Source organism: Lacticaseibacillus porcinae, assembly GCF_003946305.1.
GTDB classification, from domain to species: domain Bacteria; phylum Bacillota; class Bacilli; order Lactobacillales; family Lactobacillaceae; genus Lacticaseibacillus; species Lacticaseibacillus porcinae.
In genome coordinates, this window is sequence record NZ_RHNS01000002.1 from 1 (window position 1) to 57,671 (window position 57,671).

Sequence of the window (57,671 nt, forward strand, 5' to 3'; positions counted from 1 at the left end):
AGCGCCTTGAGACGCTGCCGGTAACGGGGGCTTATAGCCCCAGAGCAAGCCACCCGTTTAACGGGTGGTTTTTGACTTGGAGGCAACGGGATGGCAAATATTCATGATATTGCAAGGTTGAGTGGCTTTTCAGTCGCGACGGTTTCGCGGGTGATCAATGGGCGGCCGTATGTTTCTGATGACGCGAAAGCTGCGGTGATGAAAGTGGTGCGGCAATTGGATTACGTCCCGAATGCCATGGCCCGTGATCTTTCAGCAGGCCATACCATGACCATCGGCGTGGTGACGCCGATGCGCGATCATCCTTATTTCACGAGCTTGACGAACAGTATCACTCGAGCGGCGTTTGCCCGTGGGTACCGGGTGATGTTGTTACCTTCGCAATATGATCAAGCCATTGAAGCTGACTATTTGGAACAACTGCGGATGAAGGCTTATGATGCGTTGATTTTTACCTCCCATGCCTTGCCTTTAGCGGAGATCTTGCCTTATACCCAAGCCGGTGTGGTGGTGGTGTGTCATGATCCAGGGTCGGTATCGATCAATGCTGCCTTTACGGATCGTGGCGAAACTTATGTGGAAGGCTGTCAGTGGCTTAAAGACCATGGTGCCCAAAAAATCGGGATGTTTCTGCCGCGTACCGCAAAACGTTCCGCCACTAGCCAAGCGATGCTCAAAGCCTATCAACAAGTCTTTGGCCATCCGCTCCCAGCAAAACGCCAAGTGCTTGATGTGATGAACAATGCTGATGGCTATCAAGCGGCACAAAAACTGGTTGCACAGCAAGTCGATGCCATTTTCTCAAATGGGGATGATATTGCGGCAGGCGCAGTCCAATATTATCGTGAACATCACTTAACCGTGCCGTTAATCGTCGGTCAAGAAAATCAATTATCCAGTCAACTGCTCGACATTCCGACAATCGATCATCATTTTCGGGTGGTGGGAGAGTTGGCACTGCGGTTAGCAGTAGGCGAGTTATCTGGGCAACATCAAGTGGCGTCGACGTTCATTTCCCGCGGTTAAACATGGTATACTAAAAAGAAAACCTAAGATCAGGAGAAACAACCACTATGCAATCATGGTTATTCCGCTTCCTCAAAGGCATTTTCATTGGGTCAGGCTTTATTTTACCTGGCGTTTCAGGCGGTGCATTAGCGGCGGTATTTGGATTATACACGCGGATGATCGCCTTTTTAGCCCATCCTTTCAAACAATTTAAAACAGATGTGAAATTCTTTTTACCAGTCGGCTTTGGTGCGATCGCCGGCGTTTTTGCCTTATCGTTTGTGGTCGCCTTTGTGCTTGGCGCCTATGAAACGCCGATATTATGGCTGTTTGTCGGTTGTATCGTCGGCACTGCTAAGCCATTGTGGCAACAAGCTGGGCTGTCTGGCCGCACGAAAAAGCATGTGTTCGTGATGGCCGTTGTGGCGCTGATCGCTTTATTTTTACTGCAACAAGGCGCACAACATTTTTCTGGCAGTGTCCCCCAAAACTTTGGGACTTGGATGATCGCTGGGGCGTTGATCGCCCTTGGGGTCTTGGTGCCAGGGTTAAGTCCGTCTAATTTCTTAGTATATCTCGGATTGTATACCCCGATGGCAGTGGGGATCCGCGAAGTGGACTTTGGGGTGATGATCCCAGTGGCCATCGGCGGGTTGTTGTGTTTGGCCAGCTTAGCGAAAGTGATCAATTGGGCATTTGCGAAGTGGTATGCGATGTTGTTTCACATCATTTTAGGGGTGGTGATCGCAAGTACCGTGATGATCGCACCGCTAACTGCGACTTATTCCCTGAGTTTGGTGATATGGTCAGTGGTCGGGATGGCGTTTGGCATTTGGTTAGGGGCATGGATGAGCAACTTAGAAGCTAAACATGTCCCTGTCTAATTTGTTTGACTGCAGCTAAGAAGGCGTTTAGTTCGCTGAGATCAACTGATCCGCTGGTGGCCACGCGAAAACTTGGGCACTGGGTGATGCCAGGCGCAATTTCAAAACCGCGCAGCCGTAATGCTTGGGCAAAATCATCAAAGTCAAAATGGGTGTTGGGATAAGCAAATGCCGTCATCAACGGTGATTGCCAAAATGGTGGACATAACGGTTCAAAGCCAAGCGTTGTCATGCCGCTAGCGAGTGTGTGTTGCAGTTGGCGAAAATGCTGATAGCGTTTGATCACGCCGCCATGAGCTTGGAGCGTGGCAATGGCACAGTCGGCGGCAATCACACTTTGGGTCGGCGCACCATGTCGCCAAGCACCACCAGACAATTCCATAAATGCCAGTTGCGCAAACAAATCAAGGCTCACACTGTGACTTTGATCAGCAGTTTGGGCAATTTTTTGACGGCGAGCGATCACCGCACCAAAACCTGGGACACTATGTAAGGCATGATGAAATACCGTAATCAAATAATCGATCCCTAAGGTGTCACAATCGATCGGGATGCCACCGAATGTTGCCCGAGCATCTAAAATTGTCGTGATGCCAGCAAGATGCAGGTCCGTCATCAATGGCGCCAAAGGATGTAAGACGCCGACTGTGGCATCTTGATGACTCATGATAAAATGGGTGATCGTTGGTGTTTGTTTGATGTGTTGGCGGATCATTTTTTGATCGATTGCTTGTGATTGTGGCGTGACCACCACGTCATGTGGAATGTTCAAGGTCTCTAATAATTCAACAATTTTCGTGTCTGATCGACCACTCACAGCAATTAAGACCCGTGCATGTTGGTTGGGGATCACAGTTTGCAAGGTGGCTTCAAGGATCATGGCGTCATCACCTGGCAACAACACGCAAGCAAACTCATGAGGGTCCACATCAGCAATTTGGAGTAAGCCTTGGATCAAGTGGGTACTGATGGCGCGAAAAGCGCTACTATTCGGGTTAAGGTCGGTTTGCATGGCCATTTTCACCCCTGGTGTGGTATTACTGATCTCTGGGGACAGAAATAATAAATCATTCATCTGCGTACCTCTAATGGTTTCAGTTGTTGGATCAATTGCTGTAAAGTCTGTGCATTGTCGAGCGTATTTTCGACGCCAAGTTGCGTAAAACGGGTGCGAATGCGACGGATCCAGTGTTTTTGATCAGTGACAGTTAAATTTTTCCAAGCGACTGTTGAAAGGCCGATCATTCGACTACCAACCACCATCCCAACGGTATTGAGACGGGCCATGGTTGCAGCTTGTAGCCAGTCAGCCGCGTCAAATACCCCGAGCACTTGTGTGTCATCTGCCACATGCAGTTGCGATAATGCGTGTTTCAAAGCTTCTGGTGCGGACGCCTCAGCCACGTTAACTGGTGGCATCAGGTGATAGATGGCCAAGGCATTCACTAGGTCTGCTAACACCAGTGAAGACTCTTGCGTAACAGTCGCAAAGGGTATGTGGTTTAACTTGAGAAATTGAAGTAACGATAACACGCCAGGGTTGAACGTGGTGATGGTTTTAGCATAATGGGGCCAATACCTCGCAAGTTGCGCAGGATTTTCACCTGCGGCTTGATACCAGGCTTGACGGCCACGGCCACCGTAATCACTTAAGGTCCCACTCCAATTTAAAATCACGGCTTTGATCATGGCACACCTCTTTAATTGAGATGGGTCAAGCATAAAACTTGAATGTAAAAAAAAGCCCTGCCGAATGTATCGATTCGGTAGGGCTTTGGTGTATGAGTGTAAATATTATTTGTAATGCCTCATAATAAAACGAGATCGATGGTTGGTCGATCTCGCCGCATGAGATGACGAATTCACAATGTGGTTGATGAATACCACTGGTTAAGCTTACCATGAATTGGCAATGTTGCAGATAATTTTCAGAAAATTGTTCACACTGTAATGAAAAATCTAGCCTTTTGTCGCGAGCACCATATGGTTGTTCACAAAGGCATTGAGCCCGAGCTTGTACAATTCACGGCCATAACCTGAATGCTTGACGCCACCAAATGGCAATTCAGGCGCAGTGATCCAAGCGCGGTTGATCGTGGTCATACCGGCTTCGATTTGTTCAGCAACGGCTTTAGCATGTTCTGGGTCGCTTGAAAATACTGCGGACCCTAAACCAAAACTGGAGTCATTGGCCAAGGCGAGGGCTTCATCGTCGTTTTCAACGCGATAAATCGCCGCAACAGGTCCAAACATTTCTTGATCATAAGCTGGATTGTCTTTGGTGATGTCCGTTAAAATCGTCGCAGGAACGAATTGTCCGGGTTCATCAACTGGTGTATCACCGATGATGCGTTTAGCCCCAGCTTTAATGGCCGCATCAATTTGCGCAACCAGTTTCGTTTTGGCACTGGCAGAAGATAATGGTGCCAAGGTGGTGTCAGGTGACATCGGATCGCCTGGGCGCATTTTCGCAAATTCAGCTTTCATGTAAGCCACGAATTCATCGTAATGCTTAGCAGTGACAATGAAACGCTTGGAGGCAGAGCAAACTTGACCGGCGTTAAACAGCCGTGCTTGTGGGGCGATGGCTTTGACTTGATCCATATCCGCATCATCTAAAATCAAAAAGGCATCATTGCCACCAAGTTCCATGGTGGATTGCTTCAATGCGGCACCGGCTTCTTGGGCGACGGCGGCACCTCCGCGTTCAGAACCTGTTAACGCCACGCCGGCGACTCGGGGATCAGCAATGGCTTGGCCGACTTGTTGGTAATTAATAAATAAATTAGTCAACGCACCTGCAGGCGCTCCGGCTTTGATCACCAAATCAGCAAAGGCTTGCGCACAAGCTGGGGTGCTGGAGGCGTGTTTCAAGATCATGGGGTTGCCGACGACATAGTTTGGCGCAAATACCCGCATGATTTGATAATATGGGAAGTTCCATGGTTCGACCATCACCAACACACCCATGGCTTGCTTGACATAATAAGCATCCCCTAATGCAGTTGGCAAGGCAGTCGGTTTCAAAAATTCAGCACCATGTTGCGCATAATATTCGGCAATATCGGCACATAAGTCGACTTCAGCTTCAGCTTCAGGTAAAAGCTTCCCCATTTCAGTGGTGATGATCGTGGCCAGATCGCGTTTTTGTTGACGTAGCAGTTGCGCTAATTGGTGCAATACTGGTTGACGGCTGGCCGGATCTTGATCGCGCCAAGTGTGATAAAGGGTATCACCAGTTTGCAACGCTGCTTCTAGTTCAGCGTCTGTGGCATTGGGAAAAGTATGAACAAGTTCATTGGTATAAGGGTTGATTGTTTGATAAGCCATTTTTGGTGGTCCTCCTTGTTGTTTGCGATTACAAAACCATTATAGCGCACAAATTGACAAAATAAACGGACACTTTACTTAAAATGCCGTAAATTGACTGAATCGACGTCTCGTTTTACTTCTGAAGATGGGTGGCGTACATTAAAGTAAATGGTATTTGGAGGTGGCGTTTTGCAGATCAAATCAATTTCACTTCACCCAAAACATGCGCCAGTGGCTACTTTGACAGCTTATTTACCCGATCTAGTGGTCGCAAAACCCCGCCAAGCCGTGATCATTTGTCCAGGTGGCGGATATGCGATGGTGTCACCGCGAGAAGGTGAACCAGTTGCGTTGACCTTTGTTGCTCAAGGCATGGCGGCGTTTGTGCTCGACTATGCCGTCGCGCCAATCCGATATCCTGCAGCGTTGCGGCAATTAGCGGAAGCCATGACGATCGTGCGCGCGCATGCCGGCGCCTGGCAATTAACAGAAATTTTTGTTGCCGGCTTTTCAGCAGGGGGACATCTAGCTGCATCATTAGGCACTCAGTATCAACAACCAGTGCTTGAAGACTATGATCCTGTCGTGATCCGGCCAGATGGCATGATGTTAGCTTATCCGGTGATCACCAGTGGCAAGTTTGCCCATCGAGAATCATTCACGAATTTGTTAGGTGATCAAGATTCACAGTCGCAAAGTTTGGAATCGTTAGTGACGACGCAAACACCACCGACTTTTATTTGGACCACTGCGGATGATCAAACGGTGCCAGCAATGAATAGTTTGTTGTTTGTCGAAGCTTTGCAACAAGCAGGCGTTGAGGTTGAATTTCATTTGTTTCCTCATGGCCGTCATGGCATGAGTCTCGGCACAGCTTGGGTCAACGCCGATGATGGCGTGGCGCATGCGACGAGTTGGCCGCAGTTATTTTTGGACTGGCTTTCAGTCACTTTTGGATAACAAAAGACCTTGATGATCGTTGGGTGATCATCAAGGCCTTTTTAAATGGCAATGAGCGATATGAGGTTTGGTTAAAGTTCAACAATGTAAACTTAGGAATTAGTGTTCAAAAACGGTCGTTTAGTGCCAGAATTTTTCTGCTAAAGCGCGGCCTTGATCGATTTTAGCCCATTGTTGCGCAGCAGTTAATTCGTTGCCGCCGTCACAAGAAGCAAAGCCGCATTGATGGGACAAGTATAAGTGGTCTTTTGGCAAGATCTCAGCGGCTTGATTGAGTAGTCGCAAGGCGCGGGCTTCGTCGTCGAGGGCTGCAGTTTTAGAACTCAGCAACCCTAAGACCACTTCGACTTCAGGGCGGGCTTTCAACGCGTTGAGTGCAGCGAGGTCACCGGCGCGTTCATCGTCCCATTCCAAGAAGAAACGATCGTAATGTTGATCGCCTAAGAATTTCGTGGCAATTGCTTCATAAGAGCCACCAGCCGCATGGCGAGAAGCATAGTTGCCGCGGCAGTTGTGCGTCCAGACTTTTAACCCGAGGCTGTGACCATAATCACATACCGCATTATTAATGGCGACGAATTCATCCGCTAAGGCTTCAATGCCGTCGTTGCCATTGGCGAAGAAACTAGACTCGTTGTCTTCGGCGAATAATTCCCATAAGCAATCATCAAATTGGACAATTTCACCACCAGCAGCTTTGTAATCATCTAAAAACTCTTTGTACGCTTGAATCAAGCCTGCTTTTAACGCCTCAGTCGTTGGATACACTTGACCTTCGCCGTATAAATGATCGAAAAATGACAATTCAGTGTACGCATGAGCGGCGCCCCAAACGGTTGTTTTAACTTTGGCATCACCAGCTAGGGCTTTAAGTTGTTTGAAAATGTCGATGAAGTGATGATTTTTCCCAGACAACGGGGAAGTGATCTCAATGCCGATGTCTTTGCGCGTTTCAAAGTCGCCGCCGTCATGATCCTCAAAGCGATAACCATGAGCTGCGATGGTGCGTTTGATGCCTTGAAAGCCCCATAAGAAATCTAGATGCCACATGGATTTGGAATATTCACCATCAGTGATCACATCGACGCCGTGCGCTTTTTCTTCCGCGACGACTTGCTTGATAGCGCGGGTTTCTTCAGCTTGATACCCGTCAAAGTCAGTATAGAAAGGATATTGAATGTCGTCGCGATGTTCGATTTGATCTTTGTAAGCAAGCAGTGATGCTGGTCGTAACAAAGAGCCGACGATTTGAAAACGAGATTGGGTCATGTGGATGTCCTCCGAATGAATTAATTGATGAATTCATCATAACCACTTCATTGAAAAATAGATAATACTTGATTCTTTAATGATATAATAGGCAATAACTATAACGGAGGCATGGCCAATGCGGATTCAACAATTACAATATTTAGAAGCGATCGCCGAAACTGGCTCGATCAACGAAGCAGCCAAGCGGTTATTTATTTCACAACCATCTTTGTCACAAGCAATGAAGGAACTGGAAAAAGAATATCACTTACAATTATTTTATCGCTCCAAAGCTGGGATCACCTTGACTGATGGCGGCCGCGAGTTTCTCAACTATGGGCGCGGGGTACTTGATCAAGTGAATTTATTAGATGAACATTTCCGCCAAGATACGGTCCGCAAGCAACAATTCTCAGTATCGGCGCAACATTATGCCTTTGTGGTGAACGCGTTTGTGGCGTTGGTCAAAGAAATTGGCGGCTCAGAATATAATTTCACTTTGCGGGAGACCCAAACGCAAGGGGTACTCGATGACATTCAAACCAATAAAAGTGAACTTGGCGTCACCTATCTAAACGGGTTCAATCAAACTGTGATGACGCGATTGATCGCGGAAAAAGATCTGACCTTCACACCATTGTTTGTCGCCCAGCCGCATGTGTTTGTCGGCCGTGACAATCCGTTAACAGCGAAATCACATTTGTCGCTGGCAGATTTGGAAGATTATCCTTACTTATCTTATGAGCAAGGGGATACGAATTCCTTTTATTTTGCCGAAGAAATTCAAAGCACGTTGCCGCATGCCAAACATGTGCAAGTATCAGATCGGGCGACGATTTTTAACTTAATGGTCGGGCTTGATGGGTACACGATTTCCAGTGGAATCATTTCCAGTGATTTAAACGATGAAAAAATTGTTGCCATCCCGTTAGATGTCGATGATCCGATCACTTTAGGTTTTTTGCGGCATAAAAAAATCGAACTGAGTCCCACAGCGACGCGGTATTTGGAATTATTAAAAGAGCATATTCGCCATTATGGGTTTGATGTGGCTGATTAACTGGCAGTTCACATTTTCTTCTGAAAAATGGTTGGCGGTTAAATGCTGACAACACCTGGCTCGTCAATTCGATCGGTCACTTAGGCAGCGGCGATCAAAGCTGCACCATCGCTGTGTTGACTGACGACAATGCCAGTTTGAAGTCAGGTGAAACCCTCGTCGAAAAACTCGCCAAAGCCACAGGTGTTGCGTTGCAACTGACCCAATAAAAAACATCCTCTTTGCAGATCAGCAAGGAGGATGTTTGCGTTAAGCGTTCATTTTCTTTTGGACCCATTGACTCAACCAAGTCAACGCGGTGATGATGATCAAGTAGATCAACGCCACCATCGTCCAGATCTTAAAGCCTTCCATGTTGCGAGCGATGATGATCTTCCCAGTTTGAGTGAGTTCGAGCAATCCGATCACACTTAAAATTGAGGTGTCTTTTAAAGTGATGATGAACTGGTTGATGAAACTTGGGACCATGATCTTAATGCCTTGCGGTAAGATCACGCGGCGCATCGCTTTGGTCCAAGGCATCCCTAGGCTGCGTGCGGCTTCCATTTGACCTGGCGCCACGGCATTGATGCCACCGCGAACAAACGCTGCGGTATACGCGCCTTCGTTTAAACTTAAGGTGATGATCCCAGCGACAAATGCCGGGATCTTGGTGCCAGTTAAACTCGGCACGCCGGTGTAAACAAATAACGCGAGCACCAGCAGCGGCAAGCCGCGGAAAACATAAATGAAGGTCGTGGCGACGCCTTGAGCGAAGTGATCAGGCATTACCCCAAGCAACCCGATCAACACCCCTAACACCGTGGCGCAAATAATACCAACTAAGGTCAACAGTAACGTTTCACCTAAGCCATTCATTAAGGTGGACCAGTTTTCTTTCAACAACCCAAAGAAGCTGCGATCAGATTCTTGGGTTTTGGCATTTTTCTTTTTCTGCGAAGCGACGGTGCCGTTGCCTAAATATTTGGCGACGATTTTATCGTATTCGCCAGATTGTTTGACTTTGGTGATCCCGGCGTTGAGCTTGTCGATCAAATGATCTGAGCGGCCTTTGTTAACGGCGATGCCATAATATTTGACAGTTGCTGGTTTGGCGACGATATGGAGTTGAATGCCGGTGGCGATGGCATATTGCAACACGGGTTGATCATCGAAGCAGGCCACAGAGTTGCCGGTCACCACATCTTGATACATGTTGTTGGAATCATCGAAAGTGACGGTGGTGAAGCCATATTTTGCCTTAATGGAATTGGCGTAATCTGCGGCGGCAGTCCCAGTTTTAATGGCGACGCGTTTGCCGCGCAAATCTTTTAATGATTTGATGTCGGAACCTTTTTTCACTGCGGCGACAGGACCGGTAGGATAATAAGGCTTGGACATGTCAAATTTTGCCGAGCGTTCTGGGGTGATGGTCATCCCAGCGATCACGCCATCGATTTGTTTGGCTTCCAAGGCTTGAACTGCGGCATTGAACCCGACTGCTTTGACGGTGACTTTGAAGTGTTCGGCTTTGGCAATGGCGTGGATCAAGTCAATGTCGATGCCGACATATTTGTTTTGCTTATTGGCAAATTCAAAAGGCGCATAAGTGTCGTCAGTATAGAAGGTATAGGACTTTTCAGCAGCGTGGGTCGGTTGTGGGGCAAACCAAGCGCAAGCCATGAAAAAGGCGATAATTGCGGTGATGAAAGCAGATTTTTTCATAAGGGACTCCATTTCCTGAAAACACAATAGTTATAGAATAGTGAAAGTGGTCTAGCTTGTAAAGCGTTGGTGTGAGGTTTTTGGACACGTCCATTTATATTGAAGAAAAGTTGAAAAAAATGTCGTTTTTACCTCGGTTTCGCGGTATATTAAAAGGGTGTGAAAATTAACGACAAAGGTTGAGCTAGATGGCAATTGTTATCAACGAAGCATTTTGGATGTTCTTTTTTATGATCGGTTTTGTCGGTAGCGTCGACATTATTGCCACTCTTGGCCCAGAAGCGATTCAGCGGATATTCAAACAAGAGGTGTCTGCAGCGACGCTATTAGCCGCATACTTGTGGTTGGTGTTAGCGTTGGTTGCAGTTTTGCGGCATTTTGATACCACCAGCGCGATCACGGCGTCGGTTTTACGCAATGGGGCATTGATCTATGTCGCCACCCGCATTAAAAATCCCAAGATCCATGTGTTGATGTTGGTGGGCGTGTACTTGTGTTACTACCCATGGTGGGGGTTCAACGTGGTCGACATGATCGGCTTGGCTGTGGTGTTTAGTGGCTTAGAATTGATCAATGTGTACCAACAATGGGTCACCGCTAAGCATTGGCGGTATTTTCTGTTTACTGGCTTAATGTCTGTCGCTTTGTGGTGGGTGACTCAAATCGTCCATCATTATCCGACTTGGCAAGCAGTCGATGTCGGGATCGTCTTCATTTTATTGCTGGGGTTGGCAGATTTATATGATCGCTTGTTGCGCTACCGCCGCAAACAAACCAAAAAACTCACTTATGGCAACAATCACGATGAGTTGACTGGCGTGCGGAGCTTATCACTGTTTCGCAAAGATTATGGTTGGTTTCAAAGCAAACTCGCTGAATCTGACGGCGACAACTTGCATTTGGTGATGATGGATATCGACCACTTCAAAGCCATCAATGACACTTATGGTCATTTGATTGGGGATGAAGCGCTGATCAATTTCGCCCGGGATGTGGAAAGTTATTTTATCCCGATGGAATATTACGCCGCAGTGTATCGCACTGGTGGTGAAGAGTTCAGTGTGTTGATCTATGGCCTAAGCGATGATCAAGCGCGTCAGGCAATCGATGATTATTTTGAACGGTTGAAGCACCTAGTGGTATTGCGAGAGAATCCGCAACTGCGGCTGACGATTTCTGCTGGGATCTCATCGATCAAAGATGCCCAAGTGGTGTTAAAAGACTTTATCGAAAAAACTGACATCAACTTGTATGCTGCCAAACATAGTGGTCGCAATCAAGTGGTGCAAACCAGAACCGCTTCGTAAAATGCTGAATCAGTGGGTGATGCCACTGATTCAGCGTTTTTTATATCCAGGTTTCGGTTCAGTAGTCACAGCAGCAGTTCTTGGTTTTTGACCAGTGAAAATTGCAGGAGATGGTATAATGAATTCACGCCAGTGCGAGTTTCTGGTGGCAAACGCCTTGTAAAGGAATGATCATGATCGATACGCAAATGCTTCAATTAATGCAACCAGACCTTAACGGTATCAGTACCCACCAAGTTAAAACGGTTTTAGATTTGATGGATGCTGGTAATACGGTGCCTTTCATTGCGCGGTACCGCAAAGAAATGACCGGCAGTTTGGATGAAGTGCAAATTCAAGCGATTGAAACGAGTTTTAAACGGGTGACCGCCTTGCAAGAACGCAAACTTGCAGTGATCAAAGCCATTGATGAGCTGCATCAACTGACCCCGAAATTAAAAGCAGAGATCCAAGCGGCGACGAAACTTCCTGAAGTGGAAGACTTGTATTTACCTTACAAACAAAAACGTCAAACCAAAGCCACTCTCGCTAAAGCTCAAGGATTAGAACCTTTAGCGCGGTGGATCTTGAAACTGCCTGACGGAAAACTCGCAGATCAAGCCCGTCACTATGTCAAAAAAGATGTGAAAACTGTCGATGCGGCGTTGGCTGGGGCCACTGAGATCTTAGCGGAAAAATTCAGTGAAATCACCATTTATCGCCATTGGATCCGCAATTTTACCCAACGCACTGGGAAGTTGAAAACCAAGCTCCGACCAAAAGCGGAAGCCTTAGATGAAAAGCAAGTTTACAAGCAATTTTATGATACGGAAATCAGTGTGCGCCACATTTCGGCAACTCGGACTTTGGCGATCAACCGCGGTGAAAAAGCCAAGATCTTATCCGTTAAAATCGTCGTTGACGACGTGCCGATCGACAAGCATTTTCATGAACGACTGATCGGTCACCACAAAGAGAATGAAGCCACTGCATTTGTCGCCAATGCTTACCGTGAAGCCTACAAACGGTTCATCGGCCCTGCCATTGAACGGGAGTTGCGCAATGAGTTGACCGATCAAGCAAACGCGCAATCCATCGATGTTTTTGGCCAAAACTTATACAATTTGTTGATGCAAGCGCCAGTCAAAGGCAAAGTGGTATTAGGTTTTGATCCGGCGTATCGTACCGGGTGCAAACTCGCAGTGGTTGATGAAAACGGGAAGTTCTTAGCCAAAGCGGTGATCTATCCCCATAAGCCGGCGCCACAAGCCAAGCGCAATGCCGCTGCTGGCGAATTTAAAGCGCTGCTTGAGAAATGTCAGGTGACGATGATCTCCATCGGCAATGGGACTGCCAGTCGCGAATCTGAACAATTTGTCGCCAACGTCTTACACGACATCCCACGCGACATTTATTATGCGATCGTCAATGAAGCTGGCGCCTCAGTATATTCTGCCAGCCAAGTCGCCCGTGATGAATTTCCTGATCTCCATGTGGAACAGCGTTCGGCGATTTCGATTGCGCGGCGGTTGCAAGATCCTTTGGCAGAACTGGTGAAAATCGATCCAGAAGCTGTGGGTGTCGGGCAGTATCAACATGATCTGCCGGCTAAAGACTTGGACTCAGAAGTTGATGCTGTCGTCGAACGCGCAGTCAATCGCGTCGGCGTCAACGTCAATACTGGTTCTGCGCAATTGTTGACGCGGATCTCTGGTTTGAATAAAACAATCGCTGAAAATATTGTCGCTTATCGCAATGAAAACGGTAGTTATGACAATCGTCGACAATTATTGAAAGTCCCACGGCTCGGCCCTAAAGCTTATGAGCAAGCCGTCGGTTTCTTGCGGATCATCAATGGATCGAATGCCTTGGATAACACGGATATTCACCCAGAAAGTTATCCAGTCGCGAAACAAATTTTGCAACAAGCAGGGGTTTCCGCTGGTGAATTAGGGACGTCGACAATGATCGCCAAGGTGCAAGCCGTTGACGTGGCACCGTTAGTAACGGATAAAGTCGGGACAGAAACCTTGAATGACATCGTCTCTAGTTTAGAAAACCCTGGGCGCGATATGCGGGATGCGTTGCCGCAACCGTTATTGCGCAAAGATGTGTTGACCATGGCGGACTTGGTGCCGGGGATGAAGTTACAAGGGACAGTGCGCAATGTGGTTGACTTTGGCGCGTTTGTTGACATCGGCGTGAAGCATGATGGCTTGGTGCATGTGACGCGGATGGCGACGCATTTCGTCAAAGATCCGAAAACTGTGGTTGCAGTCGGCGACATTGTCGATGTGTGGATCGAATCGGTTGATATGAAGCGTGAACGGATCCAATTAACGATGATCGACCCCAAATAATCGCTAGAAGTCTCGTTGAAAAACGAGGCTTTTTTGCTCGGAAAAAACTTTTTGAGATCGGTTACAAAAAATACTTGACATTAATTTATGAAGGCGTTATCATGATGTCGAATTCTATGAGGAGTGAGTGGCTTAGCGCAGGTCACCCGTACCACTTCGCGACGGGTGGAAGTGCCCGCTAAACTCTCGGAGACCATCCCGTAGCATCTGGGCTTAACTGTCGAGCGCTGCTAGATCTCCAGTTCCAAAGTGCCGGTACTGAAGGGTCCTAGTCGTGGACTCAAACCAGTTACAGCCGGGAGTAGTGCCCTCACGGTGACGTGAGACGCAAGGCGACGTCTGTTTGCCAAAGGCAGTGCAAAGCCGATTAGCAACGAACGTGGTTGAGGTCTAATAAGCCAAGGCCCGCAGCAACGTCCTTGATATTGTTTGAACTGTAGACACGTAATTGAATGGCATAAAAGCCGCAGATCCACGAAGCAGAATGCTGTTTCGTGGATTTGTTGTGCGTTCAAATAAAATCCTTGCTTGCAAGGGCTTGTACGCTGATTTCATGACACAAAAAAAGCTTTATGCCAAAGGCATAAAGCTTTTGATAACCAAATATTATAATAAAAATTACAGAATTTGGTTGTAGTATTCAACGACAAGAGCTTCGTCGACTTCTGGTTCGAGTTCGTCACGTTGAGGTAAGCGAACAAGGGAACCTTCCTTCTTGTTATCGTCGAAGGTCACGTAAGCAGGACGGGAAACCGTTGCTTCGATGGCTTCGTTAACGATAACCAAGTTTTGGGAGCGTTCGCGCAAGCCAATTACTTGGCCAGGCTTAACTTCGTAAGAAGGAATATCAACGCGTTTGCCGTCGACCAAGATATGACCGTGGTTAACTAATTGGCGAGCTTGTGGGCGAGTAGTTGCCAAGCCTAAGCGGAATACCAAGTTATCCAAACGAGTTTCCAAAAGGATCATGAAGTTTTCACCATGAGTACCTTCGGAGATCTTGCCGGCGCGAACGAATAAGTTACGGAATTGGCGTTCGTTCAAGCCGTACATCCAACGAAGCTTCTGCTTTTCGCGAAGTTGTTGGCCGTATTCGGAGACCTTACGGCGGTTGTTGGCACCGTGATCACCAGGGGCATAAGGACGACGAGCTAATTCTTTACCGGTGCCGGAAAGAGACAAGCCAAGACGGCGAGATTGTTTCCAGCGAGGGCCAGTATAACGAGACATATTGAATTCCTCCAAAAATTTTGTTTGGAGTAAGTTAATGTGTGAACTCAGCACACGGACAGTTTCGCTAAGTCTTTCACCATTGCGCAGCCGCGGTTACTTAACATACCAATAGGTTGCAAAACTGGAGCCGACCATGCCATTCACTGCTGCATTAAATTACTCGCGGACTAGTATACCAAAGCCAAGGCTTGCGCGTCAAGATGTTTTGCAAGGGCGGCGACGGCATCGACTAAAACAGCTTGATCAGCTTGAGAAAAGCGGTCAAGTAATGGGGAGTCGATATCTAAGATCCCGATCAACTTCCCGTCAACATGAATCGGCACCACTACTTCAGAGTTAGAAGCGGCGTCACAAGCGATATGACCTGCGAATTCATGGACATTAGGCACGATCATCGGCGCATCGTTTTGATAAGCGGTGCCGACCACGCCGGATCCTGGCTGAATATGCGTGCAAGCAACTTGACCTTGGAAGGGACCAAGGTCTAAAGTACCGGTTTTTTCGCTGTAAAAATAAAAGCCACACCAGTTTAAATCAGTCATCGCCGCATTGATCAATGCTGAGGCATTGCTTAAAACAGTGATGGGATTGGGTTCATTATCGAGCAAGGCGTCGACTTGGGCGACTAAAATGGGATCAAGAGTGGACATATTGGGACCTTCCTTTACAAATTTGCGTCAGATGCGGTTATTTTCCTATAAAAGGTTTCAAGTTTTCACAGTTTTTGAGATACTATGAACTAAGGACATGAAACCGCATGACAGGCTTACTGAAGTATAGTGAACAAATGGCAATTTTGCAATGCGGATTTCAGTGATCGTGGAAGGTGTTTTGGAAAATGATGTGGATAATCGTTGTGTTAATCGTAGTGGTCGTCATCGTTGGCGGCATTTGGGGATTACAACGCTTCAATGCCAGCAAGTTACATCAGCTGGATCAAGAAGTGGAGAAAGTCGATAATGGCGAATTGCGCGGATTGATCCGTACCATCGCCAATCTTGGGTTGGCAGGCGAATCGTTGCGGGCGTTCACCAAGTCTCAACGCGACTACCAACATGTCGTGGAAAATGAACTCGCCGGTTTGCAAACGGCACTGTTAGATGTGGACTTGGAAAACAAACAATTCCAATTCGTCAAAGTCCGCCAATCGCAACAAGCGATTCAAGCGGCGATCATTGACGCTGACGCCAAATTGACGAAAATCAAAAAGTCGTTAACTGCCATTCAAACGGCAGAAGTTGCCGTACGCGACCAACTCAAGACCTTGCGAAGTGATTACCAAACGGCGCGGAAAACCATTTTGGCGAAATCTTATGCCTTTGATACGGCGTTGCCAGCTTTGGAAGCAGAGTTGCAAACCATTGCGACCCGTTTACATGAAGTGGCTACAGTTTCAGAATCAGGAGACCATGCCGCAGCTTCTGAACAAATGGACGGCTTGACTGTGTCAGTGTCCACCCTTCAAGATGAAGTTGCGCGCTTGCCAAAGCTCGTCAACACGGTGGTCAATGAATTCCCAGGCCAACTTGAAGAACTCGATTCAGGTTTCCACGAACTGGCGGCGCAACATTTCGTCTTCACTCAAGATGTGCCTGCTGGCATCGCTGACGCCCAAGCTGCAGTGAAGTTGGCGCATGATCAAATCACTGATCTAAAAGTCGATGATCTGGCAGACAATGTGGCGGCCACAGCAGAAAACATCGATGGTTTATATGCCACCATGGAAAAAGAACTGAATGCTAAAACTGCAGTGCAACAACAAACCGGTGACTTGCGCCAGTTCATCGCCCATGCCCAAAAGCAAAACCACACCTTGTTATTAGAACTCGATCATCTCAATCAGTCCTACACCTTGACGCACAACGAAGAACAAACTGCTGAAAGCTTACGCGATCAACTTGATGGCATCGCCGAAAGCTTCACCGATTCCCAACATCAGATCCAAGACAACACTGCGATTTATTCAGAAGTGTTGAGTTTCTACAATCAAACCCGCAACGACTTACACGCCATCGAAACCCAACACCAAGCCATCAACGCTGGCGTTTCTGATTTGCAAGCACGGGAACATCAAGCAGTGGCTTCGGCAGAAGATTTCGCCAATGCTGTGCGTGACATCAAATATGAAGTTTCGCGACATCAGTTGCCAGGGTTACCGCGGCCGTATTTAGACTTTTTCAATGTGGTGACCAAAGAACTGAAACAATTGGAAAACGATTTGAATCAAGTCAAGATCAACTTGGATGACATCGCCAAGTCATTGATCAAAATCGGCGAAGACATCGATCAACTGAAAGATCAAAGCCGCACCGTCGTGGATTCTGCTGGGATGTGCGAACAACTGTTGCAATATGCCAACCGTTATAAAACCACCCATGCGGAAGTTGAATCTGCAGTGACGCAAGCCAAAGACTTGTATCAACATTACAACTATTCTCAAGCCGCTGACGTGATCGCATCAGCCCTAGAAAAAGTTGAACCTGGCGCTTACCAAAAAGTTGAAAACGATTATTTGAAGTCTCAATCCGCCGCACTGTTTTAAGTGCATACCGAGATGTCGCCTGACGTCTCGGTTTTTGTTTGGACATTGCAGGCGCCAGCGGGATAGCTTCGTTTCAGTGATTTGAAACTGGGACTCCAGCTGGCTCGTCGGTGCGTAGTGAGGGTCCTCAGGAAAGCTAACTTGCTCCGTCGCTACGCTCCGTTTCAAGTGGATCTTTCCCTGCGGTTTCTCGTAAGCGGTAAACCGCTAACGAGAATCTCACCACGCACCGACGGCCAGCTTCCGTCCCAATTTCAAATCACTTCCACTGCGCTAGCCGCTGTCACCTGATGGCTACGAACCACGTGACGTCTACGGTGATTGGATATCTAGGCTGATGAACCACACGGGAACGCCTTTTGTTGGAGGCCTCAGGTTTTCGTGCTGGAAGCCTAATGATGAAGACCAAATTCACACTCACGATGCCGCACATCGATCGTGTGGCATGACTTATGGCAAACAGTGGCACAAGCCATAAATACTATGTTATAATCGCAAACAGCAACTTACAATTTGAAAGGGAATGGCAACTGATGATTTATTTTGATAACTCCGCAACCACCAAAATCGATCCTGCGGCGTTGGACACTTATAACAAAGTTTCTCAAAACTTTGCTGGCAACCCAAGTTCCTTACACGCACTAGGCGATAAAGCGTATCAAATGCTTGAAGGTGCACGTAAACAAATCGCGGATTTGATCCAAGCTAAACCTGATGAGATCTTTTTCACTTCTGGTGGGACAGAAGGTGACAACTGGGTCGTTAAAGGGACTGCGATCGAAAAGCGACCATTTGGCAAACATTTGATCACCACCCAAGTTGAACATCCAGCGATCATTAACTCAATGAAACAACTGGAAAGCTTAGGCTTTGACGTGACTTATTTGCCTGTCGATCATCGCGGGTTCATCAATCCAGATGATTTAAAGGCGGCGTTGCGCGATGATACCATTTTAGTGTCGGTGATGGCGGTCAACAATGAAGTCGGGGCCATGCAGCCGATCGATGCGGTCGCTGATATCTTAAAAGATTATCCGACCGTGCATTTTCACGTGGATGCTGTGCAAGCCATCGGCAAAGGGTTGATGAAATCGTTGCGTAATCCGCGCATCGACTTCATCACCTTCTCTGGCCACAAGTTCCACGCCCCTCGTGGTACTGGGTTTATCTATGCCAAAGAAGGCAAACACATTGCACCGTTAATGACTGGCGGTGGCCAAGAACAAAACTTGCGCTCAGGCACTGAAAACACACCTGCAGTGGCGGCGATGGCTAAGGCGTTGCGGTTGCATTTGGAAGATGAAGCTGGCAATGTTAAAAAGCAAGCGGCAATTCGTCAGCGAATCGCCGAACACGTCCAACAATTCCCGAATGTGCATCTGTTTTCTGAATTAGCCCCAGACTTCGCACCGCATATTTTATGTTTTGCAATTCGCGGCGTCCGTGGAGAAACCATTGTCCATGCCTTTGAGCAATATCAGATCTACATCTCTACAACCAGTGCATGTTCATCGAAAAAAGGCACCGAATCGTCAACGCTTGCGGCGATGCACGCCGATCCACATTTGGCCACTAGTGCGATTCGCGTCAGTTTAGATGAAAACAACACCTTGGCTGAAGCCGACGAATTTAATGCTGCTTTTGATAAGATCTACAAGCAGTTTGAAAAATTAATGCCAAAAGAATAGTTTTTGAAATAGAAAGGAATTTTTATGCAATACGACATGATCATGGTGCGCTATGGCGAATTGTCCACTAAAGGCAAAAACCGCAGCGCCTTCATCGGCCGTTTGAACGGCAACATTACTAAAGCTTTGCATGAATACCCAGGCCTCACCATTCGGCCTAAGCGCGATCGTTTGCACATCGAACTCAACGGCGAGGACTCCCAAGGGGTGATGGACCGCTTGCAACAAGTCTTTGGGATCCAAAACTTCTCTCCATCAGTCAAAGTGCCTAAAGACATGACGTTGGTCCATGAAAAAGTGTTGGAACTAATGAAGGAAACCGCACCAGCAGGTTCCACATTCAAAGTTGCCACGAAGCGGTCTGATCACACTTTTGAACTCGACACCAACGGCATGAACCTTGATATTGGTGATTTATTAACTGAAGAACGCCCAGATCTCAAAGCGCAAATGAAGCATCCTGATGTCACTTTGCGCGTTGAAGTCCGCCGCGAAGCCATTTATTTGTCCACCACCACCATTCAAGGTGCTGGTGGCTTACCAGTCGGCTCTGCTGGTAAAGCAGTCTTGATGCTTTCTGGTGGGATCGATTCCCCAGTTGCTGGATATCTTGCGTTAAAGCGTGGGGTGGATATCGAAATGGTGCATTTCTTCTCCCCACCATATACTTCTGACAATGCATTGGCTAAAGCCAAGCAATTGACGGCGAAGTTGACGCCTTATGTCGGCAGTATCAAATTTATCCAAGTGCCATTTACTGAGATCCAAGAAACCGTTAAAGCTGGTGTGCCAGAAGGGTACTTAATGACCATTCAACGCCGCTTCATGTTACGGTTAGCGGACATGATCGCCCATAAACGCCATGCCTTGGCGATTTTCAATGGGGAATCCGTTGGTCAAGTGGCCAGCCAAACCTTGGAATCGATGGTGGCGATCAATGATGTGACCACGATGCCAATTTTACGGCCAGTGGCAACTATGGATAAAAATGAAATCATCAAAGTGGCAGAAGATATCGATACCTATGATTTATCGATCATGCCATTTGAAGACTGCTGCACGATTTTTGCGCCACCGCGTCCAAAAACCAAGCCAAACTTGGATAAGTCCCGTTACTATGAAAGCAAACTCGACATTGATGGGTTATTGCAACGTGCCATGGATGGCATCGAAATCACTGAGATCCGCAGCTCTGATGAGTTTATGAATGCCGAGCAAGACGTGATTTCAGAATTATTATAGAAAAAACTGAAAAAAGATTGTATACAACTTAATGCATGAAAATGGCGCTTTATGCAGGTGTAATCGTTATTCATGTATGATTATCTAATAGCGATACAAAAAGTCTCGATAACCGAGGCTTTTTTTATTCCACGCAATGCATTCTAATGGTTTTCTTATTGTGGTTTTTCGAAATAATCTTTATAGTAGAAAATGTAAGTAACATATCGAGTGAACGTTAATTGTGAAAGGTGGAATTTTTCCCATGAAAAAAGTTATTGCAGGTTTGATGATGAGTGCCACTGTTTTAGGTTTAGCAATTACCGCGACAAGCGTGAATGTGCATGCCGATACGACTGATACGACGACCGCAGCCGGCACGACCAGTGATACTAAGGCTAACTTGACAGTCGGTGCTGGCACGTTGACCTACACGAAACCTAGCGATGTTGATTTTACTTCAACTGACGTAGCAACTGTTTATGCAGGGAACTATGGTGATACCCAAACTAAGAAAAACGATACGACTATCACTGATTTCTTAGGTGATAACCTTGATTGGCACTTGACTGCTAATGAGTCTGGGTTCGGCGACAGTGCGTTGGACAGTGATAATGCCTCAACGTTGACTGTCAATGATCACACTTTAATTGCTGGTACTCCTGTTACTGTCGCATCTGGCAATGTTGGCACCAGCAAAAGCCCTACATTTGCAACGGATTTAAAATATGGTTTGAAAATTAAAGCAAACACGTTGTTGAAGGCTGACTCCTATACCAACACGATCACTTGGAACCTGAACAACACGCCTGACGACAACGCTGATTCCTCTTCAATTGGTGAATAATAAAATCAAATGAAAAAGAATAAAAACATGTCCTTAAAGCAGCTCATGATTGCGCTGCTTTTTGTAGTATTTGGACTCGCAATCACACAACCGGTTCATGCCGCATCTAACGCCGCACTTGGCGTTCAACCAGTGCAATCAACTTATCAACGCGATAAAAATGTGTCGTATTTTGATTTGTTGTTAAAGGCTGGACAAGCAACACCTCTGCAAGTGAAGTTGACCAACTCAACCAGCAGTGCGATCAAAGTTGACGTCCAAGCGACAACAGCGACTTCCAGTGATTCCGGGATCGTCGACTACACTGGCGGCTCCAATACCCCTGATAACACGCTGCCACATAAAATCAGTGACGCTGTACAAGGCAGCAAGTCGATCACGGTGCCGGCAAAAGGTAGTGCCACTTATACGGCAACCTTAACAATGCCAAGCACCAGTTTTTCTGGTGTAATGGTCGGGGGACTAGTGTTCACGCCGGCTAATCAATCAAGTTCAACGTCTGGCAAACTCGGCGTGGTCAGCAAGTATGCATACACCGTTGCGGTGCTGGCGCGTAACTCAAATGATATCCTCGCACCAAAACTTGAAATTGGTGGCGTGACATCGAGTCGTACGAAGCAAGGTAACCAGATCCGCGCAATGGTGCGAAACACCAATGCGGCGTTTGCCAATCATATCGAAACCATCACCACCATTAAAACCCCAAGCGGTAAAACCAAGACTTTACGGTTGGCAGATGCCCAAATGGCACCAAACTCTAAGCTGTATCAAGCCATGGCGTTAGGCACGCAGGTCACAGCGGGAAACTATCAAGTGACGACTACCGCTTATTGGGGGAAGTCTGCGACTGGGACTTACGCCGATGGTCACGGCAATCACTATCAGTACCGCACGACAACCAATAAAACAGTTAAAATCACACAAGCCAAAGCTGACAAACTCACCAAAGCTGCCGCTAAGGTTCACAGCGGTATGCCAAAGGCTTACATCATCGCCATCGTCGTCGGTATCGTCTTGTTAGTGTTGATCATTTTCTTATTGATCGTGATTTTCACCCGTCGCAAGAAATCTGCCCAAAAACTCGCAGACCTTGAAAAACAAGTCGCGGAACTGAAAAACCACACAGACAAATAACGAAAGGAGGCTTCCTTAATGAAGACACTGCGCAAACACTTATTCATCTTGCTATCGGCGCTGCTTGTACTTGTTGCAGGAAGCCTTTTTGCTGACTCACAGCCGGTACAAGCCGCCAACAACTATAATAACCTCACTTTAGTCGGCGACCTCGGATTACCACAAGCCGTCGTGTCGGTGATGATCAACAATTCACTGGATGCCAATGGGAGTACGCCGAATGTTTCGGCGACTGATTTAACGGTTGGAGCAGTTGATCAATGGCAAACCGTTTCGTTAGCGGACCGCACGCAAAATTCTGATGTAAGCTTTGTTTCTTCAGTCGATGCCACGGTTGCCAACTGGGTCGGCGGATTAGCCACCAATACCAATGATAATGTTGAAACTAGCGATATGTTGTTATCGCAAGGCGTCTCTGATGGCTCGTTTGACATGGTTAGTTTGCTGTCTGGCAGTACACTTCCAGTTGCAGATAGTCGCTCTCAACCTTATACTTTGGCCAATTTACCAGTGTTGAACAAATTGATGTTGGTGTTAATGAGTGCCAAGAATGCCAAAACCATCGACTTGACAGGACTGACCTCAAAAGTTACTGCGCCGGTAAATCGAGTTAAAATTTTATCATTGTTCCAAACGATTACCATGCCTAATTTAACTGAATTGGACCTCGGCAGTAACTTGTTTGGTCCAGGGTTGACTGAAAGTGGCTGGGCGTATTGGGTGTTTCGAACGCGGACCTTGGGATCCAAGTCGGTGATCACCTGGGATCTTTCCTATGAAAACCTGACGACGTTGGATTCTAGTCTCCTTAGTAGCATTGGTTCGCAAACCCGTAACGTCAATTTAGCCTCAAACGTGTTGACGACTATTGGTTATAACAATCAAGGGGTGTTGGCCATTGGTGGCAAAATCGATTTGTCGAATAATGATAATTTGGATAGCGATAATTCGGATACCTTCATCGTGTTGGCGACGATTATTTCAACGGGTGGGAATACGGTTTTACCTGATGTTGTGGTCAACGCCATTGTGATCAAAGCCGTTGATAATTGGATGACAGTTTCAAATCTTGGGATTAATGCAGTGGCTTCGCAGCTAACCAGTGAAACCCTAGCCGCGCTGGTCAATTCTAAGAACCCGAATGCCTATTTGTCAGCGCTGGATCCGGATAAATTACTCGCATCAACCGTTCAAGGGTTGGATGATGCGACCTATCAAAACCTTTTAAACTACTTTAAAAAAGATGAGGCCCAAGCTGCAAAGTTGACCCAAAAGCGCAATAACGACTCTGGTAGCACTGCCACCAAAGCCAGCGTCTCCGCCACTGGTGCTTGGGCTTTTGGCAATTACACCTTAGGTCAAACCGCACCGCTGACAGCCCAAGATAAAGTGCGGTTAACCGGGACTTTGCCTGCTGGTCAACGATTGAGTGTCACCATGTCTGATTGGACTAGTGGTGATAGCACGTTTGCGCCGCAGATGACTTTGCCAGCAGGGAGTAACGGTTGGAATGCGGTAGACTTACAAGCAGGCACTGCAGCAGTGGTGTTGACCAACCCGAACACCACCGCGATGCAATATGATCAAACCCTGATGTATCCTCGTTTGACGATTTCACCTTCGCAAGCCAACAAAATGAAAGTCGGGGCCACGTATACTGGTACGATGACTTGGACTATTGAAGATGTGCCAACCACTGATCACATGTTCAGGTAAAGGCTGTAAAGTATTGAGCAAACCCGCTCGATGCTTTTTATTTTGCCGCTAGAGCCGACCACAGCGCGGTTGTAAACGATTTTATGTTTGATTTTTCACAAGCACCGTGATATCCTAATATGTGAATGAATGAACACACTTTGGAGGTGGCGTGATGCTCGACGCAAAAACAAAAGTGTCAAAGGCGACGATCAGACGAATTCCCTTATATTATCGGGCGGCTCAACAAATGCAACAACGAGGCATTCGACGAGTGCGATCAGATAAATTAGCAGAGATCATTCATATTCCTTCGGCAACGATCAGACGCGATTTCTCAAGCTTTGGGGAACTGGGGAAAAGTGGGTATGGCTATAGTGTGGCGACTTTAGTTGAAGAATTTGGACAACTGTTGCAAGTTCAATCGCCTGAAGATATTGTTTTGATCGGTGTTGGGGGACTAGGGGCGGCGTTGATCGAAAATAACTTTCGCCGCAATCCTGATTTAGATATTGTGGTGGCCTTTGATCATGACCCAGCGAAGATCAACACTAGCATCGATGGGATCCCGATTTATTCATTTGCGGATCTTAAGCAACGCCTGCCTAAAGGCGTCCACACGGCGATCGTTGCGGTACCAAGTTCCAGTCAAGAAAGTGTCATTGCACAATTGGAAGCTGCTGGCATTACCGCGATCATGACCTTTGCGCCGCAGCCAGTTGCTTGCAAGCCGACGACGACGATCCGCTATATCGACTTAACCTCTGAGCTGCAAAGCCTTTTATATGTGGCACACCAAAAACAAAAAGCTTAAAACCCGTTGACGTCCACCACTCGTCAAGTTTATAATGCGAGTAACGCAATGAACAAGAGGCGTGAAAGTTGGGTTTGCAGCGAGTCGGCGGTTGGTGTGAGTCGATAAGTCAATTTTCATGTGTAGCTTGTGAGCTGTCATCCTGAATGCAGTAAGGCTGACCGGGACCGTCCGTTATCGGTTTTAAGTGGAGAAAGTTATTTCTCAATTTAGGTGGCACCGCGAGTCAACTCGTCCTAATCATTAGGACGAGTTTTTTTGTTCACAAAAATAATTGGAGGATCATTCCATGAAAGAAGAATTAGCCCCAAAATTCGACCCTCAAGCCGTCGAAGCTGGCCGCTATGATAAGTGGCTGGAACAAGGCGTTTTCAAACCATCAGGCGACAAGAAAGCCAAACCTTATAGTATCGTTATCCCACCGCCAAATGTCACTGGGAAGTTGCATTTAGGCCATGCCTGGGACACCACCTTGCAAGATATGCTCATTCGTCAAAAGCGGATGCAAGGCTTTGATACCTTGTGGTTGCCAGGGATGGACCATGCTGGTATCGCCACTCAAGCGAAAGTTGAAGCGAAGTTGCGCAAAGAAGGCATCTCTCGCTATGACCTCGGTCGAGAAAAATTCGTCGAAAAAGTTTGGGAATGGAAAGACGAATTTGCCGCTACCATCAAACAACAATGGGGCAAAATGGGGTTATCTCTGGATTATTCCCGTGAACGTTTCACCTTGGATGATGGGTTATCTAAAGCGGTCCGCAAAGTCTTCGTTGATCTTTACAACAAAGGCTTGATCTACCGCGGCGAATACATCGTCAACTGGGATCCGCAAGCACGGACGGCTTTGTCAGACATTGAAGTGATTCATGAAGATGACAAAGGTGCCTTTTACCACATGACTTACAAGTTCGCCGACGGCACCCCTGGCGGCATTGAAATTGCCACCACTCGTCCTGAAACGATGTTCGGTGATACTGCCGTGGCCGTTAACCCATCAGATGAACGCTACAAAGACATGATCGGCAAAAAGGTCATTGTTCCGATCGTTGGTCGTGAAATTCCGATCATCGGCGATATCCACGCTGATCCTGAATTTGGGACTGGGGCCGTTAAAATTACGCCAGCCCATGACCCTAACGACTTCCAAGTTGGTAATCGTCATAATTTGGAACGTATCAACTGTATGAATGATGACGGCACTATGAACGAAAATGCTGGCAAGTATCAAGGCCAAGATCGTTTTGAATGCCGTGAAAACTTGGTCAACGACTTGAAAGCAAGCGGTGACTTGTTGAAGATCGTGCCAATCGTCCACAGTGTTGGTCACTCCGAACGTACGGGCGTCCAAGTGGAAGCACGTCTGTCGACCCAATGGTTCGTCAAGATGCAACCACTTGCTGAAGCTTCTATTAAGAACCAAGAAGGCGACAACAAAGTTAACTTTGTCCCTGAACGGTTTGAACATACTTTCTTAAATTGGATGAACAACATCCACGACTGGGTCATCTCCCGTCAACTATGGTGGGGCCATCGCATTCCTGCGTGGTACAACAAGACCACTGGTGAAATGTATGTCGGCATGGAAGCCCCTAAAGACGCTGAAAACTGGGAACAAGATCCTGACGTCTTAGACACATGGTTCTCCAGTGCCTTGTGGCCATTCTCCACCATGGGCTGGCCAGACACAGATGCGCCTGACTACAAGCGTTACTACCCAACAGACACCTTAGTTACCGGCTATGACATCATTCCTTTCTGGGTCGCTCGGATGATCTTCCAAGGGTTGGAATTCACTGGTCAACGACCATTTAAAAACACCTTGATCCATGGTTTGATCCGTGATGAACAAGGCCGCAAAATGTCGAAGTCTTTGGGCAACGGGATCGACCCAATGGATGTCATTGAAAAATATGGCGCTGACGCTTTACGTTGGTTCTTAGTCAATGGGTCCACTCCTGGTCAAGATACTCGATTCTCTTGGAAAGCCATCGGTGCTTCTTGGAACTTCATTAACAAGATCTGGAACATGTCCCGGTTTGTGTTGATGAACCTTGAAGACACGAAGGCATCCGATCAACCAGATCCAGCGACCTTTGACTTGTCTGATCAGTGGATCTTCGCCCGTTTGAACGAAACCATTGAAAGTGTCACCGCCAAGTTCGATAAGTTTGAATTTGGGGAAGCAGAACGTGACTTGTACAACTTCATCTGGAACGAATTGGCAGACTGGTACATTGAAATGGCCAAGGAAGTCTTATATGGTGAAGATGAAGACGCTAAGATTGCTAAGCGCATCAACTTACGCTATGTCTTAGATCAAGTGTTACGTTTGTTGCACCCGATCATGCCATTCGTCACTGAAAAGATCTGGTTGACGATGCCACATGACGGCGAATCCATTGTCGTGGCTGCTTATCCTGTCACCCACAAAGAATTCGAAAATGCTGATGCCATCAAGCAAATGCAAGCCTTGATCGAATTGATCCGCGCTGTCCGTGGGATCCGCACCGATGTTAACGCGCCAATGGCCAATGAAATCGATATTCAAGTGAAGTTGCAAGACGCAGATTTGAAGCCGATTTTTGAAAACAACTTTGAATTCATCAACCGCTTCGTCCATGCTAAAGCATTTGAAGTTGGCACTGACCTCGACACGCCAGCCTTAGCTGCGTCTGCCGTGATCAATGGCGCCACGATCTACGTACCACTGGCTGAATTGATCAACTTAGATGACGAAATTGCCAAGCTCACCAAAGCGGAAAAGAAACTTGATCAAGAGATCACTCGCTTTGAAAAGAAACTTGGCAACCAAGGCTTCTTAGCCCAAGCACCAGCTGAAGTCATCGACGAACAAAAAGCCAAACTTGCTGACGCTCAAGCCAAGCTTGAAGGGACGCAAGCTCGTATCAAAGAATTACAAGCAGCTAAATAGTTGTTTAATGAAACCAAGACGAAGCTGTCTTGGTTTTTTTGATGACGGCATCAGGCGACAGCGGTGCACTCCAGTTCGTACAGTGATTTGAAATTGGGACGGAAGCTGACCGCCGGTGCGTGTGAGCTTTCCGTTAGCGACTTGTCGCTTACGGAAAGACGCAGGTGAAGATCCACTTGAGGAAAGAGCGTAGCGAAACGTCCAAGTTAGCTTCGCCTAGGACCCTCACGACGCAGCGGCGAGTCGCTGGAGTCCCAATTTCAAATCACTAACATTGTTTGTGTCAAAGGCTAAAATTCGACGATGGTGGCGATTTCATGTTATGCTTAAATTGGCATAAGGATTCCGCCGTTACCACTTGTATTTTGTAAACGTTACGATATACTGATGTTGTAGATACTTATTAAAAGAAAGTCGGAGGACGAGCATATGACAAAAATTAATGCATCTGACGCAATGTTAAAGGTGATCGAATCATGGGGCGTGAAGAATATTTATGGTCTACCAGGCGGGTCATTTGACTCCACCATGAACGCCTTGCATAATCGCAAAGACACGTTAAACTATGTCCAAGTCCGTCATGAAGAAGTAGGGGCATTGGCGGCAGTTGGGGAAGCCAAAGTCACTGGGAAAATCGGTGTGACTTTTGGTTCTGCAGGCCCTGGTGCTGTGCATTTGCTCAATGGCTTGTATGATGCGCAATATGACCATGTGCCAGTGCTGGCGTTAGTTGGTCAAGTGCCAACGAGTGCGATGAACACCGCCTATTTCCAAGAAATGAACGAAAATCCGATGTTCGCCGATGTTTCTGTTTATAACCGCACAGTGATGACAGCTAAGCAAATGCCAGCAGTGGTCGATGAAGCGATTCGTCAAGCTTATGCCCACAAAGGTGTGGCCGTGATCACCATTCCTAAAGACTTAGGTTGGACAGAAATTGAAGATGATTATGTTTCTAGTGCGCCGTTGTATCAAGATCCGATTTTACCAGAACCTGATTTAACGCGAGTCGATGACGCGTTGAAGATCATGAGTGCCGCTAAGCATCCGATTTTATATGTCGGCAATGGCGCGCGCGGGGCAAAAGATCAAATCATCGCCTTATCTGAAAAACTCCACGCCCCGATCGTCGTTACTGCGTTAGCAAAAGGGGTCGTACCTGACAGCTACATCGGAAACATGGGCTCGGCAGGTCGCGTGGCTTCAAAGCCTGGGGTGGAAACGGCACGGGCTGCGGATGCGGTGTTGTTCTTAGGGTCTGACTTCCCATTCCAACCATACTTTATCGCCCCTGATGCCAAGTATATTCAAGTGGATATCGACTCTAGCAAACTTGGCCGTCGTCACCATGTCGATGTCGCGATCCTGGCAGACGCGAAGAAAACCATTCAAGCCTTCTTAGATCGCTCAGAAGCCTTACCAGAAACTGCGTGGTATCGTGCCGCCCTTGCTAACCACAAAAACTGGTGGGATTGGATCGCCAGCTTTGATGATGACAACAGCACACCATTGCGAATCGAACCAGTTTTCAAAGCGATCAACGATGCGGCGTTGCCAAATGCAATTTTCCAAGTCGACGTTGGGAATGTCACTATCGACGGGATGCGGTTCTTGAAAGCCGATCAAGCACAAAAATTCACCACTTCTGGTTGGTATGCGACGATGGGTTATGCACTGCCAGCTGCTATCGGTGCCAAATCTGCATATCCGAGTCGCCAAGTGTGGTCGATTTCTGGTGATGGTGGCTTTGCCATGGTCATGCAAGATATTTTGACCCAGGTGAAATACAATTTGCCGATCATCAACGTGGTGTTGACTAATGAATCATTAGGCTTTATCGAAGCCGAACAAGATGACACTAAGCAACCACATTCAGGGGTTGATTTGATCGATGCAGACTATGGAGATGCGGCAACGGCCTTGGGCGCCCAAGGATTTGAAGTTCACACTTTAGCCGAGTTGCATGCAGCGTTTGCAGCGGCGTTGAAAGCTAAAGGCCCAGTGGTGATTGATGTGAAAGTCACTGACTTGCGGCCGATCCCAGTTGAACAATTAGTCTTGGATAAGCAAACGCAAGATCCAGCAGCCGTTGATGCTTTCGTTGAGAAATATTCTGCCCAAGCATTGATCCCATTGCGTGCGCTACTGGAACAAGAAGGGGAAGCAGGCAAAGGCGAAGATGTGAAAATGATGATCCACAAAGGTGACCAATAATTTAGACAGAAGCAGCGTCTGAAATGACGTTGTTTTTTGCTATACTGAATTTGAGGTGACCAACATGAGTCAAAAACCATTATCTGAATACGAAATCGACATTCCTAAAGTGTCGGCGTTGTTAGCTGACGACGCCGACATGCAAAGCTTTTTTAATGCGTTGACGCCAGGTTATCAACGCGAATGGGCGCGATTTATCTTCGGTGTGGCATCAGAAGCGACGAAAGTGAAACACATCGATGCAATGAAAACTGTTTTTAAAGCAGGGTACAAATCTAAGCGCGCTTATGATTCAAGGCCTAAAGCCTAAAAAAGTGTGGCTGGGACATAAAGCGAACTTAGCATCGAGTAGAAGGCGCCTGACGAGTAAATCCCGAACTTAGGATTTGCTTGGCAGGCGCCTTCTACGCAAATGCGTTGCTTTATGGCTCGTACAATCTTGTAATTGTCGTGGGTATTTTGTTGCCTTTAATGATGTCTTGGTCTCATTGTTTTAGGCTCTTGCTAAGACGGCTTTGATCAAATCTTCTTCGGAATTGAAGATCTCGCCGTTGAGTTTGATCAAGCCGGTGGTGTACAGATTTAAATAATGAAACTGATTTTCTGCGATATTTTGTAACGCCGTGAGTTTTTGCGGATTCATGGCACCTTGTTGCCGACTGTCCGTGTAAAGGCCAAAAATTGGAATGTGTTTGGCGTAAGCGACCCCGATTTCACTGGCGACGCCGGCGTCGATCACTGGGCCATCGAGGATCGCGATCATCAGATCGGAGCGCAACACTTCTTGTGTATCCGCTTGTGCGATCATTGTCGAATCAGCGTAAGCATTCTTATCATTGATCTCGGCGTTTTCTTGCGGTAAATAAATATCCAAGGCGCCAGAAGCCAGGCGCAATCGTTTGACTAAACGTGCGTTGAAATCGTAGTCGGCGCGTGAAAATAACCCATTGGCAAAATAAATATGCATGACCATGCCCTCCCAAGCAATAATGGTTTTAATATACCATTTTCTGAAGCGATGTGCACGGTTTCAAAACGGAATAAACTAGTTAGACTTTTTTCTAAATAGATGCTATGATCTATTTAAATCATTTTCTAAATAGAAGCCGTGACTCTGAAATTTGTCCAATTGGTTGCGGTTACATGATAATATAGGGGGTAAAGGGGTTGGGAAAATGTTAGAAGTTGAGAACTTGGTGAAAACCTTCGGCACAATGACTGCCGTCGACCACGAAAGCTTCACCATTAAACCAGGCGAGATCATGGGGTTGATCGGTCAAAACGGTGCCGGCAAAACCACCACATTTCGGATGATCTTGAATTTTTTGACGCCAGACAGTGGGGCGATCCGCTGGAACGGGCATCCATTGACAGCCAAAGATTATGATGTGATCGGGTATTTACCAGAAGAACGCGGGTTGTATCCGAAAATGAAAGTTGCCGATCAAATCACGTATTTTGCACGGTTGCGCGGGATGAAAGCTGCCGATGTGAAAGCACAGATCCCGGAATGGCTTGATCGTTTTCAAGTTAAAGGCAAGCCGACGGATAAAGTCAAAGATTTGTCCAAAGGCAATCAACAAAAAGTGCAGTTGATCGCAACGTTGATCCATATGCCAAAACTGGTGATTTTAGACGAACCATTCTCAGGTTTGGATCCGGTGAATGCGTCAGTGTTGCAATCAGGGATCGAAATGTTGCGGGATTCTGGTTCTGCGATCATTTATTCCAGTCATGATATGGGGAACGTTGAAGCGATCTCTGATCATTTGGTGATGTTGAAAAATGGGAAAATGGTGTTAAATGGCACAGTGGATGCGATCCGCGAAAGCTTTGGCCGCACCAAATTGTACCTTGAATCTGGTTTGTCTGCGGAACAATTACGGGATTTTGACGGGGTCGAGAAACTCGTCGCCCATGGCAATGAATTTGAATTGACCTTAGCAGATCCAACCGTTGGCGAGCGGATCTTTGCTGCTGCCACTGTCAATGGCTACATTCCAGAATTTCGGCAACAGCCGCCGACTTTAGATGAGATCTTCCGCATGAAAGCAGGTGCCGAACATGCATAAATTTTGGGTGGTATGCGGGCAAGTGTACAAAAAGAATGTCCGCAGTGGGTCATGGTTGTTCTTGGTATTGTCGCCATTAATTTTTGTCGGGATCGCCGGGTTGATCGGGTATTTCGTTTCGCAAAATGTGCAACCAGCCAAAGTTGCCGTGGTGATCGAAAATACTGAAGCACCGGCCAAAAGCGTGTTAAACAAAGCGATCCTCAAAACTTCTAATTCAGATATCAAATTTCAAACGCGGGATACTCAGTCTGCAGCAGAAAAAGCGTTGACCAGTGAAAAAATCGATGGCATTTTAACGGTATCTACCAAGCCAGAGATCGCTGCAAAGTATGTTGAACGCAGCAATGCGGATAACAATGTGGACACGACGACGTTGACGGCTACGTTGTCGCAATTGAAACTTCAACAAACGGCGGCGAGTTTGAAACTCTCACCAGAAGCCTTGACCGCATTGTTGTCACCAGCAAAGGTAACCAAGCGCACTGTCGCCATTGAAAATGGCAAACAAGTCGCAAAAAACGATACCACCGCTGCCGTGAACAAAGCGTTTGCCGGCGTGCTGACGGTATTTATCTTAATGATCACGATGGTATACGGGTCGATGCTTGCCCAAGAAATCGCCACAGAAAAAGGCTCGCGGATCATGGAAATTCTGTTATCCAGTGTGTCGGCGACGACGCAATTCTTCGGCAAACTTGCTGGGATGTTCTTGTTGCTGTTGACGCAAATCGTCGCTTACGTTATTGCTGGGGCGATCGGTTGGGTATGGTTGGCAAAGCTTGATTTTGTGAAATCACTGCTTAAGCAAATCGATTTCTCCGTGTTGGCTTCGCAAACCACCTTGATCGCCGTCTTATTCTTCATCGTCGGCGTGATGACGTATGCGGTGCTGGCAGCTTTAACTGGATCGTTAGTTTCAAACCAAGAACAAGTCAACACTGCGGTGATGCCGATTTCCATGTTAGGGTTGGCAGGATACATGTTATCGTTCATGGCGCAAACTGGGGATTCACCGTTGTTGAGGATCACCAGTTTCATTCCGTTCATCAATGCGACAGTGATGCCGGTGCAACTGGCGTTAGGCCACGCCGGATTTGGCATGGCGTGGGCATCGCTTGGCATCAGTATGATTTTCTTGATCGCCTTCACTTGGGTGGTTGTTGGCGTTTATCGTTCGAACGTCTTAGTTTATTCCGATGCGAACTTTATGAAACGGTTGCGCACCAGCTTCAGTATTTGGCGTGCAGAACGTAAATAATAAAAAAATCGAGCCTGCCAAGGCTCGATTTTTTTATGGGACTAGCAAGGTGATTGTTAGCAGTAAAGCGTCGTATATATAGTGACACACAAACACATCGCTGACGCTGTGACTGTTGAGAAAAAGGCCACTGAGGATCACGCGACTGCCACCGATGACAATGAACATTTGTGCGAGGTGCCACTGATAAGCTTGAAAATGAAGGAGCACGAAAATAATCGTGGATATGACTAACCCTATGCCCAATGCGTTACGGCGATGCAAATGCCACCAGCGTTTGCTTAAACTGGCAATGATCAACAGTAGCGACAAAGTCACCATTTCTTCAATGCCGACTTGCGGCAACATCGCAAACAATGGCATGATGACATGACTGTGCGTATTGTTTGCCACGACTTGGTTTGCCATCACAGGGATTTGAAGACCTTTCAGGATCACCACTGAAAGTATTCCGTAAGCGAGCATCCCGATGATTACAAGCACTGCTTGCCACCAACGCAAGCGGTGAGGATTCGCGTGCCTCGCATCAGTGAACGGTAATTGCAGATCATCAGCAGTTAACCCTAAGCCGCGCCGCCAAATGATGATCAACAATGCGAACAACGCAAACGTTGCATACAACCCGAGATTGCTGGCTTGTGGGAAATTTAAGATGCCAGAAACCGATACCCCTGCGATCGCAATGATCCCCAGTCCTGAGGCTAACAAACGTTGATCAGACACTTTCAAATCAAAATCCATCGGAGTCACCCCTTAAATTAAGTGAAACCAGACTTGCAATCCCAGTCCTAAGACGATCACCCCAAATGCGAAACTGTAGAAAATGGCAAACGACGCGAATGCCGACGTATTTTTGTCGCCTTTGGTTTTAAGCCGACGCAACTCCCCGTAACTGACATAAAATTGCCAACTCGCTATCAACAAACACGCGACTGTAATTAAAATGCGTTCCATTTTGCTGACCTCCCCAACTTGCTTTACCATCATGATAGCGCAATCGTTTGCAAAAGTGGGGGGGTGCGCTAAACGTCGTGATTTGCGGGCTAAACGTCAAAAAACAAGCTGCCGAAGTCGCACAGCTTGTCTTTTTGACGTTTAGCGTTTGGAGAATTTCACCACAGCTTCACAACGCGCAGTTTGTGGGAACATGTCGATCGATTGAATGTAATCAACGCGCCAGTCTTTGGTCAGTTGCACCAGATCCCGCGCTAACGTTGACGGGTTACATGAAATATACACAAAGCGCTTCGGCTTCGCGCGATGCAAGGCTTTGATGAAACCAGCATCAAGGCCTGCACGTGGGGGATCCACGATCACCGCATCAGCGCGGAAGCCATCAGCTAACCATTGCGGGAAGACGTCTTCAGCTTTGCCTAAAACGTAATGCGCATTTTCAATGCCATTTAATTTGGCGTTCGCGTTGGCATCATCGACGGCTTCAGGAATAGTTTCCATGCCGCGGACTTCCTTTGCTAAATGCGCTAATGATAAACCGATCGTACCGACGCCAGCATAAGCGTCAACTAAGGTTTCGTGAGGTTTCAAGTCTAAAGCGTCGATGGCTTGTTGATAAAGTTGTTCAGTTTGTTCAGGGTTGAGTTGTAAGAAGGCTTGTGGGGACAAGCGGAACTCGCGACCCATGATGGTTTCCATTAAATAAGGGGCACCGGCCAATAATTCTGTTTTTGGTCCCCAGACCATTGCCGTTTCCCCTTTGTTGATATTTTGAGAAACAGAGATCACAGCAGGGATGTCGCGAGCGATGGCTTCCAGTAATTGATTTTTGTGCGGGAGTTTTGCCGAGTTGGTGACGATCGTCAATTGCGCTTGACCGGCTGCGTTTTCGCGGACCACCAACGTTTTGACAATGCCTGATTTGTGCACTTCATCATAAATTGGCACTTCAAGTTGTTCCAATAAGTCGCACAATTGGTTGATGATCTGCATGGTCAACGGCTTTTGGGTGGCAAATTCAGTTAACGGCACCAAATCATGAGAATTTGGTGCATATAAACCTGCGCGCACATGGCCATCGATCAATCGCACTTGAAATTGCGCTTTGTTGCGGTAATGCAAGGGATTCTTGGCACCTAATGTTGCCCGCAAATCGTAATGTTGCCAACCTGCAGGCTTGTATTTGGCGAGGGATTGGCTGACGACATCGCGTTTGAAGTTGAGTTGTGCACCATAATCCATGTGACCGAGTTCGACGCCACCGACTTTGCCCCAGTTAGGATCGATGGGTTTCACGCGATGCGGGGAAGAGGTTTTGATGCGGTGGGTCTTCGCTTCTAAATAGCGATCGTGAATCGCTGTGACTTCGGCGACGACGACTTCTTGTGGCAAAGCGCCTTCTACGAACGTAATTTTACGTTTGTAGTAGCCGATCCCATTGCCGTTAATGTCTTGGCGCTTGATGGTTAAAGGGAAGCGCTGCCCAATTTTAATTTCGTCCATTTGGTCCTCCTGATTGCTGTATCTAGTGTAACCGATAAAAGGTGCGCTTGCACACTAATCTGGTATAATAAAACGGAAAGCAACAGGAGGATACCGATGAAGATCTATTACAACAACGCCATGTCGAAGAAAATGACTGCCAATGTGTGGGTCAATGACAAACATTATGACCTCGCCACCAACGATCATCTCGAATTAAACGTCCAACGCGGCGACACTGTGCAATATAAAGTCGGGAAGTTTTCGGCCAAACGCACCATTAATTTCCAATCGCCAAGTGCCAGCTTTAGCATTGAACCTGACAAAAAGCTGCAAGGCATTTACATTGCGATCATGCTCGCGGTGTTGTTGCTGTTGTGGTACATGAAATCAGAGAATTCACCATTGGTTTACGTGATTTTGATCGTTGCTTTAGCTGGTTATGAAGCGGTGAACTACTTCCGCGGTTACATGGCCCGGCCGATGCATTAGCCAAATCAAAAGACCTGTCAGATTTTAACATCTGGCAGGTCTTTTGTTTACCCAGCGCTGGCAGCTTGGGCATTTTTTTCTTCGTGGCGCCGCATCAGTTCGGCGTACAGGCGATAATAATCTTCTTCTTGCGCGATGGTTTGCCATTGGATCAATGGGGCATGATCGTCGCCGTAATATTGATTGATCAACTCTGGTGATGTCAAAGTCGTGATGATCACGTCAGCGTTTGGTTCATTGGTGGACTCTGCGAGTTTGACAAAGCTGATCCCATCTAGGAAGTGCAAAATATCCCGCAAAGTGAAAGTCCCAGGTTCGATCAATACCGCAACGCTCAGTTGATGGTCTTCATCCAAAGCTGGGAAGTCGTCGCGAACCAAACCGTAAAGGACGCGACGCATGATCCCTTGATAAGGTCGCATTGCCGCGGCATCGCCGTCAAGGCTTTCAAAGTAGGCATCGATCAACCCAGGCAAATGTCCAAACGATGCGGCATTGCGATCTTCATCATAAAAATCTAACCGTTTGGAGAAATCCCCACCAAACAACCAATAAGAATAAGTGATCCGATACAAGTTTGCCCGTAGCAACTCGTGGTCTTTTGGCGTTGCTTGCAGTAATTCAGGATCTTGGGCCACGAGGAAATCGATTAACCCATCAGCAAAATGCGCCACCACGTTATCTCGCCGTTGAAAATGATCGACGAGCCAGTGATCGGTGGCAGTGGGTTTGGTGCCTAATGACAAAAAGTGGATCCGACAAAAATAGAAAAAGCCACTTTCGTTCGTTGACACCCAGGCTTGGTCAGCTTCAATGACATCTGGTAATACTTGGGCACCTGGTGCTTGCGTTAAGCGGGTAAAGGCGACTTCTTGAGGTAACACCTTGCCTTGTTGCATCCGCATATGTTGCACCATCATCGCCAAAAGGTCTTGTTTAGACAATCCAGCGTCGGCGGTGAACCAAAATCCTGGATATGTATGGGCGATCCGTGAGCATTCAGTTAAACAACGTCGGTAATCGTCATTGCCTAAAGGCCAACCGGCACCGCGATAGCCGAGGATAAAGAAGTTTAAAATCACCATGCGGATCCGCAACTCGCTGCCTTCTAACCCCCAAGCGCTGGTGTTTAAGGTGACGCCTTTGGATTGTAAGTACGCCTTGAATGGCTCGACGCGTCGGCGTAAAGTGGAGATACTAATATCATGTTCAGCACAAAAATCGTGGACATCTGGATCAGGCGTTTTAAATAAGTAATCAAAAAATGCAAACGCCATCGAATTTTTCAGTAAGTGGAAGCGATATTGATCCACAGTCACATTTTGGGCGAGAATGTTGAACGCTTCTTCGTCAGCAGTTGAAACAGGCTCAGGACTCATGGTTTGCAAGTCTGCCATGATGTCTTGAAAGGCATTATAGGTTTGTGAGTAACTGAGCTGAGCTTCTTAACTCAGCTTGTTGACGGTGAAAGCTGTGTTTTGTAGGGCTTTAAGCACGCGATAGACGCGGTAGTTGATCGTTGCCCGTTTATCGAAGAAGTAAGCTTCAAACATCGTTAGTCTCCTCACATGAAATTACCGTAAGTATAGCACATCAAGTCGTTGTCACGAAAGGAAACTCATGCCAACCATCACGAAAATTACCCCGCAAAAGCATGCTGGACGTTTTAATTTATTTTTAGATGACCGTTTTGCCTTTGGGATCAGTGAAAGCACCTTGGTGAAATTTCACTTGACCAAAGGGATGGTGTTAGATGAATTGGCCATCCAAGACGTTAAAGCCGCGCAACAACAAGCTGAAGCCAACAGCACGGCGCTTAATTATTTGTCGTCGCAACAGCGCACTCGCCATGAAGTCGCAGAAAAATTGCGCAGTGCAGAGTTGCCTGCTGAAGTGATCCAGCACACGTTAGACTTCTTGGTGGACTTGCATTATCTCGATGACGATCAATATGCCCAGTCATTTATCAATGATGCTTTGGCGTTAGGGGACAAAGGCCCTGGCGTGGTGTCACAAAAGTTGATCCAGCGCGGACTCAGTGATCGCGTGATCCACTCAGCCTTGGACGCCATCGACGCGGATCATTGGTTGCCTGCTGCTCGTCGTGCAGCCAAAAAGTCCGCCAATCAATCCAGTCGGGAACCATTTTTCAAGCGGCAACAAAAAATTCGCCTTGCTTTGATCAAAAAAGGTTTTTCTGGGGATGTGGCAGACACGATGCTTTCAGAATTGGATCTGCAACCAGATGTTGATGGCGAACATGAACGCTTAGTCGCAGATGCAGAAAAACAGTGGCGGCTCAAACGCAAATACGAAGGATATGATCGGCGCAATCGGGTGAAAATGGCGCTGTTTCGTAAGGGATATGACCTCGATGCCATTGATGCCGTGTTAGCCGAGTTTAACGACTGACTTGTAGATTGTTAGAAATCTTTTTGGTATAATTGTGCGGTACAGATCAATAGGAAGCTGGTTTAAGATGCGGATACCTAAAGAAGGCGATTCAGTCGCCATCCAAAGCTACAAGCACGATGGTAGCCTACACCGCACATGGCGAGATACAATGGTTCTCAAAACCAGCGAAGACGCATTGATCGGTTGTAACGATCACACATTAGTGACCGAAAGCGATGGCCGGCGGTGGTTGACCCGCGAGCCGGCAATTATCTACTTCCACAAGCATTATTGGTTTAATGTCATCGCCATGATCCGAGAAGGCGGCGTGTCTTATTATTGTAACTTGGCCACGCCGTACACCATGGATATGGAAGCGGTGAAATATATTGATTATGATCTCGATGTCAAAGTGTTCCCAGACGGGGAAAAGCGCTTATTAGACGTTGACGAATATGAGGCGCACCGCCGCCGCTGGCAATATCCAGCAACGACAGATCGCATCTTAAAAGCCAATGTCAAAGTGTTAGTCGACTGGATCAACCATGGCAAAGGACCATTTTCCCAAAGTTATATCGACTTGTGGTACAACCGGTACTTGCAGCTTTCTCACCGGGTGTAGACCCAACATTTTAGCCAGGGGGATCCCTGGCTTTTTCGTTTAAATCAGGAGGACAACATGACTGAATTATTGAATCAACCAGAAATGAGTTTCGTCGGGCATGTGTATATGCCAGAAGATATCGATCAAATGGGGACCTTTGCTTCTTGTTGGGACGAATTCAACGAAGCTGGGCACTTTGAGGCGCTGGATAAGCAAACTGATGCGCCAAATCGCACTTATTTGTTGATTTTCAACCCATATGGTGCGTTCCAATATTGGATCGGGAGTATTTTACCTAAAGATGCCATTGCCCCTGAAGGTTTGGAGAAATTGAAGTTACCAGCTGGGACCATTGGTCAATCTGTGGAACCAGCTAATGGGGTGCTGAGCATGTTGCCAGTGCAAACCACTTATATGAAAGGCTTAGAACGCCTTGAAAAAGACGGTTTTCCATTACCACAGCACATCGGTCAAACCGACAAACCTTATTATATGGAAGAGTATTGCCTCAACGACGGTCAAGTCGATCAAGTGAAACACACGCTTTACATCAACTTGGATCAACTTGAAGGCTATGACGAATTTGATTAATTTTTGAAAGCTAGGCAAAAATGCTTAGCTTTTTTGCTTGACCTTCACGTGACGTCAGGCTTTATGCTGTTGAAGTCAACCAGGAGGCGACGATATGACTTACTCGATTCAACAATTTGCCAAACTTTCAGGCGTCACCCCGAGAGCCTTGCGTTACTACCACGAATTAGGGTTGGTGGTGCCGCAAGTGTCAGCCAATGGTTATCGCACATATACTAGCGCTGACGCCGACCGACTCCAGAAAGTCTTAATGTTTTCTGAGCTAGGCTTTGCGTTAAAAGAGATTGGCGAGTTGCTGGATGCACCAGCAGCTGTGCAACTGGATGCGTTGAATGCCCAACAATCAGTGCTGGCTGAGAAATTGAATCACCTTGCCAATAGTCAGTTACGCCTTGAGTTGACCCGACAAAATTTACAAGGAGACATGAAGATGTCTGATTCTGAGAAATTCGCCGCGTTCAAGCAAGCCAAACTCGCAGAAAATGAGGCGCTGTATGGCAAAGAAGTGGTTGAGCAATATGGCGCCGAGGAAAAACAAGCTGCTGATCAACACTTTGCAGGCTTGACTGAAGCCCAATACACCAAAATGCAAACGTTAGAAGCGCAGTTGAAAGCGGGCTTGTTGGCTTACTTGTCAGCGCCACAACTTCCTAGTTCGGTTGCGCAACGGGTGTTTGAAGCCCACCGCGACTGGCTACAAACCGCAACGCCACAATATTCTGTGGCGATGCATCAAGGCATTGTCCAAATGTATCTTGCTGATTCACGGTTTGCTGATTACTACACCAAATTAGTTGGGGATGATCGTGCAACGAAAGCGTTGGTGGCGATCGTCGATTATTATTTAGCTGAATAATGCAAAACTACCGTCGAATCCCTTCGACGGTAGTTTTTTTTACAACATAATATGCATTTCGCGGTGACGAATGCCAGCTTCGATAAATTCAGGTTTATCAGTTGGGGTGTAGCCCAGGGCTTTGTAGAAGCCTAATGCTTGGACTTGCGCGCCTAAGCGAATTTCTGGCGCTTGCACTTCTTTGGCAAATTTCTGCATCGCTTCAAGCAAGGCTTTGCCAACGCCGTGATGACGGTAGGCTTTTTCAACAGCGACGCGTTGGACGTGATAGCCGTAATCTTCTGGCAACAAGCGCGCCGTCCCGATCGGCAGGCCTGCTTCATAAGCCACGAAATACGTGCACAGATCTTCGTTAGCGTCGACTTCCAAATGCGGATCGACGCCTTGTTCGTTGACAAAAACCGTGGTGCGAATCGCCAAGGCGTCTTGATACGTTTGTGACTCTAGATGAGTGGTGGTTTTGATTTCCATGGTGATCCCTAGTTTCTCATAATATTTTCATCTAGTATAGCACGTTTTAATCTGGGTCAAAAGTTTCGATGATCAGCTTAGCGATCACGTCGGCATGAGTCTCTAAGGCAAAATGACCGGTATCAAGCAATTCGACGCGGGTGTTTGGATCGTCGCGGTTAAATGCAACAGCGCCAGCAGGGATGAATGAAGGATCGTTTTGACCCCATGCAGCAAGGAGTTTGGGTTGATACTGACGCAAATAAGCTTGAAATTTGGGATACAAGGCGACGTTGGTTTGATAGTCAAAAATCAAATCAGATTGGTGTTTTGCGTAATCACCCTTGGCGCTGAAGGCGATATCTTTGGTGTAATTCACAGCTGATACCGTACCTGGTTGGGTGCCGGTGAGATATTGGTTGATGATCGTGTCAGGTGCGAAGGCAGATTCATAGAATTTGCGTTGAGCTTCTGTCGGGTGCGCCCAGTATTTCGCGCGTGCAGACCACTTTTTCCCGAGACCTTCACGGTAAATGTTGCCGTTTTGACTGGTGATGCCTAAAATTGCTTGCGGATTTTCAAGTGCCAGTCGAAAACCGATCGGTGCGCCATAATCAAACACATATAAATAATAATGGGTGAGCTCGCAGTCGCTGAGCCATTCGCGGATCACTTGGGTCAAGTGATCGAAAGTGTAGGTGAAATCTTCCGGACAATGTGTCTGGCCAAAGCCTGGTAAATCCGGTGCTAACAGATGAAAATGTGCCTCAAGTTTGGGGATCAAAGAATCAAATTCGTGACCGGCACTAGGAAAGCCGTGCAACAATAACATCGTCGGCAATTTCGAGGTCCCAGCTTCGCGATAAAATAAGTTAACAGTGCCAACTTTTTGCGTGTGATAAGACATAACCATGAGAGCCACGACCTTTCTTCAGGTGTCTATACACGTTATACGAGCACGGCTAGTTGCTGTCAACTATTATGTAGGTCGGCAACCTGTTGCCGACCATTGCCTAATAACCGTAACCACTTGGTGCCGTGCCGCTGTCGTCGATTTTATCGGCTTGCACCAAAGGGACGGTGATCTTGCCACCAAGCGTGGACGTATAACTTTGGGTCCCTAAGCTCAACCCATAAAAGGTGATTTTGTCATCTTCCAAAATGCGCGTGCTGCGAATCTTTGGATCATACACCACCAACACCACATTGTTGTAATTGCCATCGATCGCCACCCGCAAGTCAGTTTCTGAACTGCCTTCGACCACTTGAATGACTTTGCCTGTCAAATGCAACAACTTGCCCATATACGTGTCAGGGTCGCGCGCCAGCTGGTCGTAAGTGATACCAGTGTTGTATTTGTTGGCTTCGGCTTGCGCACTTGCCGCTTGAGCTTGAGAAGAAGCGACGACACTGTTTGAAGCGGAAATTGAGGCTGAAACTTCAGCTGCTTTAGAGGCACTGATGCTATCGGCTTCGGCTTTGCTTTCACTGGCAGCAGCCGATTCCGCAGCCGCTAAGCTTGAACTTTCAGAAATACTGTCGGCAACCGCTTGTTTGCTGGATGATGAGGCATATTTGCTTTCGCGATCAGGATCAGGCATTACTGTAAAGTTTGCGGTTTTGTAACCATGGTTGTGAATCAGCTTGAGGTGCAGTTTTGCCGGTTCGTCAACTGCGGTGACCTCATATCGAACTGTGTCGTTTACATCTTGCAATTCATCGACTTCACCGTTTTGGCGAGTCGAATCCGTCAATTGGACGCGGTCGCCTGCTTTGACTGAGAGTTTTATGGCGTAAGTGTCATCATCATCGAAGTCTGCGGTAAAAGTTTTGCCATCTAGTGATAATTTACCGTTGTTGTTTAAAGGCTTTGACGAACTGCTGGTCGACTCTACTGAATCCTTCGGTGTTGCTTGCGCCGATCCTGCTTGCCATAACCCGCCGATTGCCAACAGCGATAGGCCAACCATCGCTGGCCACAACTTATAAGGCCAGCGGTGGCGGTTTTGCAAAACACTCACCACACCGATGCCGGCGATTGCCAACACTGAAACTAAAATCCCTACTATCATTTAAAATCCCCCCTCACTATATATATTTGCAAAAAAAGGGGCGTTTGATACAAGACACACAATTGAAATATTTAAAATGCCGTCAAATCAAGGTTGTCTGTAGGTGGACGTGGGCCAAGGTTTTCTTTATAATGGATAACGACCTCGCTTCGACTTTTTTAGCTCGAAGCGCTTTTCGTGGGCTTTGACCCAAGTGACGTGTGAAAGGACATTTAATGAAACCTCAAGCCTTAAAAGATGAAGTCGCCAAGCGGCGAACTTTTGCGATTATCTCTCACCCGGATGCCGGGAAAACAACGATCACCGAACAACTCCTGTTATTTGGGGGTGTCATTCGTGAAGCAGGGACTGTTAAAGCGAAGAAATCTGGACATTTTGCCAAGTCTGACTGGATGGCCATTGAAAAACAACGTGGGATCTCAGTCACCAGTTCCGTGATGCAATTCGACTACGCTGGCCGACGCATCAACATTTTGGATACACCAGGGCACGAAGATTTCTCTGAAGATACTTACCGGACGTTGATGGCTGTTGATGCGGCAGTCATGGTCATCGACTCTGCTAAAGGGATCGAAGCCCAAACTAAGAAACTGTTCAAAGTTGTCAAAAAGCGCGGGATCCCGATTTTCACTTTCATGAACAAACTCGATCGTGATGGTCGCGAACCGTTGGATTTGATCGCTGAACTCGAAGACTTGCTTGGTATCGAAGGCTACGCGATGAACTGGCCAATGGGCATGGGCAAGGGCTTGATCGGCTTGTATGATCGCATGGCCAACCAAATCGAATTGTACCGTGAGAATGAAGCAGGCGAGAAGTTCTTACCTTTGAATGACGAAGGCAAACTCGATCCATCAGAGCCGATTTCAAACGAATCCACTTATCGCGATACCTTAGATGATATCGACTTGCTCAACGACGCCGGTAACCAATATGATTTGAAAAAAATCATGGCCGGGGATCAAACCCCTGTCTTCTTCGGGTCTGCGTTGACAAACTTTGGGGTCGAAACCTTCTTGAAGCACTTCGTTGACATGGCGCCACAACCAGGTCCGCACAAAATGCAAGATGGCGACGAAGTGATGCCAACTGCCCCTGATTTCTCCGGCTTTGTGTTCAAGATCCAAGCCAACATGAACCCTAACCACCGTGATCGCATCGCCTTTGTCCGCATTGGCGCCGGCGAATTTGATCGCGGGATGGATGTTACCTTAGCTCGTACAGGGAAAACGATCCGCTTGAACAACGCGACAGAATTCATGTCAGATTCTCGTGAATCTGTGCAAACTGCCGTGGCAGGCGACATTGTTGGGTTGTATGATACCGGGAACTTCCAAATCGGCGACACCATTTACGCCGGTAAGCAAAAGCGCGAATATGAAGCTTTGCCACAGTTTACCCCAGAACTTTTCATGCGCGTCACCGCCAAAAACGTCATGAAGCAAAAGTCTTTCCACAAAGGGATGACCCAGCTGGTGCAAGAAGGGGCCGTGCAATTGTACCGGACGTATTCAACGAACGACTACATTTTAGGTGCAGTCGGGCAGCTGCAATTTGAAGTGTTCAAATTCCGGATGCAAAATGAATACAACTCAGAAGTTGAAATGACCACCATCGGCTCTCGTGTCGCGCGGTGGATTGACCCTGAGCAACTCGATGAAAAAATGTCCAGCTCCCGTAACTTGTTGGTCAAAGATATTCACGACCAACCATTATTCTTGTTTGAAAACCAATACGCCTTGCGCTGGTTTGCCGACAAGTATCCAGATGTCACATTGACCGCTAAACTATAGGAGGCGCCAACATGGGAATTTTCAATTTTGGTAACAACGATGCCAACGACAATCAAAACGACGATCGCCAAATCGATCCTGCGCACCAAGTCGCCAACGATGATCTATTAGGGTTGTGGCGTTCCGTCACCTTAGATCAATCACAAGAAAACATGTCCGCCTTTTTGGAAAACTTAGTCGAACAAGCCAACTTGATCACCTTTGCATTAAGCGATGACAACGTGCCAACGACGGCAGACGGTCACTTAAACTTCGACGAACCCATGGAGATCTCTTTCCCGTTACTCACAGGTGAAGATGAAAAAACTTTCCATCCTTTCTTCACTGATTGGCAAGCAGCCCAAACCTTGCTTGATCAATGGGCAGAAGGCGGCAACCAAGCAACTGTCGACAAATGCCATCCAGTGGTGATCAACTTTCTTGAAATGGTGAACTTGATCTCTTCAAACGACGACGTGCAAGGGGCAGTCATCAATCCGTTTGAAGACAACATCACCTTAGATCGCGATTCCTTGATCGACCTTGGCAAACAAGCCCAAGCCCGTCACGATCAAACTGATCAACCTGTCCACATTGGCGACGGTCAAAAAGCGCCTGAAGGTTTGTTAGAATCGTTAGCCGATAAGTTTGCTAGCGATGATCTGGTATCTAAAGCCTGGATCAAGACCTTGACCATCGGCGAACAACAATCCTTCTTCTTGATCTTAGACATGCAAGTGCTCGATGATTACAGCGAATACTTTGATCAATTGACGGTGATCGCCAACGAATATTTGGCCGATTCAGAACTTGGCATGACCATCGCGCCTTACTCTGATGAAATTGCCGAAGCCGTTGAAGGTTCCGTGCCATTCTTTGCGAAATAAAGTTTGTGCTTATTCTTTGCAACCATTAAAAAGCCATCTAGACGGCGGTCTAGGTGGCTTTTTTTAATATCGCTTTGTGGTTCAAGACACCGTAACGAGATAACAGACCAAAAAATTGACCCAAATTAACTTTCTTGCTATATTTGAATAGTAGCCGCCTTGCATCTAGGAGAAGCGCGATGTATGAAATTGATTTTTTTGAAGACGCAGATGGTTTTAGTGAGATACAAGACTTTATTGAACGTTTAGATGCTAGCAATCAAGTTAACGATCAAGCATTGCTCAAAAAGATTTATCATGAATTCGACTTGCTATCCATGCTTGGTCCGCAACTGCGTAGTCCTCATTCAAAATTCTTACGTGGATATGCATATCCCATCATGGAACTGCGGCCGCAACCAGAAAGAATTTTTTACGTGGCATGGCAAGATCATCGCTATATTTTGCTCCATCACTATACAAAGAAGAAAAATCGCACTGATCCTCGTCAAGTCGCCAAAGCTTTGGCAAATTTAGAGGATTGGCTAAAACGAAAGGGTGAAATGAAATGACAACGTGGCGTAAAGTTCGCAACACGATCACCAGTATTCCGGAAAGTGAATTAGCGGTGATCAATACGCTTTCTCAACTTGAGGCGACGCGCATTCACCGCGGAATTTCGCAAAAAGATTTTGCTGAGATGATCGGAATGAAACAACCGCAGCTGGCCAAGTTAGAACGGCTTGATTCCGTGCCAACCTTAGCGACCCTCGAGCGATATGCAGCTGGCCTGGGGTTAAAAATATCGTTATCGATCACTTCGATTTGAGATTATCCAAAAGAAGCAAGTCAAGTGCTTGGTGTTTTACGTGTGAAATAATTGGTTAGACCAATATAACGAATATAAGTCTATATTGCTTATTTTTAGGATAAAAGTTAACTGTTACGATACCAAACATTTACAATTTAATGCTGGTGTTTTGTTACTAGCGGTGTTATTCTGATAGCGTTAACAAGGAGGAGTGGGTGACTGAGCGCAGGTCACTCGTATCACTTCGCGACGGGAGGAAGAGCCCGCTAAACTATGAAGACCACCCGCAGCATCTGGGTTTAACTGTCGAGCTCTGCTGGATCTTCAGTTTCAAAGTGCCGGCTGAGAAGGGTCCCCTTTGGTGGACTCAAAACAGATTCCGACGGGTGCAACATCCTCGCGGTGACGTGGGAAGCAAGGCGACGTCTGTTTGCGAACGGCAGTGCAAAGCCTATTAGCGACTAACGTGGTTGAGGCCTAAGAAGCCAAGGCCCGCAGCAACGTCCTTGATCGTAGTGGTTACAGCATGAATGAACGTAATTGAATCGGCTAGAAGCCGCAGATCCACGAAGCAGAATACTGTTTCGTGGATTTGTTGTGCCTTGAGATCTTTACGGAGTTCTCGAGACTCGTTTGCATTAATCTGTTTCATTTCGCGAATTTGAGCGTGAATTTTACGCAGAAGTTCATCACATTAAATAACAAAAAAAGACGCTTTTCAGCGTCTTTTACTCGCGCACGCCACCCCATGAACTGCTGGAACGGCGGGCGCGCTTAGTTTTAATGAAGGTGGATAACACATAAGTATCATCGGCAAGGCGATACCAACGAGAGTGATTATCGAGATCAGCGATCGCCGTAATCGTTACTGCATCACCTTCGGCTAAACGATTGACACACATTTTACCAAATGGGGCTTGCCACAAGGTCGCGTCAGCGATACAGATGCCGTGAATCGTCGTGGCGACTTCATTACTAGCAAACAACGTGTGCGGCAATTCAAGTGGTGTCGGGTCTGGCAAGAAGGGATTATCAGATTGGCCGACGGTATCATCAGCGGTGATCCACTGCGAACCGCCAACGTTCAGCCACACAGTTTGCGTGTTTGTATCGCGCATCAACGCATACACGCGCCAGAACGTGTTTGCCGGCAGTGCATCACGCAATGGGGCACCAGCCAGTGGCATCGGGTAGGCGAGCTTTGAAGTTTTCAGTTGAATATAAGCATCTTCAGGATTTTTCCCACGTTCTAACGGCGATAAGTTGTAATCAAAGCGTAGGCGTTGCGATGCCGCAGAGAACGTGCCAGATTGTTTGGTGTCGCCGACCACATGATCGACAAATTCTTCAAGCGGTGTGGCCACGAAGTTTTCATTGACGACACCTGATAACATTTCTGGCACTTGCAACAAATGCCCGTTTTGATCGCGGTGATACACCATTACTGGGGCAGCGACGCGCGGGGAATAAGTGCATAAAATAATTTGTGAGGTTTCCGGGAAGACTTGGGTGAAGCCGCTGATGGCGGTCAACACAAAGCCTGGTACCACTGCCCAAGTGATCGGCAACCGTTCACCTGGATGGCCGACTAAATCATCAGGTTGGTGAAGCATGGTGTGGTCAGCGGCGTTTTGATAATAGACCCGAACATGCACACGCGAATCAGCCACGCCGGTTGCTGGTGGCAGCGGGGTGGCTGAAGGTTTCGGTTCAGATGGCGAAGCAGACTTTTCAACGACAGGCCGTTTGAACGTCTGGGTCGTGGGGCGTGGCGTCGGTTTTGGCCGGATCCATGCTTTAATGCGAGACAAAAGACTCATAGGCTGCTCCGATTGCTTTACGATTCACTCGCGCGGGCTTGTGAATTCAAGCTGATTTCCGCAAGTTTTGGCCCACGGACGACATCGACGTCTTTGAGGCCGATCCCGCATAGTTTCTCCAAGGTGAAAGCCAGCTCAGCATCTTGCACATTCCGCGATTCGTTGGTAAACAAGAGCTCGTCATGAGTCGCCGCTTGGGTGTAAACCACAGTGGTGCTCCCAAGTGAGTAAACTTTCACGAATTGCGTATCGGTGTGCGCCAACTGCTGAGCAACCAAGTGGGGGTAGCTATTGGTAATATCGATCAACCGCATAATCAAACACGTCCTTTCAAAACAAACTGTTCTGGTGCCTACTTCCATTATAAGTTAAGCGGCTTCAAACTGCTAGAGACAAGCGGCAGTTCGTAATGATTTCCAGTACAAAAGTTCACAAATTTTTTCGGCAAAATGTCGATAACCGTTGTTAGGTGGGAACAAATATCTGTCGACGCTGATGATTTTTGTCGTTACCATCATGAGCGTCAGACGCACGTGAGACGTTCTAAATCGTTCCGAGCTAGAGATTCGAAAGGTGGCAGTCATTTGAAATTGAGCCAGTTGGCGTCTCAATTTCAATTCGCCACACTAAAAAAGCCAAGGCACACGGCCTTGGCTTTCAGGTGACACAGGTTATTCAGCTTTTTCGGAAATGGCGATTTCACCATTAGCGATGCGGGCTTCAAGATTCGTTGCCGCTGGATGGTCGAGATAGAAGTCAGCCACACGGTCTTCGATTTGTTCTTGGATCACACGACGTAATGGACGGGCGCCCATGGCTGGATCAAAACCTAAGGTGACCAGCTTTTCCTTGACTGGATCAGTGACATGGATGGTCAACCCTTGGTCATGGATGTTCGCATTGGTATCAGCGATCATCAAACCAACGATCTGCATCAAGTCTTGCTTATCCAAAGCTTTGAATTCAACGATATCATCAAAGCGGTTCAAGAATTCTGGCTTGAAGTAGTTGCCTAGTTGGCCAAGCACTGAATGGGTGGTGCCATGCATGCTGGCGCCAAAGCCGACGTTCGCTTCTGCATCAGTCGACCCAGCGTTAGAGGTCATGATGATGATCGTATCCTTAAACGATACCGTGCGGCCTTGAGAGTCAGTCAAGCGCCCATCATCTAAGATCTGCAAGAACATGTTCATGACATCAGGGTGCGCTTTTTCGACTTCGTCTAACAAAATCAGACTGTAAGGGTTGCGGCGTACTTGTTCAGTCAATTGACCAGCTTCTTCATAGCCGACATAGCCAGGAGGCGAACCGATGAGCTTGGACACGGAGAATTTCTCCATGTACTCAGACATATCAAAGCGGATCATCGCTTCTTGAGAGCCGAACAACTCTTTGGCTAATTGCTTGGCAAGCTCCGTTTTCCCAACGCCGGTAGGGCCGACGAATAAGAAACTACCGATTGGACGACCGGTTTTGTTGAAGCCGATGCGGTTGCGGCGAATGGCACGGGCCACTTTGTCAACGGCGTTGTCTTGGCCGATGACATGGGCTTTGAGATCAGGTGCCAAAGTCTGCAGCTGTTGTTGCTCTTGTTGCTTGAGTTCACCGACTGGAATATGCGTCTTTTGTTCGACGATTTGTTCCATGTCTTTTTCGGTGACAGTTGGGGTATCTTCATCAGACACTCCAGCTTGATCTTTTTGCATTTTTTCAAGCTTGTTGACTTGGTCGCGATAAAAGGCGGCTTTTTCATAGTCTTCTTGCTTCAACGCAGCTTGTTTTTGACTTTCTGCATCGGCGATCTTCTTCTTTAAGGCGTTAGGGTCAACGACTTTAATGGTCAAGTTCTTCTTAGAACCTGATTCATCAAGTAAGTCGATGGCTTTATCGGGTAAGTAGCGATCTTGGATGTAGCGGTTAGATAAGCTGACAGCGGCTTTAATGGCAGCGTCAGTATATTTGACATGGTGAAAGTCTTCGTAGCGCTTTTGAATGCCTTTAAGGATCTCTTCAGTTTCTTCGACACTTGGTTCGTCGACAGTGACGGGTTGCAAGCGCCGAGCAAGTGCGGCATCTTTTTCGATTTGACGATATTCATTGTTGGTTGTCGCACCAACTAATTGCAGTTCGCCGCGGGCAAGGGCAGGCTTTAACACGTTGCCGGCGTCCATACCGCCTTCAGCGTTACCAGCGCCGACGATTTCGTGAATTTCATCAATGAACAAAATGGTGTTGTCAGATTTCTTCAATTCATCTAACAGCTGTTGCATCCGTTGTTCAAATTGACCACGAATGCCAGTTCCTTGTACTAACGATACGACGTCAAGTTGAATGACCTGGCAATCTTGCAATTTGGTTGGCACATCACCATTGGCAATTTTAAGGGCTAAGCCTTCGACGACGGCAGTTTTACCGACGCCGGCTTCACCGATCAAAACCGGGTTGTTCTTCGTCCGGCGGTTTAAGATCTCGATCACGCGGGCGATTTCACCATCGCGGCCGATCACAGGGTCGATTTCACCGTTTTTAGCCTTTTGGGTCAAGTTGACGCCAAATTGACCGAGGACGGAATTCCCATTGCCACGACGGTTGTTGCCGCCGCCACCGTTTTGACCACTTTGAGTGGGTGGGGTTTGCGGTTGTTGTGGATTTTGATCCATGCCTTGGCTCATGGCCTTGAAAATGTCATCGAGGCCGTTGAAGCCGAAGGGATCGTTTGCGTTGGTTGGTTGCATTTGGCCTCCTGCTTGTTGCTTCAACTGTTGGTAGCAATTCTGACACAAGTTGATCTCTTGTTTCGTCCCATTGACGCTGGTGTACAAGTGGATCGTTGCGGGGTTTTGATGACAGTTCTCACAAAGCATTTCGTCACTACCTTTCTATATAAGCTCGTCGATTGAAAGTCGCATTGACCTTCATTGACCAAAGCCCAGTATACACGCTTATTTTTGAAAAGCAAGCACTCTAATACCGAGAGTGCTAAAAAATTTCTAAAAGCCTTGCTATGTCAGGTTTTTGCCGCTTGTCTACAAGCGTTGATAATGCTACCATTGAGTTGTTGCCGAAAGAAGGAGGCTGAAAGATATGTCTGTAGACTACACCGCGTTGATGGACCAGCTTAGAGCTGGTGAAATCGACGAGATCAAAATCGATCCAACCACTTTTGCAGCGTTTCGGACCGCGTGGACCAATTATCCTGCGCGCAAAGAAATCGTAGGCACTGCAAGGCGCGAAGGTGTGATTTTATATCATTACCACCCACTTAACGACAAATAAGACTTGTCGTGAAAACGGAATAATGGTAAGGTTTACAAGAGATAGGATGAAGCCATTCTATTCGGCAAAAATTTTTTTCAAATGACGAAGGAGCAGATTACTCATGGAAAAACGCGAATTTAATGTTATTGCAGAAACAGGTATCCACGCCCGTCCGGCTACCCTTTTGGTACAAGCTGCCAGCAAGTTCAATGCCGACATCAACCTGGAATACAAGGGCAAGAGCGTTAACTTGAAGTCCATCATGGGCGTTATGTCCCTGGGTGTAGGCCAAGGCGCAGACGTTACCATTTCCGCTGAAGGTGCCGACGAAGCAGACGCAATTGCTGCTATCGAAGAAACCATGAAGAAGGAAGGCCTCTCTGACTAATGACAAAGCAACTCAAAGGGATCGCCGCAAGTGACGGCATCGCAACTGCGAAAGCCTACATGTTGGTGCAACCCGATTTGTCATTCAAGCAGAGTGCAGTTCAAGATGCAGACGCTGAAGTTCAGCGCCTGCATTCTGCTTTAAAGCAAAGCACTGACGAACTCCAATTGATCCGTGACAAAGCGGCAGAATCCTTAGGCGAAGAAGAAGCCCAAGTGTTCGATGCTCACATGATGATCCTCGCAGACCCAGAATTTACTGGCGCGATCGAAAGCAAAGTTAAAGATGACAAAATCAACGCCGAACAAGCCTTAAAAGACGTGTCCGACACTTTCATCTCCATGTTTGAAGCCATGACCGACAACCCTTACATGCAAGAACGTGCTGCGGATATCCGCGACGTGTCCACGCGTGTGTTGGCGCACTTGCTCGGTCGGGCTTTGCCAAACCCAGCCTTGATCGACTCCGAAGTGATCGTAGTCGCTCATGACTTGACCCCAAGTGATACTGCGCAATTGAACAAAAAGTACGTCAAAGCCTTCGTCACTGATATCGGTGGCCGCACGGCGCACTCTGCGATCATGGCGCGTTCTTTGGAAATTCCAGCGGTTGTTGGGACTAAGAGCATCACCGAAGACGTCAAAGACGGTCAAATGTTGACTGTTGATGGCTTAACTGGTGATGTCACCGTAGACCCTACTGACGAACAAATCGCAGCTTCTCAAAAAGAAGCCGCTGATTATGCCGCTCAAAAAGCTGAATGGGCAACGTTGAAGACTGCTAAGTCCATCACTGCTGATGGCAAGCACTTCACGATTGCTGCAAACATCGGGACTCCAAAAGACCTTGATGGCGTTTTGGCTAACGGTGCTGAAGCCGTTGGGTTGTATCGTTCAGAATTCTTATACATGGATTCTGCCGAACTCCCAACTGAAGACGATCAATTCGAAGCTTACAAACAAGTTCTCGAAACGATGAGTCCAAAGCAAGTCGTTGTCCGGACCATGGACATCGGCGGTGACAAGCACTTACCATACTTGCCACTTCCAGAAGAAGAAAACCCATTCTTGGGCTATCGTGCCATCCGGATCTCCTTAGATCGTGATGACATCTTCCGGACTCAATTGCGTGCTTTGTTGCGTGCTTCTGCATTCGGTAAGTTAGGCATCATGTTCCCAATGATCGCCACAATTGCTGAATTTGAAGCAGCCAAGAAGATCTTTGAAGAAGAAAAAGCGAAGTTAGTTGCCGACGGTGTTAAGATCGGCGACGACATTGAACTTGGCATGATGATGGAAATTCCAGCTGCCGCTGTGTTAGCTGATCAATTTGCTAAGCATGTTGACTTCTTCTCCATCGGGACTAACGATTTGATCGGCTACACGATGGCCGCAGACCGTGGTAACGAACGCGTTTCCTACTTGTATCAACCTTACAACCCATCCATCTTGCGCTTAGTTAAGCACATCATCGATGCCGCTCATAAGGAAGGCAAGTGGGCTGGTATGTGTGGGGAAGCTGCTGGCGACCCTGTCATGGTACCGATCTTACTTGGCATGGGCTTGGACGAATACTCCATGTCCGCAAGTTCTGTCTTGAAAGTTCGCAGCCTCATGAAGAAGCTGTCCACTGAAGACATGAAGAAGCTCGCTGACAAAGCGGTCAACGAATCCGAATCCAACGACGATAACATCAAGCTCGTCGAAGAATTCACCAAGTAATCTCAAAGAAGCCTGACCCATTGTGGTCGGGCTTTTTTTGACCTAACAATCAGTGGCAGCCGGTTTCAGAGATCAGCACAAACCGCTGATGCTCTTGCACCTAAAAATCAAGCCAAGAAAAACACTTGGCTTGATTTTTGCCGGTGAAATCTGCGCCAGCCGCCAAAATTCGGCGTCTGACTTGATTTCACTGCCACTGGAAATTGTCAGTTCACCTTTGTGTGACCAAACGACCGCCACTCACTGTTGCTGTTGATTGTCAGCTGCTTGTCAAAACAGATCGATTTATCTTGATGATTAGTTGTAGCGTAAGTTGACAAGCTTCGGTGACATTTTTTCAGTTGCATTGAATATTGTGCTGAAACTGATTTAAAATCACGCTGGTTTGTCAATTAAACTGAGCGATATGGAATTGAAGCTCAATACGAGATAAGGGAAGGCGAGCGACAATTTTGTCGGTCGCTTTTTTGCGTGCACAAAACCCGAATAATTTATAAATGTTGGCGGGTATGCTGACATCAAAAAGTTGAATAGCTGACCGAACGTTCGTAAACACGAACGTTATAATTATTTCGTTGGTATTTCGTCCGCAATTAGCTTGTTTTTGACGAATTTGCGTGCTAGACTACAAATAACTTATGAAAGCAGGTGACGATTTTGAAAGTCGCGATCGTGATGGGATCTAGTTCTGATTGGTCAACCATGAAGTTGACCGCAAAGCAACTCGACGATTTGGCAATTCCTTACGAAAAGCACGTGATCTCGGCACACCGTATGCCTGATGCGTTGGCTCACTTCGGCAAAACCGCAAAAGAAAATGGTGTGTCGGTGATCATTGCTGGTGCTGGTGGCGCTGCTCATTTACCAGGGATGTTAGCCGCAAACACCACGGTGCCAGTGATCGGAGTTCCAGTCAAAACCCGAACATTAAATGGCGTTGATTCCTTACTTTCAATTGTTCAAATGCCAGGTGGCGTTCCAGTTGCCACCATGGCGATCGGTGACGCTGGGGCGACCAATGCGGCCTTGTTCGCAGCTTCGATCCTTGGGGTCAGTGATCCTGAAGTCACTCAGAGACTTGAGGCTTTTCGTCAAGCCCAAACGCAAAAAGCTGAAGAAAGCGAGGCACTGCTTGATGACTAAGCCATTGTTGCCGCCTGCGACCATCGGCATTGTCGGTGGGGGTCAACTAGGTCGCATGCTTGCCCAATCTGCTAAACAAATGGGCTATACCGTCGGGGTGTTAGATCCGACGCCGCAAGCACCAGCAGGTCAAGTCGCAGATTTTCAAATCGAAGCCGAATACGAAGACGTTGATGCGCTGATGCAATTGGCGAAGCGTTCAGATGTCCTCACCTATGAATTTGAAAATGTCGACCTCGACGCGTTGACGCAAGCTAAGCAATACGCCGCACTTCCGCAAGGCACAGAATTATTGCGGATCACGCGCCAACGGATCACTGAAAAAACATTCCTCCGTGATCACGGGATCCCGACGGCAAACTTTGCCGCGGTCCCGGATGCCCAAAGCCTACAAGCGGCAGTCGAAGCAGTCGGCTATCCGGCTATTTTAAAAACGACGACTGGCGGCTACGACGGCCATGGCCAACAAGACTTGAACTCACCAGCCGATCTGTCAGCAGGTGAAGCCTTGGCCAGTAAGACGCCATGTATTCTCGAACAACGCAAAACTTTCTCTCGTGAATTGTCGGTGATGGTGACGCAAGATGGCAACGATGACGTCCGTATTTTCCCAGTGGTTGAAAACCGTCATGCCAACCACATTTTGCACACAACCATTGCGCCGGCACCAAACTTAAGCGCTGAGTTGCAAACACAAATCGATCAACTGGCAACGACCATCGCCAAAGCATTGAAGCTGCGTGGGGTGCTTGGCATCGAATTGTTTGAAACTGCTGAAGGCATCGTGGTCAACGAATTGGCGCCACGGCCGCATAATTCCGGGCATTACAGCATTGAAGCTTGCAACTTCTCGCAGTTTGACGCGCATATCTTAAGTATTTGTAATTTGCCGATCGCACCGATACATTTACTCACCCCAGCGGTGATGCGCAACTTGCTTGGCGACGATTTGACCAAAGCCCGCGCGGCGTGGTCGCAGCATCCTGAGTGGCATTTTCATGATTATGGTAAAGCAGAGATTCGCCCAGCACGTAAAATGGGGCACATCACTGTATGTGAAGGATCAGATCTCTTGAAGGCAGTCCAATTGGAGGGCGACAAGTAGTGGAAAAGACAACTGTTTTATATACCGGTAAAGCCAAGCAAATGTGGGCAACTGATGATCCAGATGTGTTATGGGTCGAATATATGGACCAAGCTACTGCATTAAACGGCAAGAAAAAAGTTCAAATCGATGGCAAAGGGACGTTGAATCGTCAGATCTCCAGTTTGTTGTTTGAAGAACTCAATGCCCAAGGCTTTCCAACGCACTACTTGAAAACTTTAGATGACACCACGATGTTGGTGAAAAAATGCACCATGATCCCACTAGAAGCAGTGGTCAGAAACTTTGCTTCCGGCAGCTTCGAACGTAAATTCAAAGTCGAACATCTCAAACCGTTAGTTCCAGCAGTCCATGAATTCTTCTACAAATCCGACGCTTTAGACGATCCGTTCATCAACAATGAACAAGCGATTGCCTTAGGCTTTGCCGATAAAGCAACCATCGATGAGATCCACACCATGTCTGATCGCGTCAATGCTTATCTGAAGCAACGTTTTGCTAAGATCGGGATCGATTTAGTTGATTTCAAATTAGAATTTGGCCGCTTAAACGATGGCACCTTTGTCTTAGCCGATGAATTATCCCCAGACAACATGCGCTTAGTCGATGAAGCCACTGGCAATTCGCTTGATAAAGATGTCTTCCGCAAAGACCAAGGCCCGCTGACTCCGGTATATGCTAGCGTCTTGAAGCGCCTCAAAGAAAGCAAATAAACCCCTCTATTAGAAAGGAGCCCCACCATGTTCAAAGCCAAGATCTATGTCAACTACAAACCTTCCGTTCTCGATCCTAAAGCTGAAGTGATCAAAAACACACTCAGTCGCTTAGGCCAAACCAATGTCAAAGACGTCACTGTCGGCAAGTATTTTGAAGTGTTACTTGAAGGTGATCGCGACGCTGTCGACCAACAAGTTGACGCCTTATGCGATCAGATGTTGGCCAATGTCAACATGGAAGCTTATCGCTACTCACTTGAGGAGGTTTAACATGAAGGCTGCGGTTTTAACTTTCCCAGGCTCTAATTGTGATGATGATTTGCTGTGGGCAGTCAAAGACATTGCTGGCGCTGATGCTGAACTGGTTTCGGCAAAAAGCGAATCGCTGGAAGGCTTCGATCTGGTGTTAGTGCCAGGCGGCTTTTCTTATGGTGATTACTTGCGTAGCGGCGCGATCGCCAAGTTTGCGCCGATCATGACAGCATTGAAAAATTTTGCAGATAACGGCGGCTACGTCTTAGGCATTTGCAATGGGTTCCAGATTTTAACGGAAGCTGGTTTGTTGCCAGGGGCTTTACAATGGAACACCAGCTTGGAATTCATTTGTGAACCAGAACCGTTGAAAGTGGTCAACAATCGAACCGCTTTTTCCAATCAATATGCGCAAAATCAAGCGATCACCTTACCGATCGCCCATG

At 47.2% G+C, this 57,671-nt stretch carries 53 protein-coding genes and 1 other annotated feature (1 of these 54 running past the window's edge); of the genes, 35 read left to right on the plus strand and 18 right to left on the minus strand.

Annotation, left to right across the window (positions count from 1 at the left end; genetic code table 11):
- The first annotated feature begins 90 nt into the window (after positions 1-90).
- Complete coding sequence (locus EKM92_RS02320) at positions 91-1,026, plus strand: LacI family DNA-binding transcriptional regulator (RefSeq protein ID WP_125707495.1); 936 nt, start codon at positions 91-93, stop codon at positions 1,024-1,026.
- Positions 1,027-1,073: 47 nt separating this feature from the next.
- Positions 1,074-1,892, plus strand: a complete 819-nt coding sequence (locus tag EKM92_RS02325) for a DUF368 domain-containing protein (RefSeq protein WP_125707497.1) — start codon at positions 1,074-1,076, stop codon at positions 1,890-1,892.
- Here EKM92_RS02325 and EKM92_RS02330 read toward each other — a convergent pair.
- The 3 genes from EKM92_RS02330 to EKM92_RS02340 form a co-directional block, all read right to left on the minus strand.
- Positions 1,873-2,967 carry an aminotransferase class V-fold PLP-dependent enzyme gene (locus EKM92_RS02330; RefSeq protein WP_125707499.1) on the minus strand — a complete coding sequence of 365 codons (1,095 nt, stop codon included), beginning with the start codon at positions 2,965-2,967 and terminating at the stop codon, positions 1,873-1,875. The genes EKM92_RS02325 and EKM92_RS02330 overlap by 20 nt on opposite strands.
- Positions 2,964-3,581 (minus strand): HAD family hydrolase, encoded by a 618-nt coding sequence (locus EKM92_RS02335; RefSeq protein WP_125707501.1) that lies wholly within the window; start codon positions 3,579-3,581, stop codon positions 2,964-2,966. Before EKM92_RS02335 ends, EKM92_RS02330 begins: the two co-directional genes overlap by 4 nt.
- 270 nt (positions 3,582-3,851) lie before the next feature.
- A complete protein-coding gene (locus EKM92_RS02340; RefSeq protein WP_125707503.1) occupies positions 3,852-5,222 on the minus strand; it encodes an NAD-dependent succinate-semialdehyde dehydrogenase in 1,371 nt (456 codons plus the stop codon).
- A gap of 171 nt (positions 5,223-5,393) precedes the next feature.
- Between EKM92_RS02340 and EKM92_RS02345 the strand changes: the two genes are divergently transcribed.
- Positions 5,394-6,164 (plus strand): alpha/beta hydrolase, encoded by a 771-nt coding sequence (locus tag EKM92_RS02345; RefSeq protein WP_125707505.1) that lies wholly within the window; start codon positions 5,394-5,396, stop codon positions 6,162-6,164.
- Between the two features lie 120 nt (positions 6,165-6,284).
- Here the strand turns inward: EKM92_RS02345 and EKM92_RS02350 are convergent, their stop codons facing one another.
- Positions 6,285-7,433 (minus strand): cobalamin-independent methionine synthase II family protein, encoded by a 1,149-nt coding sequence (locus EKM92_RS02350; protein WP_125707507.1) that lies wholly within the window; start codon positions 7,431-7,433, stop codon positions 6,285-6,287.
- 118 nt (positions 7,434-7,551) lie between these two features.
- Here EKM92_RS02350 and EKM92_RS02355 point away from each other — a divergent pair, with 118 nt between their 5' ends.
- Positions 7,552-8,475 (plus strand): LysR family transcriptional regulator, encoded by a 924-nt coding sequence (locus tag EKM92_RS02355; protein WP_125707509.1) that lies wholly within the window; start codon positions 7,552-7,554, stop codon positions 8,473-8,475.
- A 249-nt stretch (positions 8,476-8,724) separates the two neighbouring features.
- On the opposite strand, the gene EKM92_RS02360 is transcribed toward EKM92_RS02355, so the two are convergent.
- Positions 8,725-10,137, minus strand: coding sequence for an ABC transporter substrate-binding protein/permease (locus tag EKM92_RS02360; protein WP_225420710.1), 1,413 nt, complete (start codon positions 10,135-10,137; stop codon positions 8,725-8,727).
- A gap of 230 nt (positions 10,138-10,367) precedes the next feature.
- On the opposite strand from EKM92_RS02360, the gene EKM92_RS02365 reads away from it, so the two are divergent.
- Entirely contained in the window at positions 10,368-11,486 is a 1,119-nt protein-coding gene (locus EKM92_RS02365; protein ID WP_125707513.1) for a GGDEF domain-containing protein, read from the plus strand.
- 173 nt (positions 11,487-11,659) lie between these two features.
- Positions 11,660-13,825: a Tex family protein gene (locus tag EKM92_RS02370; RefSeq protein ID WP_125707515.1), complete on the plus strand. Its 2,166-nt coding sequence runs from the start codon at positions 11,660-11,662 to the stop codon at positions 13,823-13,825.
- A 618-nt stretch (positions 13,826-14,443) separates the two neighbouring features.
- Here the strand turns inward: EKM92_RS02370 and rpsD are convergent.
- Together rpsD and EKM92_RS02380 are read right to left on the minus strand one after the other, a co-directional pair.
- Positions 14,444-15,055 (minus strand): 30S ribosomal protein S4, encoded by a 612-nt coding sequence (gene rpsD, locus EKM92_RS02375; protein ID WP_125707517.1) that lies wholly within the window; start codon positions 15,053-15,055, stop codon positions 14,444-14,446.
- A 170-nt stretch (positions 15,056-15,225) separates the two neighbouring features.
- A complete protein-coding gene (locus EKM92_RS02380) occupies positions 15,226-15,708 on the minus strand; it encodes a GAF domain-containing protein (RefSeq protein ID WP_125707519.1) in 483 nt (160 codons plus the stop codon).
- A 188-nt stretch (positions 15,709-15,896) separates the two neighbouring features.
- Between EKM92_RS02380 and ezrA the strand changes: the two genes are divergently transcribed.
- From ezrA to EKM92_RS02430, 10 genes are all read left to right on the plus strand, one after another.
- Positions 15,897-17,600: a septation ring formation regulator EzrA gene (gene ezrA / locus EKM92_RS02385; RefSeq protein WP_125707521.1), complete on the plus strand. Its 1,704-nt coding sequence runs from the start codon at positions 15,897-15,899 to the stop codon at positions 17,598-17,600.
- Positions 17,601-18,133: 533 nt separating this feature from the next.
- Complete coding sequence (locus EKM92_RS02390; RefSeq protein ID WP_125707523.1) at positions 18,134-19,288, plus strand: cysteine desulfurase family protein; 1,155 nt, start codon at positions 18,134-18,136, stop codon at positions 19,286-19,288.
- Positions 19,289-19,312: 24 nt separating this feature from the next.
- On the plus strand, positions 19,313-20,530 hold the full coding sequence (thiI, locus tag EKM92_RS02395; RefSeq protein WP_125707525.1) for a tRNA uracil 4-sulfurtransferase ThiI: 1,218 nt from the start codon (positions 19,313-19,315) through the stop codon (positions 20,528-20,530).
- A gap of 244 nt (positions 20,531-20,774) precedes the next feature.
- Positions 20,775-21,356, plus strand: a complete 582-nt coding sequence (locus tag EKM92_RS02400) for a hypothetical protein (protein WP_125707527.1) — start codon at positions 20,775-20,777, stop codon at positions 21,354-21,356.
- A gap of 9 nt (positions 21,357-21,365) precedes the next feature.
- A complete protein-coding gene (locus EKM92_RS02405; RefSeq protein ID WP_125707529.1) occupies positions 21,366-22,490 on the plus strand; it encodes a DUF916 domain-containing protein in 1,125 nt (374 codons plus the stop codon).
- 18 nt (positions 22,491-22,508) lie between these two features.
- Positions 22,509-24,206 carry a hypothetical protein gene (locus tag EKM92_RS02410; protein WP_125707531.1) on the plus strand — a complete coding sequence of 566 codons (1,698 nt, stop codon included), beginning with the start codon at positions 22,509-22,511 and terminating at the stop codon, positions 24,204-24,206.
- Positions 24,207-24,360: 154 nt separating this feature from the next.
- Positions 24,361-24,999 (plus strand): redox-sensing transcriptional repressor Rex, encoded by a 639-nt coding sequence (locus EKM92_RS02415; RefSeq protein ID WP_125707533.1) that lies wholly within the window; start codon positions 24,361-24,363, stop codon positions 24,997-24,999.
- A 39-nt stretch (positions 25,000-25,038) separates the two neighbouring features.
- Positions 25,039-25,241 (plus strand) — a binding site (T-box leader).
- A 47-nt stretch (positions 25,242-25,288) separates the two neighbouring features.
- Entirely contained in the window at positions 25,289-27,931 is a 2,643-nt protein-coding gene (locus EKM92_RS02420) for a valine--tRNA ligase (protein WP_125707535.1), read from the plus strand.
- A gap of 429 nt (positions 27,932-28,360) precedes the next feature.
- Complete coding sequence (gene spxB, locus EKM92_RS02425) at positions 28,361-30,145, plus strand: pyruvate oxidase (RefSeq protein ID WP_125707537.1); 1,785 nt, start codon at positions 28,361-28,363, stop codon at positions 30,143-30,145.
- A 64-nt stretch (positions 30,146-30,209) separates the two neighbouring features.
- On the plus strand, positions 30,210-30,455 hold the full coding sequence (locus EKM92_RS02430) for a YdeI/OmpD-associated family protein (protein WP_125707539.1): 246 nt from the start codon (positions 30,210-30,212) through the stop codon (positions 30,453-30,455).
- Between the two features lie 183 nt (positions 30,456-30,638).
- Here the strand turns inward: EKM92_RS02430 and EKM92_RS02435 are convergent, their stop codons facing one another.
- Positions 30,639-31,112 carry a nucleoside 2-deoxyribosyltransferase gene (locus tag EKM92_RS02435; protein ID WP_125707541.1) on the minus strand — a complete coding sequence of 158 codons (474 nt, stop codon included), beginning with the start codon at positions 31,110-31,112 and terminating at the stop codon, positions 30,639-30,641.
- Positions 31,113-31,320: 208 nt separating this feature from the next.
- Here EKM92_RS02435 and EKM92_RS02440 point away from each other — a divergent pair, with 208 nt between their 5' ends.
- Together EKM92_RS02440 and EKM92_RS02445 are read left to right on the plus strand one after the other, a co-directional pair.
- A complete protein-coding gene (locus EKM92_RS02440; RefSeq protein ID WP_125707543.1) occupies positions 31,321-32,217 on the plus strand; it encodes an ABC transporter ATP-binding protein in 897 nt (298 codons plus the stop codon).
- Positions 32,210-33,478 (plus strand): ABC transporter permease, encoded by a 1,269-nt coding sequence (locus tag EKM92_RS02445; protein WP_125707545.1) that lies wholly within the window; start codon positions 32,210-32,212, stop codon positions 33,476-33,478. The genes EKM92_RS02440 and EKM92_RS02445 overlap by 8 nt, the downstream gene beginning before the upstream one ends.
- A 33-nt stretch (positions 33,479-33,511) precedes the next feature.
- Here EKM92_RS02445 and EKM92_RS02450 read toward each other — a convergent pair whose 3' ends face one another.
- The 3 genes from EKM92_RS02450 to rlmD all read right to left on the minus strand — a co-directional run bounded on the left by EKM92_RS02450 (position 33,512) and on the right by rlmD (position 35,935).
- Positions 33,512-34,219, minus strand: a complete 708-nt coding sequence (locus EKM92_RS02450) for a hypothetical protein (protein WP_125707547.1) — start codon at positions 34,217-34,219, stop codon at positions 33,512-33,514.
- A 12-nt stretch (positions 34,220-34,231) separates the two neighbouring features.
- Positions 34,232-34,432 (minus strand): immunity protein, encoded by a 201-nt coding sequence (locus EKM92_RS02455; protein WP_125707549.1) that lies wholly within the window; start codon positions 34,430-34,432, stop codon positions 34,232-34,234.
- Positions 34,433-34,573: 141 nt separating this feature from the next.
- Positions 34,574-35,935, minus strand: coding sequence for a 23S rRNA (uracil(1939)-C(5))-methyltransferase RlmD (gene rlmD, locus EKM92_RS02460; RefSeq protein WP_125707551.1), 1,362 nt, complete (start codon positions 35,933-35,935; stop codon positions 34,574-34,576).
- 96 nt (positions 35,936-36,031) lie between these two features.
- Between rlmD and EKM92_RS02465 the strand changes: the two genes are divergently transcribed.
- Positions 36,032-36,406, plus strand: a complete 375-nt coding sequence (locus EKM92_RS02465) for a hypothetical protein (protein ID WP_125707553.1) — start codon at positions 36,032-36,034, stop codon at positions 36,404-36,406.
- A gap of 47 nt (positions 36,407-36,453) precedes the next feature.
- Here EKM92_RS02465 and EKM92_RS02470 read toward each other — a convergent pair whose 3' ends face one another.
- Positions 36,454-37,803 carry a helix-turn-helix domain-containing protein gene (locus tag EKM92_RS02470; RefSeq protein WP_125707555.1) on the minus strand — a complete coding sequence of 450 codons (1,350 nt, stop codon included), beginning with the start codon at positions 37,801-37,803 and terminating at the stop codon, positions 36,454-36,456.
- A gap of 223 nt (positions 37,804-38,026) precedes the next feature.
- Here EKM92_RS02470 and recX point away from each other — a divergent pair, with 223 nt between their 5' ends.
- The 4 genes from recX to EKM92_RS02490 all read left to right on the plus strand — a co-directional run bounded on the left by recX (position 38,027) and on the right by EKM92_RS02490 (position 40,851).
- Positions 38,027-38,818 carry a recombination regulator RecX gene (gene recX, locus EKM92_RS02475; RefSeq protein WP_125707557.1) on the plus strand — a complete coding sequence of 264 codons (792 nt, stop codon included), beginning with the start codon at positions 38,027-38,029 and terminating at the stop codon, positions 38,816-38,818.
- Positions 38,819-38,885: 67 nt separating this feature from the next.
- Positions 38,886-39,422, plus strand: coding sequence for a nucleoside tri-diphosphate phosphatase (gene ntdP / locus EKM92_RS02480; protein WP_054718662.1), 537 nt, complete (start codon positions 38,886-38,888; stop codon positions 39,420-39,422).
- 57 nt (positions 39,423-39,479) lie between these two features.
- Positions 39,480-39,995, plus strand: coding sequence for a hypothetical protein (locus EKM92_RS02485; RefSeq protein ID WP_125707559.1), 516 nt, complete (start codon positions 39,480-39,482; stop codon positions 39,993-39,995).
- 94 nt (positions 39,996-40,089) lie between these two features.
- Positions 40,090-40,851, plus strand: coding sequence for a MerR family transcriptional regulator (locus EKM92_RS02490; protein ID WP_125707561.1), 762 nt, complete (start codon positions 40,090-40,092; stop codon positions 40,849-40,851).
- 39 nt (positions 40,852-40,890) lie between these two features.
- Here EKM92_RS02490 and EKM92_RS02495 read toward each other — a convergent pair whose 3' ends face one another.
- The 3 genes from EKM92_RS02495 to EKM92_RS13655 form a co-directional block, all read right to left on the minus strand.
- Positions 40,891-41,322, minus strand: a complete 432-nt coding sequence (locus EKM92_RS02495; RefSeq protein ID WP_125707563.1) for a GNAT family N-acetyltransferase — start codon at positions 41,320-41,322, stop codon at positions 40,891-40,893.
- Between the two features lie 46 nt (positions 41,323-41,368).
- Positions 41,369-42,214 (minus strand): alpha/beta fold hydrolase, encoded by an 846-nt coding sequence (locus EKM92_RS02500; protein ID WP_225420702.1) that lies wholly within the window; start codon positions 42,212-42,214, stop codon positions 41,369-41,371.
- A 100-nt stretch (positions 42,215-42,314) separates the two neighbouring features.
- Complete coding sequence (locus EKM92_RS13655; protein WP_191988942.1) at positions 42,315-43,373, minus strand: hypothetical protein; 1,059 nt, start codon at positions 43,371-43,373, stop codon at positions 42,315-42,317.
- Between the two features lie 215 nt (positions 43,374-43,588).
- Here EKM92_RS13655 and EKM92_RS02510 point away from each other — a divergent pair, with 215 nt between their 5' ends.
- The 4 genes from EKM92_RS02510 (at position 43,589) to EKM92_RS02525 (ending at position 46,840) form a co-directional block, all read left to right on the plus strand.
- Complete coding sequence (locus tag EKM92_RS02510; protein WP_125707565.1) at positions 43,589-45,166, plus strand: peptide chain release factor 3; 1,578 nt, start codon at positions 43,589-43,591, stop codon at positions 45,164-45,166.
- Between the two features lie 11 nt (positions 45,167-45,177).
- The gene (locus EKM92_RS02515; protein ID WP_125707567.1) at positions 45,178-46,032 is read left to right on the plus strand and encodes an SseB family protein; all 855 of its coding nucleotides are present in this window, start codon (positions 45,178-45,180) and stop codon (positions 46,030-46,032) included.
- Between the two features lie 179 nt (positions 46,033-46,211).
- Positions 46,212-46,583 carry a type II toxin-antitoxin system RelE/ParE family toxin gene (locus tag EKM92_RS02520; RefSeq protein ID WP_125707569.1) on the plus strand — a complete coding sequence of 124 codons (372 nt, stop codon included), beginning with the start codon at positions 46,212-46,214 and terminating at the stop codon, positions 46,581-46,583.
- On the plus strand, positions 46,580-46,840 hold the full coding sequence (locus EKM92_RS02525) for a helix-turn-helix domain-containing protein (RefSeq protein WP_125707571.1): 261 nt from the start codon (positions 46,580-46,582) through the stop codon (positions 46,838-46,840). The genes EKM92_RS02520 and EKM92_RS02525 overlap by 4 nt, the downstream gene beginning before the upstream one ends.
- Before the next feature lie 710 nt (positions 46,841-47,550).
- Here EKM92_RS02525 and EKM92_RS02530 read toward each other — a convergent pair.
- The 3 genes from EKM92_RS02530 to EKM92_RS02540 form a co-directional block, all read right to left on the minus strand.
- Positions 47,551-48,642 carry a MucBP domain-containing protein gene (locus tag EKM92_RS02530; protein WP_125707573.1) on the minus strand — a complete coding sequence of 364 codons (1,092 nt, stop codon included), beginning with the start codon at positions 48,640-48,642 and terminating at the stop codon, positions 47,551-47,553.
- A 17-nt stretch (positions 48,643-48,659) separates the two neighbouring features.
- The gene (locus tag EKM92_RS02535) at positions 48,660-48,956 is read right to left on the minus strand and encodes a DUF1827 family protein (protein ID WP_125707575.1); all 297 of its coding nucleotides are present in this window, start codon (positions 48,954-48,956) and stop codon (positions 48,660-48,662) included.
- Positions 48,957-49,313: 357 nt separating this feature from the next.
- Positions 49,314-51,506 (minus strand): ATP-dependent Clp protease ATP-binding subunit, encoded by a 2,193-nt coding sequence (locus EKM92_RS02540; RefSeq protein WP_125707577.1) that lies wholly within the window; start codon positions 51,504-51,506, stop codon positions 49,314-49,316.
- Between the two features lie 220 nt (positions 51,507-51,726).
- Here EKM92_RS02540 and EKM92_RS02545 point away from each other — a divergent pair, with 220 nt between their 5' ends.
- The 8 genes from EKM92_RS02545 to purQ all read left to right on the plus strand — a co-directional run.
- Entirely contained in the window at positions 51,727-51,918 is a 192-nt protein-coding gene (locus EKM92_RS02545) for a hypothetical protein (RefSeq protein ID WP_054714998.1), read from the plus strand.
- A 103-nt stretch (positions 51,919-52,021) separates the two neighbouring features.
- Positions 52,022-52,288 (plus strand): phosphocarrier protein HPr, encoded by a 267-nt coding sequence (locus tag EKM92_RS02550; protein WP_125707579.1) that lies wholly within the window; start codon positions 52,022-52,024, stop codon positions 52,286-52,288.
- Positions 52,288-54,009 carry a phosphoenolpyruvate--protein phosphotransferase gene (gene ptsP / locus EKM92_RS02555; RefSeq protein ID WP_125707581.1) on the plus strand — a complete coding sequence of 574 codons (1,722 nt, stop codon included), beginning with the start codon at positions 52,288-52,290 and terminating at the stop codon, positions 54,007-54,009. The genes EKM92_RS02550 and ptsP overlap by 1 nt, the downstream gene beginning before the upstream one ends.
- A 654-nt stretch (positions 54,010-54,663) precedes the next feature.
- Positions 54,664-55,152, plus strand: coding sequence for a 5-(carboxyamino)imidazole ribonucleotide mutase (gene purE, locus EKM92_RS02560; protein ID WP_125708003.1), 489 nt, complete (start codon positions 54,664-54,666; stop codon positions 55,150-55,152).
- Positions 55,145-56,257, plus strand: coding sequence for a 5-(carboxyamino)imidazole ribonucleotide synthase (gene purK / locus EKM92_RS02565; protein ID WP_125707583.1), 1,113 nt, complete (start codon positions 55,145-55,147; stop codon positions 56,255-56,257). The genes purE and purK overlap by 8 nt, the downstream gene beginning before the upstream one ends.
- Positions 56,257-56,970: a phosphoribosylaminoimidazolesuccinocarboxamide synthase gene (gene purC / locus EKM92_RS02570; protein ID WP_125707585.1), complete on the plus strand. Its 714-nt coding sequence runs from the start codon at positions 56,257-56,259 to the stop codon at positions 56,968-56,970. The genes purK and purC overlap by 1 nt, the downstream gene beginning before the upstream one ends.
- Positions 56,971-56,997: 27 nt before the next feature.
- Positions 56,998-57,243 (plus strand): phosphoribosylformylglycinamidine synthase subunit PurS, encoded by a 246-nt coding sequence (purS, locus tag EKM92_RS02575; protein ID WP_125707587.1) that lies wholly within the window; start codon positions 56,998-57,000, stop codon positions 57,241-57,243.
- A gap of 1 nt (position 57,244) precedes the next feature.
- A protein-coding gene (gene purQ, locus EKM92_RS02580; RefSeq protein WP_125707589.1) for a phosphoribosylformylglycinamidine synthase subunit PurQ crosses the window boundary here: on the plus strand, positions 57,245-57,671 show its 5' portion. It continues 257 nt past the right edge of the window; only the first 427 of its 684 coding nucleotides appear in the window; it begins with the start codon at positions 57,245-57,247; its stop codon lies off the right edge, out of view.

Bases quoted from the DNA above. Each gene is read 5' to 3' on its own strand.
- EKM92_RS02320 (WP_125707495.1), top strand. From the start codon at position 91: ATGGCAAATATTCATGATATTGCAAGGTTGAGTGGCTTTTCAGTCGCG.
- EKM92_RS02325 (WP_125707497.1), top strand. From the start codon at position 1,074: ATGCAATCATGGTTATTCCGCTTCCTCAAAGGCATTTTCATTGGGTCA.
- EKM92_RS02330 (WP_125707499.1), bottom strand. From the start codon at position 2,967: ATGAATGATTTATTATTTCTGTCCCCAGAGATCAGTAATACCACACCA.
- EKM92_RS02335 (WP_125707501.1), bottom strand. From the start codon at position 3,581: ATGATCAAAGCCGTGATTTTAAATTGGAGTGGGACCTTAAGTGATTAC.
- EKM92_RS02340 (WP_125707503.1), bottom strand. From the start codon at position 5,222: ATGGCTTATCAAACAATCAACCCTTATACCAATGAACTTGTTCATACT.
- EKM92_RS02350 (WP_125707507.1), bottom strand. From the start codon at position 7,433: ATGACCCAATCTCGTTTTCAAATCGTCGGCTCTTTGTTACGACCAGCA.
- EKM92_RS02355 (WP_125707509.1), top strand. From the start codon at position 7,552: ATGCGGATTCAACAATTACAATATTTAGAAGCGATCGCCGAAACTGGC.
- EKM92_RS02360 (WP_225420710.1), bottom strand. From the start codon at position 10,137: ATGGCTTGCGCTTGGTTTGCCCCACAACCGACCCACGCTGCTGAAAAG.
- EKM92_RS02365 (WP_125707513.1), top strand. From the start codon at position 10,368: ATGGCAATTGTTATCAACGAAGCATTTTGGATGTTCTTTTTTATGATC.
- EKM92_RS02370 (WP_125707515.1), top strand. From the start codon at position 11,660: ATGATCGATACGCAAATGCTTCAATTAATGCAACCAGACCTTAACGGT.
- rpsD (WP_125707517.1), bottom strand. From the start codon at position 15,055: ATGTCTCGTTATACTGGCCCTCGCTGGAAACAATCTCGCCGTCTTGGC.
- EKM92_RS02380 (WP_125707519.1), bottom strand. From the start codon at position 15,708: ATGTCCACTCTTGATCCCATTTTAGTCGCCCAAGTCGACGCCTTGCTC.
- ezrA (WP_125707521.1), top strand. From the start codon at position 15,897: ATGATGTGGATAATCGTTGTGTTAATCGTAGTGGTCGTCATCGTTGGC.
- EKM92_RS02390 (WP_125707523.1), top strand. From the start codon at position 18,134: ATGATTTATTTTGATAACTCCGCAACCACCAAAATCGATCCTGCGGCG.
- thiI (WP_125707525.1), top strand. From the start codon at position 19,313: ATGCAATACGACATGATCATGGTGCGCTATGGCGAATTGTCCACTAAA.
- EKM92_RS02400 (WP_125707527.1), top strand. From the start codon at position 20,775: ATGAAAAAAGTTATTGCAGGTTTGATGATGAGTGCCACTGTTTTAGGT.
- EKM92_RS02405 (WP_125707529.1), top strand. From the start codon at position 21,366: ATGAAAAAGAATAAAAACATGTCCTTAAAGCAGCTCATGATTGCGCTG.
- EKM92_RS02410 (WP_125707531.1), top strand. From the start codon at position 22,509: ATGAAGACACTGCGCAAACACTTATTCATCTTGCTATCGGCGCTGCTT.
- EKM92_RS02415 (WP_125707533.1), top strand. From the start codon at position 24,361: ATGCTCGACGCAAAAACAAAAGTGTCAAAGGCGACGATCAGACGAATT.
- EKM92_RS02420 (WP_125707535.1), top strand. From the start codon at position 25,289: ATGAAAGAAGAATTAGCCCCAAAATTCGACCCTCAAGCCGTCGAAGCT.
- spxB (WP_125707537.1), top strand. From the start codon at position 28,361: ATGACAAAAATTAATGCATCTGACGCAATGTTAAAGGTGATCGAATCA.
- EKM92_RS02430 (WP_125707539.1), top strand. From the start codon at position 30,210: ATGAGTCAAAAACCATTATCTGAATACGAAATCGACATTCCTAAAGTG.
- EKM92_RS02435 (WP_125707541.1), bottom strand. From the start codon at position 31,112: ATGCATATTTATTTTGCCAATGGGTTATTTTCACGCGCCGACTACGAT.
- EKM92_RS02440 (WP_125707543.1), top strand. From the start codon at position 31,321: ATGTTAGAAGTTGAGAACTTGGTGAAAACCTTCGGCACAATGACTGCC.
- EKM92_RS02445 (WP_125707545.1), top strand. From the start codon at position 32,210: ATGCATAAATTTTGGGTGGTATGCGGGCAAGTGTACAAAAAGAATGTC.
- EKM92_RS02450 (WP_125707547.1), bottom strand. From the start codon at position 34,219: ATGGATTTTGATTTGAAAGTGTCTGATCAACGTTTGTTAGCCTCAGGA.
- EKM92_RS02455 (WP_125707549.1), bottom strand. From the start codon at position 34,432: ATGGAACGCATTTTAATTACAGTCGCGTGTTTGTTGATAGCGAGTTGG.
- rlmD (WP_125707551.1), bottom strand. From the start codon at position 35,935: ATGGACGAAATTAAAATTGGGCAGCGCTTCCCTTTAACCATCAAGCGC.
- EKM92_RS02465 (WP_125707553.1), top strand. From the start codon at position 36,032: ATGAAGATCTATTACAACAACGCCATGTCGAAGAAAATGACTGCCAAT.
- EKM92_RS02470 (WP_125707555.1), bottom strand. From the start codon at position 37,803: ATGGCAGACTTGCAAACCATGAGTCCTGAGCCTGTTTCAACTGCTGAC.
- recX (WP_125707557.1), top strand. From the start codon at position 38,027: ATGCCAACCATCACGAAAATTACCCCGCAAAAGCATGCTGGACGTTTT.
- ntdP (WP_054718662.1), top strand. From the start codon at position 38,886: ATGCGGATACCTAAAGAAGGCGATTCAGTCGCCATCCAAAGCTACAAG.
- EKM92_RS02485 (WP_125707559.1), top strand. From the start codon at position 39,480: ATGACTGAATTATTGAATCAACCAGAAATGAGTTTCGTCGGGCATGTG.
- EKM92_RS02490 (WP_125707561.1), top strand. From the start codon at position 40,090: ATGACTTACTCGATTCAACAATTTGCCAAACTTTCAGGCGTCACCCCG.
- EKM92_RS02495 (WP_125707563.1), bottom strand. From the start codon at position 41,322: ATGGAAATCAAAACCACCACTCATCTAGAGTCACAAACGTATCAAGAC.
- EKM92_RS02500 (WP_225420702.1), bottom strand. From the start codon at position 42,214: ATGGTTATGTCTTATCACACGCAAAAAGTTGGCACTGTTAACTTATTT.
- EKM92_RS13655 (WP_191988942.1), bottom strand. From the start codon at position 43,373: ATGATAGTAGGGATTTTAGTTTCAGTGTTGGCAATCGCCGGCATCGGT.
- EKM92_RS02510 (WP_125707565.1), top strand. From the start codon at position 43,589: ATGAAACCTCAAGCCTTAAAAGATGAAGTCGCCAAGCGGCGAACTTTT.
- EKM92_RS02515 (WP_125707567.1), top strand. From the start codon at position 45,178: ATGGGAATTTTCAATTTTGGTAACAACGATGCCAACGACAATCAAAAC.
- EKM92_RS02520 (WP_125707569.1), top strand. From the start codon at position 46,212: ATGTATGAAATTGATTTTTTTGAAGACGCAGATGGTTTTAGTGAGATA.
- EKM92_RS02525 (WP_125707571.1), top strand. From the start codon at position 46,580: ATGACAACGTGGCGTAAAGTTCGCAACACGATCACCAGTATTCCGGAA.
- EKM92_RS02530 (WP_125707573.1), bottom strand. From the start codon at position 48,642: ATGAGTCTTTTGTCTCGCATTAAAGCATGGATCCGGCCAAAACCGACG.
- EKM92_RS02535 (WP_125707575.1), bottom strand. From the start codon at position 48,956: ATGCGGTTGATCGATATTACCAATAGCTACCCCCACTTGGTTGCTCAG.
- EKM92_RS02540 (WP_125707577.1), bottom strand. From the start codon at position 51,506: ATGCTTTGTGAGAACTGTCATCAAAACCCCGCAACGATCCACTTGTAC.
- EKM92_RS02545 (WP_054714998.1), top strand. From the start codon at position 51,727: ATGTCTGTAGACTACACCGCGTTGATGGACCAGCTTAGAGCTGGTGAA.
- EKM92_RS02550 (WP_125707579.1), top strand. From the start codon at position 52,022: ATGGAAAAACGCGAATTTAATGTTATTGCAGAAACAGGTATCCACGCC.
- ptsP (WP_125707581.1), top strand. From the start codon at position 52,288: ATGACAAAGCAACTCAAAGGGATCGCCGCAAGTGACGGCATCGCAACT.
- purK (WP_125707583.1), top strand. From the start codon at position 55,145: ATGACTAAGCCATTGTTGCCGCCTGCGACCATCGGCATTGTCGGTGGG.
- purS (WP_125707587.1), top strand. From the start codon at position 56,998: ATGTTCAAAGCCAAGATCTATGTCAACTACAAACCTTCCGTTCTCGAT.